The organism is Bradyrhizobium sp. 147, from assembly GCF_023073935.1.
In the GTDB taxonomy this organism is placed as follows: domain Bacteria; phylum Pseudomonadota; class Alphaproteobacteria; order Rhizobiales; family Xanthobacteraceae; genus Bradyrhizobium.
The window spans coordinates 1-55,669 of record NZ_JADPKL010000120.1 but is presented as its reverse complement, the minus strand read 5'-3'; the positions used below and the strand labels follow the sequence as shown (position 1 = coordinate 55,669).

61 protein-coding genes and 2 pseudogenes (1 of these 63 cut by a window edge) are annotated in these 55,669 nt (G+C 64.3%); 28 read left to right on the top strand and 35 right to left on the bottom strand.

The features are described 5' to 3' along the window. From fabG to IVA87_RS29215, 4 genes are all read right to left on the bottom strand, one after another. On the bottom strand, positions 1-640 hold the 5' portion of the coding sequence (fabG, locus tag IVA87_RS29230; protein WP_247336389.1) for a 3-oxoacyl-[acyl-carrier-protein] reductase. The gene continues 98 nt to the left of window position 1, outside the view; only the first 640 of its 738 coding nucleotides appear in the window; its start codon is at positions 638-640; its stop codon lies off the left edge, out of view. A gap of 11 nt (positions 641-651) precedes the next feature. Then, on the bottom strand, positions 652-1,611 hold the full coding sequence (gene fabD / locus IVA87_RS29225) for an ACP S-malonyltransferase (RefSeq protein WP_247304296.1): 960 nt from the start codon (positions 1,609-1,611) through the stop codon (positions 652-654). A 174-nt stretch (positions 1,612-1,785) separates the two neighbouring features. Continuing rightward, positions 1,786-2,811, bottom strand: coding sequence for a fatty acid desaturase family protein (locus IVA87_RS29220; protein ID WP_247336386.1), 1,026 nt, complete (start codon positions 2,809-2,811; stop codon positions 1,786-1,788). Positions 2,812-2,814: 3 nt separating this feature from the next. Continuing rightward, positions 2,815-3,522, bottom strand: a complete 708-nt coding sequence (locus IVA87_RS29215) for a TetR/AcrR family transcriptional regulator C-terminal domain-containing protein (protein ID WP_247304298.1) — start codon at positions 3,520-3,522, stop codon at positions 2,815-2,817. Between the two features lie 336 nt (positions 3,523-3,858). Here IVA87_RS29215 and rpsF point away from each other — a divergent pair, with 336 nt between their 5' ends. The 4 genes from rpsF to rplI all read left to right on the top strand — a co-directional run bounded on the left by rpsF (position 3,859) and on the right by rplI (position 6,334). Then, positions 3,859-4,329, top strand: a complete 471-nt coding sequence (gene rpsF / locus IVA87_RS29210; protein WP_247336383.1) for a 30S ribosomal protein S6 — start codon at positions 3,859-3,861, stop codon at positions 4,327-4,329. Between the two features lie 5 nt (positions 4,330-4,334). Then, the gene (gene rpsR / locus IVA87_RS29205; RefSeq protein ID WP_212371059.1) at positions 4,335-4,574 is read left to right on the top strand and encodes a 30S ribosomal protein S18; all 240 of its coding nucleotides are present in this window, start codon (positions 4,335-4,337) and stop codon (positions 4,572-4,574) included. Positions 4,575-4,707: 133 nt separating this feature from the next. Then, positions 4,708-5,688, top strand: a complete 981-nt coding sequence (locus IVA87_RS29200) for a DUF2232 domain-containing protein (protein WP_247304299.1) — start codon at positions 4,708-4,710, stop codon at positions 5,686-5,688. Positions 5,689-5,734: 46 nt separating this feature from the next. Beyond that, complete coding sequence (gene rplI, locus IVA87_RS29195) at positions 5,735-6,334, top strand: 50S ribosomal protein L9 (protein WP_247281624.1); 600 nt, start codon at positions 5,735-5,737, stop codon at positions 6,332-6,334. 112 nt (positions 6,335-6,446) lie between these two features. Here rplI and IVA87_RS29190 read toward each other — a convergent pair whose 3' ends face one another. From IVA87_RS29190 to IVA87_RS29180, 3 genes are all read right to left on the bottom strand, one after another. Then, complete coding sequence (locus IVA87_RS29190; protein WP_247304300.1) at positions 6,447-6,914, bottom strand: PaaI family thioesterase; 468 nt, start codon at positions 6,912-6,914, stop codon at positions 6,447-6,449. Beyond that, positions 6,898-7,521, bottom strand: coding sequence for a TetR/AcrR family transcriptional regulator (locus IVA87_RS29185; protein ID WP_247336380.1), 624 nt, complete (start codon positions 7,519-7,521; stop codon positions 6,898-6,900). The genes IVA87_RS29190 and IVA87_RS29185 overlap by 17 nt, the downstream gene beginning before the upstream one ends. A 105-nt stretch (positions 7,522-7,626) precedes the next feature. Continuing rightward, positions 7,627-8,598, bottom strand: a complete 972-nt coding sequence (locus IVA87_RS29180; protein ID WP_247304304.1) for a hypothetical protein — start codon at positions 8,596-8,598, stop codon at positions 7,627-7,629. A 279-nt stretch (positions 8,599-8,877) separates the two neighbouring features. Here IVA87_RS29180 and IVA87_RS29175 point away from each other — a divergent pair, with 279 nt between their 5' ends. From IVA87_RS29175 to alr, 3 genes are all read left to right on the top strand, one after another. Then, complete coding sequence (locus tag IVA87_RS29175) at positions 8,878-10,128, top strand: cyclopropane-fatty-acyl-phospholipid synthase family protein (RefSeq protein ID WP_247304306.1); 1,251 nt, start codon at positions 8,878-8,880, stop codon at positions 10,126-10,128. 756 nt (positions 10,129-10,884) lie between these two features. Beyond that, positions 10,885-12,390, top strand: coding sequence for a replicative DNA helicase (locus tag IVA87_RS29170; protein WP_247281630.1), 1,506 nt, complete (start codon positions 10,885-10,887; stop codon positions 12,388-12,390). Between the two features lie 56 nt (positions 12,391-12,446). Then, positions 12,447-13,724, top strand: a complete 1,278-nt coding sequence (alr, locus tag IVA87_RS29165) for an alanine racemase (RefSeq protein ID WP_247304610.1) — start codon at positions 12,447-12,449, stop codon at positions 13,722-13,724. A gap of 12 nt (positions 13,725-13,736) precedes the next feature. On the opposite strand, the gene IVA87_RS29160 is transcribed toward alr, so the two are convergent. Beyond that, a complete protein-coding gene (locus IVA87_RS29160) occupies positions 13,737-13,955 on the bottom strand; it encodes a cysteine rich repeat-containing protein (protein ID WP_212304524.1) in 219 nt (72 codons plus the stop codon). A 39-nt stretch (positions 13,956-13,994) separates the two neighbouring features. Between IVA87_RS29160 and IVA87_RS29155 the strand changes: the two genes are divergently transcribed. Then, a complete protein-coding gene (locus IVA87_RS29155) occupies positions 13,995-14,765 on the top strand; it encodes an exodeoxyribonuclease III (protein ID WP_247304308.1) in 771 nt (256 codons plus the stop codon). 4 nt (positions 14,766-14,769) lie between these two features. On the opposite strand, the pseudogene IVA87_RS29150 reads toward IVA87_RS29155, so the two are convergent. Then, positions 14,770-15,139, bottom strand: a pseudogene (locus tag IVA87_RS29150) (GFA family protein). 272 nt (positions 15,140-15,411) lie between these two features. Here IVA87_RS29150 and IVA87_RS29145 point away from each other — a divergent pair. The 14 genes from IVA87_RS29145 to IVA87_RS29080 all read left to right on the top strand — a co-directional run bounded on the left by IVA87_RS29145 (position 15,412) and on the right by IVA87_RS29080 (position 28,900). Further along, positions 15,412-16,152, top strand: a complete 741-nt coding sequence (locus tag IVA87_RS29145; protein ID WP_247304310.1) for a FadR/GntR family transcriptional regulator — start codon at positions 15,412-15,414, stop codon at positions 16,150-16,152. Positions 16,153-16,161: 9 nt separating this feature from the next. Further along, on the top strand, positions 16,162-17,118 hold the full coding sequence (locus IVA87_RS29140) for an NAD(P)-dependent oxidoreductase (RefSeq protein ID WP_346657728.1): 957 nt from the start codon (positions 16,162-16,164) through the stop codon (positions 17,116-17,118). Positions 17,119-17,128: 10 nt separating this feature from the next. Continuing rightward, the gene (locus IVA87_RS29135) at positions 17,129-17,812 is read left to right on the top strand and encodes an amino acid ABC transporter permease (protein ID WP_247281635.1); all 684 of its coding nucleotides are present in this window, start codon (positions 17,129-17,131) and stop codon (positions 17,810-17,812) included. 7 nt (positions 17,813-17,819) lie between these two features. Beyond that, complete coding sequence (locus IVA87_RS29130) at positions 17,820-18,488, top strand: amino acid ABC transporter permease (RefSeq protein WP_247304314.1); 669 nt, start codon at positions 17,820-17,822, stop codon at positions 18,486-18,488. 1 nt (position 18,489) lies between these two features. Next, positions 18,490-19,248, top strand: a complete 759-nt coding sequence (locus IVA87_RS29125) for an amino acid ABC transporter ATP-binding protein (protein ID WP_247304316.1) — start codon at positions 18,490-18,492, stop codon at positions 19,246-19,248. 20 nt (positions 19,249-19,268) lie between these two features. Then, on the top strand, positions 19,269-20,060 hold the full coding sequence (locus IVA87_RS29120) for a transporter substrate-binding domain-containing protein (RefSeq protein WP_247304318.1): 792 nt from the start codon (positions 19,269-19,271) through the stop codon (positions 20,058-20,060). Positions 20,061-20,128: 68 nt separating this feature from the next. After that, the gene (gene rpiB / locus IVA87_RS29115; RefSeq protein WP_247336376.1) at positions 20,129-20,575 is read left to right on the top strand and encodes a ribose 5-phosphate isomerase B; all 447 of its coding nucleotides are present in this window, start codon (positions 20,129-20,131) and stop codon (positions 20,573-20,575) included. 262 nt (positions 20,576-20,837) lie between these two features. Next, positions 20,838-21,566, top strand: coding sequence for a sulfite exporter TauE/SafE family protein (locus tag IVA87_RS29110; RefSeq protein ID WP_247336373.1), 729 nt, complete (start codon positions 20,838-20,840; stop codon positions 21,564-21,566). 18 nt (positions 21,567-21,584) lie between these two features. Further along, a complete protein-coding gene (gene radA, locus IVA87_RS29105; RefSeq protein ID WP_247336370.1) occupies positions 21,585-23,030 on the top strand; it encodes a DNA repair protein RadA in 1,446 nt (481 codons plus the stop codon). A gap of 168 nt (positions 23,031-23,198) precedes the next feature. After that, positions 23,199-23,828 carry a CvpA family protein gene (locus IVA87_RS29100; protein WP_018317599.1) on the top strand — a complete coding sequence of 210 codons (630 nt, stop codon included), beginning with the start codon at positions 23,199-23,201 and terminating at the stop codon, positions 23,826-23,828. Positions 23,829-23,855: 27 nt separating this feature from the next. Next, on the top strand, positions 23,856-25,379 hold the full coding sequence (gene purF, locus IVA87_RS29095) for an amidophosphoribosyltransferase (RefSeq protein ID WP_247281643.1): 1,524 nt from the start codon (positions 23,856-23,858) through the stop codon (positions 25,377-25,379). Between the two features lie 157 nt (positions 25,380-25,536). Continuing rightward, positions 25,537-26,277, top strand: a complete 741-nt coding sequence (locus tag IVA87_RS29090) for an SDR family NAD(P)-dependent oxidoreductase (protein WP_247304327.1) — start codon at positions 25,537-25,539, stop codon at positions 26,275-26,277. Between the two features lie 79 nt (positions 26,278-26,356). Continuing rightward, a complete protein-coding gene (locus tag IVA87_RS29085) occupies positions 26,357-27,505 on the top strand; it encodes a hypothetical protein (protein ID WP_247336367.1) in 1,149 nt (382 codons plus the stop codon). A gap of 168 nt (positions 27,506-27,673) precedes the next feature. Further along, the gene (locus IVA87_RS29080; protein ID WP_247336364.1) at positions 27,674-28,900 is read left to right on the top strand and encodes an ABC transporter substrate-binding protein; all 1,227 of its coding nucleotides are present in this window, start codon (positions 27,674-27,676) and stop codon (positions 28,898-28,900) included. 200 nt (positions 28,901-29,100) lie between these two features. On the opposite strand, the pseudogene IVA87_RS29075 reads toward IVA87_RS29080, so the two are convergent. The 8 genes and pseudogenes from IVA87_RS29075 to IVA87_RS29040 form a co-directional block, all read right to left on the bottom strand. Then, positions 29,101-30,356 (bottom strand): annotated as a pseudogene (locus tag IVA87_RS29075) (TCR/Tet family MFS transporter). Then, entirely contained in the window at positions 30,353-31,735 is a 1,383-nt protein-coding gene (gene der / locus IVA87_RS29070; RefSeq protein ID WP_247336361.1) for a ribosome biogenesis GTPase Der, read from the bottom strand. Before der ends, IVA87_RS29075 begins: the two are co-directional and overlap by 4 nt. 104 nt (positions 31,736-31,839) lie before the next feature. Beyond that, entirely contained in the window at positions 31,840-32,382 is a 543-nt protein-coding gene (locus tag IVA87_RS29065) for a hypothetical protein (protein ID WP_247304333.1), read from the bottom strand. A 31-nt stretch (positions 32,383-32,413) separates the two neighbouring features. Next, positions 32,414-33,067, bottom strand: coding sequence for a tetratricopeptide repeat protein (locus IVA87_RS29060; RefSeq protein WP_247304334.1), 654 nt, complete (start codon positions 33,065-33,067; stop codon positions 32,414-32,416). 165 nt (positions 33,068-33,232) lie between these two features. Then, complete coding sequence (locus IVA87_RS29055) at positions 33,233-34,825, bottom strand: class I adenylate-forming enzyme family protein (RefSeq protein WP_247304335.1); 1,593 nt, start codon at positions 34,823-34,825, stop codon at positions 33,233-33,235. 73 nt (positions 34,826-34,898) lie between these two features. Further along, entirely contained in the window at positions 34,899-35,483 is a 585-nt protein-coding gene (locus tag IVA87_RS29050) for an NnrU family protein (RefSeq protein WP_247304336.1), read from the bottom strand. 195 nt (positions 35,484-35,678) lie between these two features. Further along, positions 35,679-36,257 carry a hypothetical protein gene (locus IVA87_RS29045; protein ID WP_247304337.1) on the bottom strand — a complete coding sequence of 193 codons (579 nt, stop codon included), beginning with the start codon at positions 36,255-36,257 and terminating at the stop codon, positions 35,679-35,681. 227 nt (positions 36,258-36,484) lie between these two features. After that, positions 36,485-38,107 carry a peptide chain release factor 3 gene (locus IVA87_RS29040; protein WP_247304338.1) on the bottom strand — a complete coding sequence of 541 codons (1,623 nt, stop codon included), beginning with the start codon at positions 38,105-38,107 and terminating at the stop codon, positions 36,485-36,487. Positions 38,108-38,265: 158 nt separating this feature from the next. On the opposite strand from IVA87_RS29040, the gene sugE reads away from it, so the two are divergent. Next, positions 38,266-38,580, top strand: a complete 315-nt coding sequence (gene sugE / locus IVA87_RS29035; RefSeq protein WP_247304340.1) for a quaternary ammonium compound efflux SMR transporter SugE — start codon at positions 38,266-38,268, stop codon at positions 38,578-38,580. Here sugE and IVA87_RS29030 read toward each other — a convergent pair. The 7 genes from IVA87_RS29030 to IVA87_RS29000 all read right to left on the bottom strand — a co-directional run bounded on the left by IVA87_RS29030 (position 38,573) and on the right by IVA87_RS29000 (position 45,140). Continuing rightward, positions 38,573-39,580: an inorganic phosphate transporter gene (locus tag IVA87_RS29030; RefSeq protein WP_247281655.1), complete on the bottom strand. Its 1,008-nt coding sequence runs from the start codon at positions 39,578-39,580 to the stop codon at positions 38,573-38,575. The two genes, sugE and IVA87_RS29030, sit on opposite strands and share 8 nt — an antisense overlap. Positions 39,581-39,676: 96 nt before the next feature. Further along, on the bottom strand, positions 39,677-40,321 hold the full coding sequence (locus IVA87_RS29025) for a DUF47 domain-containing protein (RefSeq protein ID WP_247281656.1): 645 nt from the start codon (positions 40,319-40,321) through the stop codon (positions 39,677-39,679). Between the two features lie 158 nt (positions 40,322-40,479). Further along, the gene (locus IVA87_RS29020; RefSeq protein ID WP_247336357.1) at positions 40,480-41,448 is read right to left on the bottom strand and encodes a branched-chain amino acid ABC transporter permease; all 969 of its coding nucleotides are present in this window, start codon (positions 41,446-41,448) and stop codon (positions 40,480-40,482) included. Between the two features lies 1 nt (position 41,449). Then, positions 41,450-42,313: a branched-chain amino acid ABC transporter permease gene (locus tag IVA87_RS29015; RefSeq protein ID WP_247281658.1), complete on the bottom strand. Its 864-nt coding sequence runs from the start codon at positions 42,311-42,313 to the stop codon at positions 41,450-41,452. Between the two features lie 73 nt (positions 42,314-42,386). Next, the gene (locus IVA87_RS29010; protein WP_247304344.1) at positions 42,387-43,610 is read right to left on the bottom strand and encodes an ABC transporter substrate-binding protein; all 1,224 of its coding nucleotides are present in this window, start codon (positions 43,608-43,610) and stop codon (positions 42,387-42,389) included. 35 nt (positions 43,611-43,645) lie between these two features. Continuing rightward, positions 43,646-44,392: an ABC transporter ATP-binding protein gene (locus tag IVA87_RS29005; protein WP_247281660.1), complete on the bottom strand. Its 747-nt coding sequence runs from the start codon at positions 44,390-44,392 to the stop codon at positions 43,646-43,648. After that, positions 44,385-45,140 carry an ABC transporter ATP-binding protein gene (locus IVA87_RS29000; RefSeq protein WP_008551999.1) on the bottom strand — a complete coding sequence of 252 codons (756 nt, stop codon included), beginning with the start codon at positions 45,138-45,140 and terminating at the stop codon, positions 44,385-44,387. Before IVA87_RS29000 ends, IVA87_RS29005 begins: the two co-directional genes overlap by 8 nt. Positions 45,141-45,490: 350 nt before the next feature. Here IVA87_RS29000 and IVA87_RS28995 point away from each other — a divergent pair, with 350 nt between their 5' ends. Continuing rightward, positions 45,491-46,138, top strand: coding sequence for a hypothetical protein (locus IVA87_RS28995; protein WP_247304347.1), 648 nt, complete (start codon positions 45,491-45,493; stop codon positions 46,136-46,138). Here IVA87_RS28995 and IVA87_RS28990 read toward each other — a convergent pair. Continuing rightward, positions 46,135-46,509 (bottom strand): ArsC family reductase, encoded by a 375-nt coding sequence (locus IVA87_RS28990; RefSeq protein ID WP_247304612.1) that lies wholly within the window; start codon positions 46,507-46,509, stop codon positions 46,135-46,137. The genes IVA87_RS28995 and IVA87_RS28990 overlap by 4 nt on opposite strands. Positions 46,510-46,610: 101 nt before the next feature. Here IVA87_RS28990 and IVA87_RS28985 point away from each other — a divergent pair, with 101 nt between their 5' ends. From IVA87_RS28985 to IVA87_RS28975, 3 genes are all read left to right on the top strand, one after another. Beyond that, complete coding sequence (locus IVA87_RS28985) at positions 46,611-46,982, top strand: tRNA-binding protein (protein WP_247304349.1); 372 nt, start codon at positions 46,611-46,613, stop codon at positions 46,980-46,982. 205 nt (positions 46,983-47,187) lie between these two features. After that, entirely contained in the window at positions 47,188-47,820 is a 633-nt protein-coding gene (locus IVA87_RS28980) for a TetR/AcrR family transcriptional regulator (RefSeq protein ID WP_247304351.1), read from the top strand. Positions 47,821-47,823: 3 nt separating this feature from the next. After that, the gene (locus IVA87_RS28975) at positions 47,824-48,606 is read left to right on the top strand and encodes a sulfite exporter TauE/SafE family protein (protein WP_247336353.1); all 783 of its coding nucleotides are present in this window, start codon (positions 47,824-47,826) and stop codon (positions 48,604-48,606) included. A gap of 2 nt (positions 48,607-48,608) precedes the next feature. On the opposite strand, the gene IVA87_RS28970 is transcribed toward IVA87_RS28975, so the two are convergent. From IVA87_RS28970 to IVA87_RS28955, 4 genes are all read right to left on the bottom strand, one after another. Beyond that, positions 48,609-49,313, bottom strand: coding sequence for a glutathione S-transferase N-terminal domain-containing protein (locus IVA87_RS28970; protein ID WP_247304355.1), 705 nt, complete (start codon positions 49,311-49,313; stop codon positions 48,609-48,611). Positions 49,314-49,402: 89 nt separating this feature from the next. After that, a complete protein-coding gene (locus tag IVA87_RS28965) occupies positions 49,403-49,549 on the bottom strand; it encodes a hypothetical protein (RefSeq protein WP_247304357.1) in 147 nt (48 codons plus the stop codon). Between the two features lie 77 nt (positions 49,550-49,626). Continuing rightward, positions 49,627-49,866, bottom strand: coding sequence for a hypothetical protein (locus IVA87_RS28960; protein ID WP_247304359.1), 240 nt, complete (start codon positions 49,864-49,866; stop codon positions 49,627-49,629). Positions 49,867-49,933: 67 nt separating this feature from the next. Continuing rightward, on the bottom strand, positions 49,934-50,599 hold the full coding sequence (locus IVA87_RS28955) for a DUF429 domain-containing protein (protein ID WP_247304361.1): 666 nt from the start codon (positions 50,597-50,599) through the stop codon (positions 49,934-49,936). Positions 50,600-50,899: 300 nt separating this feature from the next. Here IVA87_RS28955 and IVA87_RS28950 point away from each other — a divergent pair, with 300 nt between their 5' ends. Further along, the gene (locus IVA87_RS28950; RefSeq protein WP_247304363.1) at positions 50,900-52,240 is read left to right on the top strand and encodes an RtcB family protein; all 1,341 of its coding nucleotides are present in this window, start codon (positions 50,900-50,902) and stop codon (positions 52,238-52,240) included. Between the two features lie 85 nt (positions 52,241-52,325). Here IVA87_RS28950 and IVA87_RS28945 read toward each other — a convergent pair whose 3' ends face one another. The 6 genes from IVA87_RS28945 to IVA87_RS28920 form a co-directional block, all read right to left on the bottom strand. Further along, positions 52,326-52,847 carry a sigma-70 family RNA polymerase sigma factor gene (locus tag IVA87_RS28945; RefSeq protein WP_247304365.1) on the bottom strand — a complete coding sequence of 174 codons (522 nt, stop codon included), beginning with the start codon at positions 52,845-52,847 and terminating at the stop codon, positions 52,326-52,328. Continuing rightward, positions 52,844-53,053 carry a DUF2892 domain-containing protein gene (locus tag IVA87_RS28940; protein WP_247304366.1) on the bottom strand — a complete coding sequence of 70 codons (210 nt, stop codon included), beginning with the start codon at positions 53,051-53,053 and terminating at the stop codon, positions 52,844-52,846. Before IVA87_RS28940 ends, IVA87_RS28945 begins: the two co-directional genes overlap by 4 nt. A 95-nt stretch (positions 53,054-53,148) precedes the next feature. Next, complete coding sequence (locus IVA87_RS28935; protein ID WP_247304368.1) at positions 53,149-54,333, bottom strand: serine hydrolase domain-containing protein; 1,185 nt, start codon at positions 54,331-54,333, stop codon at positions 53,149-53,151. A 69-nt stretch (positions 54,334-54,402) separates the two neighbouring features. Continuing rightward, positions 54,403-55,095, bottom strand: coding sequence for a GNAT family N-acetyltransferase (locus IVA87_RS28930; RefSeq protein ID WP_247304370.1), 693 nt, complete (start codon positions 55,093-55,095; stop codon positions 54,403-54,405). 4 nt (positions 55,096-55,099) lie between these two features. Beyond that, on the bottom strand, positions 55,100-55,447 hold the full coding sequence (locus tag IVA87_RS28925) for a Lin0512 family protein (RefSeq protein WP_247304372.1): 348 nt from the start codon (positions 55,445-55,447) through the stop codon (positions 55,100-55,102). Then, on the bottom strand, positions 55,444-55,669 hold a 226-nt coding region (locus IVA87_RS28920; RefSeq protein WP_247336350.1), incomplete at its 5' end, for a hypothetical protein. The genes IVA87_RS28925 and IVA87_RS28920, both read right to left, overlap by 4 nt.

Genomic DNA, 55,669 nt, shown 5'->3' with positions numbered 1-55,669 from the left:
CGGGCGTCCCCAGGCGCGCAGCCGGAACCTTGGTCAGAATCGTTTCGCGCTGCTTGTCGTTGAGCGCATCCGTCATCGGCGTCTTGATGAAGCCGGGCGCGATGCAATTGGCGGTCACGCCGCGCTTAGCGTATTCGGCGCCGAGGGTCTTGATCATGCCGATCAGGCCCGCTTTCGATGCTGTATAATTGCCCTGCCCCGGATTGCCCGTGACGCCGACCACCGAGGTGATGGCGACGATGCGGCCGAAGCGCTTGCGCATCATCAATTTGGTCGCCGCGCGCGCCAGGCGGAAGGTCGCGGTCAGATTGACGTTGATGACCTCCTCCCAATCCTCGTCGCGAAGCTGCACGAAGAGATTGTCGCGGGTGATGCCCGCGTTGGCGATGAGGATGTCGACTTGTCCCATCGCGGCTTCCGCGGCGGGCACCAGCGCTTCGACCTGATCGGCCTTGGAGAGGTTGCAGGGTAGCACAAAGGCGCGCTCGCCGAGCCTGCCGGCAAGCTCCTCCAGCACGTCCTTGCGCGTTCCGGAAATCGCAACGGCAGCGCCCTGCGCATGCAGCGCCTGCGCGATCGCGCCGCCGATGCCGCCGGTCGCGCCGGTGACGAGCGCCTTTCTGCCAGTCAGATCGAACATGAAGTACTCCTCTAAGCCTGCTTGGCAGCGGCCAGTGCATCCTTGGCGGCAGCGATATCGCTCGGACCGCCAACCGCAACGCCGACGGCACCGTCCGCAATGCGCTTGACGAGTCCCGTAAGCACCTTGCCCGCGCCGATCTCGAAGAAACGGGTGACGCCCTGCGCTGCCATATAGGCAACCGATTCACGCCAGCGCACCGTGCCCGTGACCTGCTCGATCAGGCGGCGACGGATCTCGTCGGGATCGGTGATGGCGCTCGCCAGCACATTCGACACCAACGGCACGGCCGGCGCCTTGATCGTGACCATCGAGAGCGCCTCCGCCATGGCGTCGGCGGCCGGCTGCATCAGCTTGCAATGAAACGGCGCCGACACCGGCAGCAGCATCGCGCGCTTGGCGCCCTTGGATTTGGCGATCTCGACGGCGCGATCGACCGCCGCCTTGTCGCCGGAGACCACAACCTGCCCCCCGCCATTGTCGTTGGCGGCCTGGCAGACCTGCCCCTGCGCCGCCTCTTGGGCGACCTCGATGGCGGCCTCGTAGTCGAGGCCAAGCAGCGCGGCCATTGCACCGGCACCGACTGGCACGGCTTTTTGCATTGCGAGACCGCGGGTGCGAAGCAGCCGAGCGGTATCGGAGATGCTCAGGCTGCCGGCCGCAGCCAGCGCCGAATATTCACCAAGCGAGTGGCCAGCGACGAAGGCTGCGTCCCGCCCGACGGAAAAACCGGCTTCACTCTCCAGCACGCGCAGGGTTGCGAGGGAGACCGCCATCAGAGCTGGCTGGGCGTTTTCGGTCAGCTGAAGGGTCTCGGCCGGACCATCCCAAATGGTCGCCGTCAATTCCTCCCCAAGCGCGGCATCGACCTCATCGAACACGGCGCGCGCCGCCGGAAAGGCGTCGGCGAGGGCCTTGCCCATGCCAACCGCCTGGGACCCCTGCCCAGGAAATGTAAATGCTGCCGTCATCGGCGCTCCCTGCATGTCGGGCGTGATCCTCACGAGAACCGGCAGCCGACTACGCGCGGCCTCAGCCCAAGGTTCCGGATTACGCTCCAAAGGGGGCCGTAGACACTGTCCGGGGTCGGACTGTCAAGCCAAGATGGGAACCCCGGCCAGCATTCAACCAGGGATGTGGCTTTCCTAGAATCCGCCGGCTGTCTGGTTGACGTCGACCTCTGCCCCCGCCCGCGCGCGGCGCGCGCTGTTGACCAGCTGCCCCGGCCGATCGTCCTGATTCGGCTTCGCGGTGGCAAGCCGCAGCACCGCGGCATAGCCCGGCTGCACCTCCATGCGGTCGGCATGCAGGCTGGCGCTCAGCAGGCGATGCACCTTCGGCAAATTGTAGCAGGGCACATAGAACAAGAGGTGATGCTCGAGATGATAATTCACGTAGTACGGGGCGATGAACAGGCGCTCGAGAAAATTGGCATGCGTGGTCCGAGTGTTGCGCAATGGGTCATTGCCGTCAGGGACGACGGCGTGCTCGGCGATGTTGCGGATGCGGGTGATGACCATCATCCAGGTCAGCAGCGGCACCAGCCATAGCAATAGATAGGCCCACCACACGCCGGCCGCCGCGAGCGCAGCAAACATTGCGGCATTGACGACGCATTGTGGGCCGAGCTTTTCCCAGAAATGCGCCGCACGCTGCCGCCATGCCCAGTCCTTTGGCCCGAGCGCGTTGAGCAATTGCGCCTTGCGCTGTTGGTAGCCGGTCTGTCCGCTGATATCGCGAATGAACTTGCGGCGATAACTAAGCTTGGTGATCGGAAACGGCGCCGACAGCACCCGATCGGGATCGTCGTCCTGCTGGGTGCGCGCGTGATGCTGCAAGTGATAGCGCCGGTAGCTCCGCGTCTCCGCAAACAGCGGATAGGCACAGAACCATTGGCTCAGCGCCAGATTGGTTTTCTCATCGGCGGACAAGCAGCCATGCGCGCCGTCATGCATGAGGATGGCAAGTCCAAGCTGGCGCGAGCCGATGATGGCGACGGCGAGAATGTACGTCAGCGGATTGGGCCACCACGCGACCAGAGCGATCGCACCGATGATGAGCGCCCAGGCGTGCGCGATCAGCGCAACGCCTTTCCACGTCACGCGCTGGCGCACGTCGGCCAATTGATCGTCGGTCAGGAAATCGCGGGCACGCATGCGAAGCGGGGTCATGGCCTAACTCTCCTCATCCGAATTGCTCGGCGCATCGCGCTGCTCGACCAGACGCAGGCGCGCAGCCTCGCCTGTGGATTTCGCCTGCTCACCGAGCACGCGCAGCATCTCGCTGCAGAGCTCCTCCGGCGATCGGCCCATGGCGTAGCCTTCGAGAATGACGCCGATAGCGACGGCCCAGAACCGCCGCGAGCTTTCATCGGGCGCGCGCAACGAGCGCCAGCCGTGTCGTGCGACCTGGCTTGCATAGGCCCGCGCGCCTTCGCTGTGCAGCCGTTCGATGGTGCGCTCAACCAGCGGCGCCAGATCCTGCCGCCGCCGCGTCAGTGTCAGGGCTTCGGCGAAGAAGGCGACCGAATCACTCGCCGTGACCGTCTCCGCCAGCGCGTGCGTGTATTCCTGCGGCGTACGCGTCCTCAGCGCCGCCTGTTCCGTCGCGTGCGCCAGATACAGCAGCTCGCGGCAGGCACATTCGACGAACAGCGCCTCCTTGGTGCGGAAGTAGTAGGTGATCTGGCTCGGGAACGCGTCCGCCGCGGCCGCGATGTCGGTGATCGACGTGCCCGACAGCCCCCGCTCCCGGAACAGCGGGCTTGCCGCATCCAACAGCAGCGACCGCATCTTGCGGCCGGCCGTGCGTGTGGCGCGCGCGGCGTGCTTGGGGTCGCTGGCGCCCGGTTCGAACGGAGCATGGGCAGAATTGTCTGCCATTGGATCCTCCCGCTGACTTCTTTGTATGCTATACAAACAAGCAGGTCAAGCTAGTTCGATTTGCGAGCCGACCGCCACCCGGCTTCGGTTGTGCGAGCCGAGACTTGGCCCCCAACCTTGCAAAGCCGGCCAAAATCCGTATAAGGCGCCCATCCGCAGACCCCGGCCGGGAGCTGAACGGACGGTCTCAGCAAATCATCCGTGATTTTGGTGTGGCAGGGCCAGTCGGCCCGTCGTCCCGTGTTTCCGCCTTCTGAGCTTAATCCCAGAGTCCTTTCCGAAGGTCTCTTAAGGGCTTGACGCCGGGCGATGCGCCAACATGAGGAAAGGACTTCCATGCCTCTTTACGAGCATGTTTTTCTCGCGCGTCAGGACGCGAGCCCGCAGCAGGTCGAAGAGCTGACTGCGCAAATGACCGGTATCGTCGAGGGTCTCGGCGGCAAGGTTACCAAGACCGAGAATTGGGGCGTTCGCTCCCTCACCTATCGCATGAACAAGAACCGCAAGGCGCATTTCGTGCTGCTCAACATCGATGCGCCGTCCGCGGCGATCGCCGAGATCGAGCGCCAGGAGCGCATCAGCGAAGACGTGATCCGCTATCTCAGCGTCCGCGTCGAAGAACTCGAGGAAGGCCCGTCCGCGATGATGCGCAAGGCCGATCGTGATCGCGAGCGTGACGACCGCGGCGGTGGCTTCCGCGGCGAGCGTGAAGGCGGCTTCCGTGGCGACCGCGAGGGCGGCTTCCGCGGTGACCGCGGCCCGCGCCGTCCGCGCGAAGAAGCTGAACCCACTGCGGATGCGGAGTAAGATCAATGGCTGAAGCTGGTGCACGCCGTCCGTTTTTCCGTCGTCGCAAGAGCTGCCCGTTCACGGGCACCAATGCTCCCAAGATCGACTACAAGGACTCCAAGCTGCTGATGCGTTACGTCTCCGAGCGCGGCAAGATCGTGCCGAGCCGCATCACCGCGGTGTCCGCGAAGAAGCAGCGTGAGCTCGCCCGCGCCATCAAGCGCGCGCGGTTCCTGGGCCTCTTGCCCTACGTCATTCGCTGACGCGACCAATTCGACCGGCGGCCGCTGAGCCGCCGGTCCTCGCGTTCTGAACTCATAAGGCCTCCGGGTCGTCCGGTCGCCGATGGTTGGGGCAAACGACGCCTCTAACCGCTCGAAGGGAGCGGGACAGCTGATGATGGCCTTTGGACTGATAGCCCTGATCGCCGGCGCCGCGTCGGCGCTGATGTTCGCCTCGATCATCTCGGGCGCGCTGATCTCGCTCGTCCTGTTCTATCTCGCACCGCTGCCTCTGATGGTCGCCGCGATCGGCTGGGGGCCGCTTTGCGCGAGCCTCGGCGGCATTGCCGCCGCAATCGGCCTCGGCGCGCTGTTCGGCGTGCCCTACTGCATCGCCTTCGCCGTCACCGTCGCATTGCCGGCCTGGTGGCTCGGCCATCTCGTCCTGCTTGGCCGGCCGGTGGGAAGCGTCGCACCAGACGCCTCCGCGTTCGAGCCGCAAGCCGAGCCCGAGGTCGAGTGGTATCCGGTCGGCCGCATCCTGCTCTGGATCGCAGGCTTCGCCGCGCTGACCACCATTGCCGCCCTGCTCACGCTCGGCACCGACGCCGACACCATCAGCCTCACGCTGCGGCGAGGCCTGATGCGCCTCCTCCGCGCCGCCGATCCGCAAACTTCGGGTGAAGCCAGCCAGTTCGTCGACGCACTCGTGCGCATTGCACCGGCCGCCGCCACCATCGTCGCGATGATGACGCTGACTCTCAGCCTCTGGCTCAGCGCCAAGGTGACCGCGACGTCGGGCCGGCTGCGTCGCCCTTGGCCGGACCTGAAAACGGCCGAGCTGCCGCCGATGACGCTCGTGGCACTCTGCATCGCGCTCGCCTTCTGCTTCACCGGCGGGCTGCTCGCGATCGTCGCGCAGATCACCACGGCCGCGCTGATGATGGGCTATGCGCTGACCGGTTTTGCCGTGCTGCATACGCTGACGCTGGCGCTGAAGAGCCGCACCTTCTGGCTCGGCTCGACCTACGCCGTCGTCGTCGTGTTCGGATGGCCCGTCATCGCGATGGTGATCCTCGGTCTTGCGGATGCCGTGTTCGGCTTCCGCGAGCGCTTCCTGCGCAGCCGGCAGCCGCCGCCGCTGCCAACCTCTTAAGTCCAACCCCGGAAACTGAAACAGATCCCTTCAAAGGAGAACGAATATGGAAGTCATTTTGCTGGAACGCGTCACCAAGCTCGGCCAGATGGGCGAAGTCGTGAAGGTTCGCGACGGCTATGCCCGCAATTTTCTGCTCAAGCGCGGCAAGGCGCTGCGCGCCACCGCCGACAACCGTGCCAAGTACGACGGCATGAAGGCTGAGCTCGAGGCGCGCAACCTCCAGGCCAAGGGCGAAGCATCAAAGGTCGCCGAAAAGATCCAGGGCAAGAACATCATCGTGATCCGCCAGGCCTCCGAAGCCGGCCAGCTGTTCGGCTCGGTCACCGTGCGCGACATCGTCATGGCGTTCGAAACCGACGGCGTCCATCTTGACCGTCCGCAGGTGCAGCTCGACGCACCGATCAAGACCATCGGCAAGCACACGGTCACCGTCGCCGTTCACCCGGAGGTCGAGGTCGACATCACCGTGACGGTCGCGCGCAGTCAGGACGAGGCCGAGCGCATCAACCGCGGCGAGGACATCTCGACCCGCAACGAGGACCGCGACGCGGCCGCCGAGGCAATCGCCGCGGCCGGCGAGTTCTTCGATCCGGAAGCCCAGCACGACGAGGTCGAGCCGGCGCCGGCTACGGAAGAGAAGTAATTCCAATGTCGTCATTCCGGGATGGTCCGAAGGACCAGACCCGGAATCTCGAGATTCCGGGTTCTCGCTTCGCGAGCCCCGGAATGACGAGCTCAAAATCAGCCCGGTCGCCTCAGGCGGCCGGGCTTTTCGTTTTCGCGGCGACGTCCTCGCTCAACATCGAAATCGAGGCCAGCGCCGTTGCCGTGTGCTTCTCGACGCCGTCGCTGACGCAGAATACGTCGGCCGCAACCACCGAGACCTGACGGCCCGGCTTGATTACGCGGGCACGGCAGATCAGCTTCTCGCCGACTGCAGGCGACAATAAATTGAGCTTGTACTCCGCCGTCAGCGCCGGCTGGCCACGCGAGGTCGCGGCTGCGATCGTTGTGGCGTTGTCGATCAGGAAGGCGGTGACGCCGCCGTGGAAGAAGCCGTGCTGCTGTAGCAGTTCCGGCCGGCGATCCACGGCGATGGTGCAGGTGCCGCGCGACAAGTCCGAAAGCTCGGCGCCGACCAGGTTCATGAAGCCCTGCCGGCCGACATTGGCGTGGATGCGTTCGGCAATCGGTGCGAACTCCGGATCAGCTGCGGCTGACATGCACTCTCTCCTGTTGCTCGTTGATGCGGTCGAACGGCCTTAGCGCCCGAATGGCGCAGGCGATCAGCATCTCGGCCTCCCCGCGAGGATCGGTGTGGTCACGTCCCGACAGGAAGGCGCGGCAGAAGATCTGCGCCGGCCCGATCAGTTGGCTGATGAACATTGCCGCCGTCATCGGCAAGAGCTCACCGCGTGCAACCAGCGGCGCGCGCCAGCGGTCGATGCCGTCGGCGAGGCGCGCGTTCTGCGCGCGCTGGGCTTCGCGAACCTCCTCGTCCCACTCGCTGCGGGAAATCTCGAAGAGGTAGCGCGCCTCGCGCCGGCTGGTCACGACCCACTCAAGATGCGCCCGGATCAGCCGATCGATGCCCTGCTCCGCACCGGGGACGGGATTGAGCGCGGTCAGCATTGCGGCGTGATAGTGCCGCAGGACCTGCAGGAACAGCGCACCGGCGAGCTCCTTCTTCGAGCCGAAGGCGTGAAAGAAGCTGCCATTGGAGGCGCGCGCGCGGGTGCGGATCGCAGTCACCGTCGCGGCTTCGAAACCAACGCGGTCGAACACGATCAGCCCGGCCGCCAACAGCTCGTCTCGCACGCTCGCCGTCATTGCCGCCTCCTAGAGCATTACTCTAGAGTGGCACTCTAGGCCTCGTCAATTCAATGCGGAGGCCGCGATCAAAGCGGTCGCGCATGTCCATCAAAACCAGGCTGGTTAGCGCGAGATCGGCGGCGTCGGCGGACCGGACGACTCGGCTGGCGCGGCAGGCGGAGCTGCAGCGGTTGCGGGAGGTGCCGGCGCCTTGGCCGGTTCGGAGCTGGCAGCAGGCGCAGTCGGCGTCGGAGCCGCCTCTCCCGTCGCTCTGGGCGCGGCCGGCTCGATCGGCGTCACGGTGGCTGGTGCAGACGGCATCACCTGCGGCACCGGATCGGGGCGCAGCGGCGGAGCTTCACTGCCGCGCGGCTCGACCTTCGCGGTATCAGGCATGGCGTCGGCGGGCTTCTCCGATGCCTTACCACTGTCGGGCTTGGTCTCGTCACGACCCGGCTCGACCTTGGCGCTGTCGGGCTTGGCCGTCTCAGGCTTCGGCTCGCTCTTCTTGTCTTCAGTGGCCGGCGCGGCGGCGTCGACCTTCGGTGCTTCCTCAGTGCCGGGCCTGCCGCGGCGCTTGGCTTTGCGCCCCTCGGGTGCTGCCTGGCCTTCGGATTTCATGCCTTCGTCAGCCGGCCGCGCAGCCCGCTTCTGGCGCGGGCCCTCGGCCGCAGGAGCGGACCCCTCGCCCTCCGGCTTGGCGGCCTCCTGCGAGCGCTGGCGGCGGCCCTGATGTTCGGACTGGCCCGGAGCTGTATTGGCTTCTCGCTCCCTGGCGCCGTCCTTCTTGTCCCTGCCGTCCTTGGCCTGATACCGGGCGTCGGTGGCACCATTGGAGACGAGGTAGGAGGCGAGGATACCCGCCATATCCGAGCTCGTGGTGTAGTGCTGGCGCAGGAAGCCCGGCAGCGAACTCGGCGCCACGGACTTCAGAAGTCCCCGCGGGCTCCTGTGGCAGGCATTGCAGGTCTGCGCGAAGAGCTGGGACGGAGTCTTGCCGGCCTCGAGGTTCGTTGCCTGCGCAAGCACGGTATCGGTTGCGCCGAAGCCGATCAGAAGCAGTACCGTCGCGAGACTGAACGCTCGGCTCGACATTTCCCATCATCTCCACTGAAATCCGAGAGGTGCAGCCGGCATCCCGCGCGGCGGCGGTCACCTTTTATCCGATTGAGCCGCGAATGGAAGCAGGCCCGCGCGCAAGGATGTGATTAAGCGCTTTTCGAATATCGGCTTTGAGCACAGCGCAATGGCGGAGCCGGAACTGGCTCGCTAGATTTTAGATGCAAACGCATAGGAACCGCTGCGGCGCCTGGGCGTCAGATATGAAGGCCGGGTTAGTCGCAAACTTTCGGGTCCGCTCGAGAGGAAATGCCGATGGACCGCTTGTTGCATAAGTTTCTGTCTCAATTCATCCGGCGCGGGTCGATGACGGTGACCAGCGCAAGCGGGAGGACGTTCACCGTCGGCGACGGCTCCGGCGCCCCGGTCGCAGTCCGTTTCGTCACGAAAGACGCAGAACGAAAAATCCTCATCAACCCCGAGCTCGGGCTTGGCGAAGCCTATATGGATGGCGAGTTCGTCGTCGAACACGGCACCATAGCTGATGCCCTCGCGATCCTGCTGGATCAACCCGACCTATTGCCGCAGTGGGCCAAACCGTGGTGGCACCTGCGCTATCTGACCCGCCACCTCAAGCAGTTCAATCCGCGCTCGCGCTCCCGCAGGAACGTGGCGCACCACTACGATCTCGACGCCCGGCTCTATTCGCTCTTTCTTGATGCTGACAAGCAATATAGCTGCGCCTATTTCGAGACGCCGGAGACCACGCTCGATGACGCGCAGCTCGCCAAGAAGCGGCACATCGCCGCGAAGCTGCTCGTCGGGGCGGGCCAGCGTGTGCTCGACATCGGCTCGGGCTGGGGCGGGCTCGGGCTCTATCTTGCCGAGATCGCGGGCGCCGACGTCACCGGCATCACTCTGTCCACCGAGCAATTGCGAATCGCCAATGCGCGCGCCGCCGAAAAGGGGCTGACGGGGTCGGCCAAATTCCTGCTGCAGGACTACCGCGACATCGAAGGCCCATTCGACCGCATCGTCTCGGTCGGCATGTTCGAGCATGTCGGCGCCCGCTTCTACGACACCTACTTCCAACGCTGCGCCGAGCTGCTGAGCGAGGACGGCGTCATGCTGCTGCACTCGATCGGCCGTTCGCAGGGACCGGACTCGACCAATCCCTGGATCGCCAAATACATCTTCCCCGGCGGCTACATCCCCGCTCTCTCCGAGGTGCTGCCGTCGATTGAGCGGGCGGGCCTATTGGTCTGCGACATCGAGATCCTGCGCCTGCACTACGCCGAGACGCTCAAAGCCTGGCGAGAGCGCTTCATGGCGCGGCGCGAGGAAGCCGTGCAGCTCTACGACGAGCGCTTCGCGCTGATGTGGGAGTTCTACCTGGCGGCCTGCGAAATGACCTTCCGCAAGCAGGCAATGATGAACTTCCAGATCCAGCTCACCCGGCGCCAAGGCGTCGTGCCGATGACGCGCGACTACATCGCGCGCGAAGAGGCCCGGCTGCGGGCCAACGAGGGCGGCGCCAAGCCCAGGCTGAAGCTTGCAGGTGAATAAGCCCTAATGATGCAGGCCGGAAATCTGGGAAAGCCGCAAGGAGGCGGTTAGCGCCAGTTGCGTCCGTAATTCCAAAAGCACTTCAGGTGCAACCGGCTGACGCCGCACTTCAGGCCGCTCGGCGTGCTCCATGGCCGCGATCAGTCCGGCTAGCCAAAGCCGGCTGCCTGCCTCGCTTCGCCACATCTGCTGCTGCCGTTCTGGCCGCATCGCTTGCGTCTCCCTGCTGGCGAGTCGGGGACAACCCCCTGCCCGCCGGCCTGTTCCGGCTCTACCCGAAAGAATCCGGGAAGATGTGATCTGCTTCACACAAAACTGGTCGGACTTGGCTTAGATCGTCGCCATGCGCAAAGAGACCCAAACCGCATTCGACGTGCAAAACGACCTCCGCACCGATTACGCCCTGATCGTCACCGGCATCGGGGCGGCCTTGGCTGCGCTGGTCTACCTCCTGCTGGTCTGAATCCGAGCCGAAAGCTCCCAGCGTGCGTCAATTCGCGCGTTCTTCGATAGGTCTGCGCGCCAATCCATAAGGTTCACGCCTTCAGGCTTTTTGCACGGCGCGGGTGCGTCCGCTCCCAAGCCGCACCCGGTTCCGCGAAAATCCGTCAAGCGCGGGGCGTGCTGCGGCGGCCAATCATCCACCATTTTCACTGAACGGTTGATAGCGGTCAGCTTTTGCTTCCGCTTTCGCCTGCAGCGGCGCTTTATCCCCGCCCCGCATCCGCCCTAGAAAATTGCTAAGCACGTCCGACCATGGCCCTGACTGATTCGAACGTTCTCAAACTCGCGCCCGACGCCGGAACGCCCGCCTATCGGAGCGCGCCACACAATATCGAGGCGGAACAGAGCCTCCTGGGCGCGATCCTCGTCAACAACGACGCCTTCTATCGCGTATCCGATTTCCTGGAGGCGAAGCATTTCTTCGAGCCGCTACACCAGACCATTTTCGAGACCGCCGGCAGCCTGATCCGAATGGGCAAGATCGCGACGCCCGTCACGCTGAAGACGTTCCTTCCCGCCGATACCGATGTCGGCGGCATGACCATCGGGCAATATCTGGCGCGGCTCGCCGCCGAAGCGACCACCATCATCAACGCCCAGGATTACGGCCGCACCGTCTACGACCTGTCGCTCAGGCGCGACCTGATCGGCATCGGCGAGGACATGGTCAATGTCGCATACGACGCGCCCGTCGATTTTCAGCCGCGGGCGCAGATTGAGGACGCCGAACGCAAGCTCTACGAACTTGCCGAGTCTGGCCGTTATGACGGCGGTTTCCAGAAATTCTCGCAGGCGCTGACGGTCGCCGTCGATCTTGCGGCGAAGGCGTTCCAGCGCGACGGAAAGCTGTCGGGCATCTCGACGGGCCTGCGCGATCTCGACACCAAGATGGGCGGCTTGCAGCATTCCGACCTCATCATCGTGGCGGGACGTCCCGGCATGGGCAAGACCTCGCTGGCGACCAACATCGCCTACAACGTCGCGCAAGCCTATGTTCCGGAACTCCAGGCCGATGGCACCATGAAGGCCGCCAATGGCGGCGTGATCGGCTTCTTCTCCTGCGAAATGTCGGCCGACCAGCTCGCCACGCGTATCGTGGCCGAGCGCACCGGCATCCCCTCCTCGCACATCCGCCGCGGCGGCATCACGGAAGCCGATTTCGAGAAGATCCGCCAGGTCTCGATCGAGCTGCAATCGCTGCCGTTCTATGTCGACGCCACCGGCGGCCTGTCGATCGCGCAGCTGATGGCGCGCGCCCGGCGGCTCAAGCGCCAGAAGGGCCTCGATCTCCTGGTGATCGACTACATCCAGCTGTTGTCCGGCTCGGGCAAGCGCGCCAGCGACAGCCGCGTGCAGGAAATCACGGAGATTACGACCAGCCTGAAGGCGCTGGCGAAGGAGCTCAACGTCCCCGTGATCGCGCTGTCTCAGCTCTCGCGTCAGGTGGAATCGCGTGACGACAAGCGGCCGCAGCTCTCGGACCTGCGCGAATCCGGCTCGATCGAGCAGGACGCCGACGTCGTGCTGTTCGTGTTCCGCGAGGAATATTACCTCGCCATGAAGGAGCCGCGTCCCGGCACTGAGGAGCACGCCAAATGGCAGGCCGACATGGAACGCACGGTCGGCCGGGCCGAAGTCATCATCGGCAAGCAGCGCCATGGCCCGACCGGCACGGTCGAGCTGCACTTCGACGCCTCGGTCACCCGCTTCGGCGACCTCGCCCATGACGGCCAATTGCCGGATCGCAGCGACTATTAGAAACTGTTCCCCGGGTTGAACCCCTCGGGTCTCTTGCGTAAAACGGCGCCATGACAATGGCGTCCGACCCGAAAACGATCCCCCAATCCGGTCTTCTCTCCGCGGAGGCCAGTCAGGCTGCCGCGCTCGCCGCCTATGGCGGCGTACTCACCGTCGATCTCGACGCCATCATCGCCAATTGGCGCAAGCTCGAGAAGACGGCGGTGCCGGCCGAGTGCTCGGCGGTTATCAAGGCCGACGCCTATGGCTGCGGCGCCGCCGAAGTCGCGCGTGCCCTGAGCAAGGCCGGCTGCAAGACCTTCTTCGTCGCCACCATAGAGGAAGCGCGCAAGGTGCGCGCGGCCGTGCCGGAGCCCACGATCTACGTGCTCAGCGGCTATTTCCAGAACACCGGCGAGCACTATGCGAAGATCAATTGCCGGCCGGTGATCGGCGACCTCAACGAGCTCGCCGAATGGGACGTGTTCTGCCGCCGCACCGGCTGGACCGGAGGCGCCGCTGTTCACATCGACACCGGCATGAACCGGCTCGGCCTGACGCTTGCGGAAGCGCAGGCCATCATCCCCCGAATCAATGCCGGCGATCACGGCATCACGCTGGTGATGAGCCATCTGGTCTCGGCCGAGCAGCTCAACAGCCCGGTGAATGCAAGACAACTCGCAGCCTTCCGCGGCATCGCCAGCGAGTTCTCAGGCGTGCCGGCGGCGCTCGCCAATTCCTCCGGTATCTTCCTCGGCGCGCCCTTCCAGTTCGACATGGTGCGGCCGGGGGCCGCACTCTACGGCGTCAATCCGACGCCGGAGGCCGACAATCCGATGCAGCAAGTCGTGGATCTCAAGGCGCGCATCGTGCAGATCCGCACGATCGAGCGCGGCGAGACCGTCGGCTATGGCGGCACCTGGACCGCACGGCGGCCGACCAAGCTCGCGATCATTGCGGTCGGCTATGCCGACGGCTATTTCCGCGCCGCCAGCTCCAATGACGGCACCCGCGGCGCCGAAGTCATCGTGGCCGGAAAACGTTGCCCGGTCGCGGGCCGCATCTCGATGGACCTGATCGCAATCGATATCACCGACCTGCCGCCGAACGCGGCGCGGCGCGGCCACATGGTGACGCTGCTCGGCGAGGGCATTACCGTCGACGAGCTCGCGCATCATTTCGGCACGATCGGCTATGAGGTGCTGACCAGCCTCGGCCGCCGCTATGCCCGCCTCTACAAGGGCGGCAATATCGTGGAGCCGCTGACAAAGCCAGCTGCCGCACAGGCGGGTGAGCAGCCGCCCTCCCCGCCGCCGGTGGAGCAGCCGGCAAGCCCGCCGCCGCTGCGGAGCTGAACAGCTCGTCGCTTACTTCTTTTTCCGGTTGTCCAGCGCCGCCTTGCAGGTCGCGCTGAGCTGATCGCGCTTGCCGTTGAGACAGGCGACGATGCCGCCGCCGGGCGCGATGCCGGCGCAGAATTTGTCATAGTCCGCCTTGCACGCACCGCGCGGATCGGACGATTGTGCCGATGCGCCTCCGGAGAACGCGATGACGAGTGCGATGGCAACAAAGCTCAACTTGGACATTGTGTCTCCGGAATCGGAAGGCAGAAGCGTCAGCCCTACATGAAGATTGCGACATTCAACATCAACAACGTCAATCGCCGCTTGCCCAATCTCTTGGCATGGCTGCGGATCGCGAAGCCCGATGTCGTCGCGCTTCAGGAGTTGAAGGCAAGTGATGGCGAATTTCCGGCGGCGACCATCGAAAAAGCCGGCTATGGCGCAGTCTGGCGTGGACAAAAGACCTGGAATGGCGTCGCCATCCTCGCCCGCAGCGCCGAGCCGGTGCTCACCCGCGATCGCTTGCCGGGGACGACCGACGATCACGAAGCCCGCTATATCGAAGCCGCCGTACGCGGCGTCATCGTCACCAGCATCTATCTGCCGAACGGCAACCCGCAGCCGGGGCCGAAATTCGATTACAAGCTGGACTGGTTCGCGCGGCTGAGGCGCCACGCCAAGAGCTTCATCAAGCAGGAGCTACCGGTGGTGCTCGCCGGCGACTACAACGTCGCGCCGACCGCGATCGACATCTATCCGACGCGCTCATGGGACAAGGATGCGCTGATCCAGCCGAAGAGCCGTGCGGCGTTTGCCTCACTGGTCGAACAAGGCTGGTGCGACGCGATCCGCGAACTGCATCCCCAAGAGCGCATCTACACGTTCTGGGACTACAAGCGAAACCGCTGGCCGCGCGATGCGGGCCTGCGGCTCGATCATCTGCTGCTCAGCCCTGCCCTCGCCCCGCGCCTGGTCAAAGCCGGCGTCGACAAGAAGATCCGCGGCGAGGATGGCGCGAGCGATCACGCGCCGGCGTGGATCGTGTTGCGGTGACTCCTCACCACAGATTCCTGCCGTCGATCACGTTCACGGGTAAGGCGTCCAGATCGAAATCGTCGAACAGGCGCGCATTCACGGCGACCTTGGGATTTTCGAAATCGGGCTTGCCCGTCGACCAGTCCGGCGATTCCGAATAGGTGCCGCAGCCGCAATTCGCGCAGAAGTGATGTTTGACAGAGCGGCTGCCCCAGAGATTAGGTCGCGACGTTGTCGGGGGGCGACAGCAGGCGGAACTGGGCCGGCGTGTAATAGGCCCATAGCGCGCCGCGCTTGGTGCAGAGCGTGCAGGTGCAGCGCGTCACGCTCGACGGCGCTTCCGTCACCTCGAAGACCGTCTCACCGCAATGACAGCTTGCCTCGATCGGCATGACCTCTCTCCGTTTTGTCAGGACATGGTCGTAGCCGGCCGCTGCTGCCAACATGCTGTCAGCAGCCTCGCCAATGGATTTCAAACCCACACGGATGGCGGTCTTCCGGTCGCTCCAACACAAACATGGAAAACAACCCCATGCACAGTAGCCGACCCCTGTCCGCTCAACAGGTTACGCGCATTCCGAATTCGATTTGGTTCAAGAGCCTCTTGACCTCAGCGGTGCTGGTTATCATACTGGTCTGACCAAGATCAGACCAAGAGACCGGGATGGAGCTCAAGCGGGCGGCTGAAGGCGAAAAAGGGTTCGAGAAGGTGTTCGCCTTCTTGCGCGAGCGCCTGCTGGCGGGCTCGCTCAAGCCCGGCGACCGGCTGATTTCCGAACGCGAGCTGGCGACCCTGCTCGGGGTCAGCCGGCCGATTGTCCGCGAAGCGCTGCGGGCCCTGACCGTCCTCGGCATCGTCGAGATCCGCCACCGCATCGGCACCGTGGTGACGCGGCCGGACGTCTCCGTGTTGAATGATTTCTTCACCTTTGCGCTGGCCCAACAGGCGGACATGCTCGATGACGTCATGCAGGCCCGCGTAGCGATCGAATGCCAGGCGATCAGGCTGGCCTGCGAACGCGCCAACATAGCCGATTTCGAACGTCTCCAACGCGCGCTGGCAAAAATCGGAGAAACAATCGACGAGGCGGATGCCGGCGGCATGGCCGACTTCGACTTCCATCGCGCCATTGTCGTCGCCTCGCATTCGGAGACGTTGTCGGTTCTACACAGTTCGATGGGGGGCCTGCTGACGCATTCGCACCGCAGCCGCCGCGAGTTGGTCCAGGCCTTCCCGTCGATGAAGACGTATCTGATCGATGATCACCGGCGCATCTTCGAAGCGGTCATTGCACGTGATCCGGAGCGCGCAGATGCGACGCTGCGCAAGCATTTTGCCATCGGCGACGAATACCGGCGGCGCGCCGTTGCCGGCGACATCGACAAGGCCAGCGCCTCAGGCTGATCGCGGCCAATCGATCAAGAAGCCAATCAAGCAAGAAACCAATCAAGCAAGAAACGGACTGACACCATGGGACGGAACGACAAGGGCAATGTCGGCTTCATCGGCATCGGCACGATGGGACGCGAGATGGTGCGCAACCTGCTGGCGGCCGGCCACGCGGTTCGCGTCTTCGATCTGAACGAAGCCGCGCTGGCGGAAAGCCTCAAGGAAGGTGCGACCCGCACCGACAGCCCCGCCGAGGCCGCGCAAGGCGCCGACATCGTCATCACCATGCTGCCCGACACGCCCCATGTCGAGGCGACGATTTACGGCGACCACGGCCTCCTGGAGTCCCCTCCTCCCGGCAAGCTGATCGTCGACATGAGCACGATCTCGCCGGTCGCCGTCCGTCGTATCCATGCCGAGCTGCAAAAAGCCGGCGTCGGCTTCATCGACGCGCCGGTCTCGGGCGGGCCTGTGGGCGCCAAGAACGCTGCGCTCTCGATCATGGCCGGTGGCGATGCTGAAGCCTTTGCCAAAGCCGAGCCGTTCTTCCGTGCGATGGGCACGACCATCACGCATGTCGGAGCCTCCGGCGCTGGCCAGACCGTCAAACTCTGCAACCAGCTGATCTGCGGCATCAACATCCAGGCCATTTGCGAGGCGCTTGCGCTCGGGCGCGCCTCCGGGGTCGATCTCAACCTGCTGCGTCGGGTGCTGCTCGGCGGCTCGGCGGCCTCGTGGATGCTCGACAAGCTCGGCCCGTCCATGATCGAGGGCGACGTCGGCGCCGGCTTCCGCATCGACCTGATGCTGAAAGACCTGCGCCTGGTGCAGGAGCACGCGCAGGCGCTGAACGTGCCGCTGCCCGGCACTGCGCTCGTCACCAGTCAATATGTCGATGCGCGCGCGCATGGCGAAGGCAGCTACGGCAACCAGGCGCTGTTCCGTGTCTATGACCGCATGACCAACCAGGTGACGGGCTGAACTCGATACGATGACCCTCCAACTCGACTTTCCCGCAGTGCTGGAGCGCTGGCCAAGTTTTCTGGCCGGCGCCGCGCTCACGTTGGAGTTGGCATTCTTCGCGACCGTGCTCGGCGCCCTGCTCGGAACGCTTGCGGCGGTCGGGCGCGGCACGCACAACGCGCTGATCGCGGGCGCCTGCAAGGTCTATGTCGAGACCATCCGCAACACCCCACTGCTCGTGCAGATCTTCCTGGTTTATTTCGGCCTCGCCAGCCTTGGCCTAAAATACTCCGCCTTCACCGTGGCGGTGGCCGCGCTGACCATCAATGTCGGCGCCTATACCGCCGAGATCATGCGGGCCGGCTTTGAGGCGATCCCGCGCGGACAGATCGAGGCCGCCGAAGGGCTGGCACTGTCGCGCCTCCAGATCTACTGGCACATCATCCTGCTGCCCGCGATCGAGAAGGTCTATCCGGCGCTGACCAGCCAATTCGTGCTGCTGATGCTGGCCTCCTCGGTCTGCTCGCAGATCTCGGCCGAGGAGCTCACCGCAGTCGCGAACTACATCCAGTCGGACACCTATCGCGCCTTCGAGACCTACATCATCGTGGCCGTGCTCTACGTCATCCTGTCGTTGGTGATGCGCGCGGGCTTCTGGGGCCTCGGCCTCGTGCTGTTTCCGCGCCGGCGCCGGCTCGGCACGCCGTTGTGAGATGACCATGGGCGGACATCTCAACATCAATCATCTGATGTTCCTCGGCCAGGGCGCGCTGTGGACGATCGGATTGTCCATGATCGCGCTGATCGGCGGCGGCATCGTCGGCTTCGTGATTGCGCTGGCGCGGATCTCGCCGCTCAAATCGGTGCGGATCGCCAGTGCCGTCTATGTCCAGCTCGTCCAGGGCACGCCGCTGCTCGTCATTCTGTTCCTCGGCTATTTCGGCTTGGCCGCCATCGGCCTGAAGGTCTCGCCGCTCGCCGCGGCCGGCGCCTCGCTGACGCTCTATGTTGCCGCCTATCTCGGCGAGATCTGGCGCGGCTGCATCGAGTCCGTGCCGAAGCCGCAATGGGAAGCTGCCGAAGGCCTGGCGCTGAGCCGGACCCAGCGCATGATCAAGGTGATCCTGCCGCAGGCGATCCGCATCGCGACGCCTCCGACCGTCGGCTTCATGGTGCAGATCATCAAGAACACCTCGCTCGCCTCCGTCGTTGGCTTCGTCGAGCTGATGCGCTCGGGCCAGATCGTCAACAACTCGCTGTTCGAGCCGTTCGCCATCTACGCCATCATCGCCGCCACCTACTTCGCCATGTGCTATCCCCTGTCGCTGTTCAGCCAGAGGCTGGAACGGCGGATGGGGTATGGCAGGTCCAACCTCGCGCCGGCCTGACATGCAACAAAACGCCCTCTCCTCCGAGCCCATCGTGTCGCTCCGCGACGTCCAGAAAAGCTTTGGCCCGCTGCGGGTGCTCGACGGCGTCTCCTTTGCCGTCGAACGCGGCGAGGTGCTGGCGCTGATCGGGCGCTCCGGCTCTGGCAAGAGCACGGCGCTGCGCTGCATCGACCGCTTCGAGAAGGTGGACGGCGGCGAGATCGTCGTCTGCGGACACAGGGTCGACCGGCCGGACGTCGATCTGCGTGCGCTGCGCCAGGACGTCGGCATCGTGTTCCAGAGCTACAATCTGTTTCCGCACCTCACGATCGAGCAGAACATCACGCTCGCGCCGTGCGCCGTGAAGGGCCTGACCGCTTCGCAAGCCAAGGACCTCGCGCGAAAAGTGCTCGCACAGGTCGGGCTCGAGGAGAAACTGCATGCCTATCCCGAACAGCTCTCCGGCGGCCAGCAGCAGCGCGCCGCGATCGCCCGTTCGCTCGCGATGCAGCCGAAGGTGATGCTGTTCGACGAGGTCACCTCCGCGCTCGATCCGGAGCTCACCGGCGAAGTGCTGAAAGTGATCGAGCAGCTCGCGGCTGATGGCATGACCATGGTGATGGTCACCCACGAGATGGGCTTTGCCAAAGGCATCGCCGACCGGATCGTCTTCATGCATCGCGGCAAGGTCCACGAGACCGGGCCGGCCTCGATCCTGACGTCGCCGGCAACGCCCGAGCTCATGCAATTCGTGGGCACTGGAAACCTGAAATCATAACAGGAGAGGAGAACCAAAGGATGACAAACAGGACATTGCTGGGGGCGGCCGCGCTGTGCTGCCTCGTCATGATATCGGCCGCGCCGGCATCTGCCGATCTGCTCGACGACATCACGAAGGCGAAGAAAATCCGCATCTCGACGGACCTTGCCATCCCGCCGTCGGGCATGATGGATTCCACGATGAAGCCAACCGGCTCCGACGTCGAAGTCGCCCAGCTGCTCGCCAAGGATTGGGGGCTCGAGCTGGAATTCATCCAGACCACCGGCGCGACCCGCATCCCCAACGTCCTGACCGGCAAGGCCGACATCATCATCTCGACCCTGTCGGTGACGCCGGACCGCGCCAAGGTGATCGACTTCACCAAGCGCTATGCGACGCTGCAATCCGATATCGGCTGCCTGAAATCGTCGGCCGTCAAGGACTGGCCCGACCTGAAGGACAAGCCGATCGGCGTCTCGCGCGGCACCACGCAGGACACGACGCTGTCCAACATGAAGGACAAGGACCTCAAGATCGCCCGCTACGACGACGATGCCACGATGGTGACGGCGGCCGTCTCCGGCCAGGTCGACTGCGTCGCCTCGTCCGCGACGATCATCAACCAGATCGGGGTGAAGAACCCCTCGCGGGTGTTCGAGTCCAGGATTCCGCTGGCGACCTTCGACCTCGCCATCGGCCTGAAGAAGGGCGAGCAGCGCCTGATGGACAAGCTCAACGCCTGGATCACCGAGAACGTCAAGAACGGCAAGCTCAACGCGATCTACAAGAAATTCCACGGCGTCGAACTGCCGCCCGACATGCGCAGCTGAATCAAACGGACAATCGTGACAGCCGCATACGGCTGTCACGATCAATGCAAGATCAAGAAGGATATTACATGCGTCTCGTCATCGGATCCGACCACGCCGGCTGGCCGCTCAAGCGGACCGTCATCGATCACATCCGCAAGCTCGGCCACGACGTTATCGACGTCGGCTCCTATGACGACAAGCCGGTGGACTTCCCCGACATCGCGCGCGCCGTGGCGCAGAAGGTGACTTCGGGCGAAGCCGCGCGCGGCATCATGGTGTGCGGCACCGGCGTCGGCGCCTCGATCGCGGCCAACAAGATGAAGGGCATCCGCGCCGCGGTGTGCCATGACGTCCATTCCGCCCATCAGAGCGTCGAGCACGACGACGTCAACGTCATGTGCATCGGCGCGCAGATCGTCGGCGCCTGGCTCGCCGTGGATCTCGTGTCCTCCTACCTCTCGGCCGAATTCTCGAGCGACGAGGATTTCCGCCGCCGCGTGGAGAAGCTGCGCGTCATGGACGAGCAAGGCTGACCGTCTCTCCATGACCCTGGTGTTCGGTCGCCGGCCGATACGAAGCGGTCGGCGATACCTTTGTCGGCGCATTCGCAGCCATGCTCAGGGAAAGCGTGTCGCTGCAGCGCGCTCGTGGTAAGCTGCGAAGCCGCGGCATTGAAATGTCTCAAAGCCGGCGGCCAGACCGGCATGTCGATGCGTAGCGCGATCGGTTCCCTCGCCTCACGGATCGCCCATATCGCTGGGCGCGGCTAAACTCTCCCGATTCGGGGAGCCCATTTTGGCCTTTCTCTTCGTCCTCAGCGTCGGCCTCATCGCCGGCACCATCTCCGGCATCGTCGGCACCGGCTCGTCGATCATGCTGATGCCGGTGCTGGTCTATGCCTATGGGCCGAAGGAAGCCGTGCCGATCATGGCGGTGGCCTCCGTGATGGCGAACTTTGCGCGGATTTTGGCGTGGTGGCGAGAGGTCGACTGGCGGGCTTGCGCGGCCTATTCGGTGACGGGCATTCCGGCGGCAGCGCTCGGCGCACGGACGCTGCTGGCGCTGCCCGCGCACGCGGTCGATCTCACCATCGGCATCTTCCTGATCGCGATGGTTCCGGTGCGGCACTGGTTGGCGCGGCACGACCTGAAGGCCAATCTGTGGCATCTCGCGATCGGCGGTGCCGTCATCGGCTATCTCACCGGCATCGTGGTCTCGACTGGCCCGCTCAGCGTGCCCTTGTTTCTGTTTTACGGGCTCAGCAAGGGCGCGTTCCTCGCGACTGAAGCCGCCTCGTCGCTTGGCCTCTATTTCGCGAAATCCGTGACGTTCGAGCGCTTCGGCGCCCTGACCGGCGAGGTCTTTGTCAAGGGCCTGATCGCGGGCGCCTCGCTGATGTCGGGCGCCTTCGTCGCGAAGCGTTTCGTGCTGCACCTGAAGCCGGAGATGTTTCGCCTGCTGATGGACGCGATCATGGTCGCGGCCGGGCTCTCCATGCTATGGAACGCGACTCAATCTCCTTGAGCACGAATCGCTATCTCCATGGCCAAGACCACCCTCTCTTTCGTCTGCCAGAACTGCGGCGCGGCCTATAATCGCTGGCAGGGCAAGTGCGAGTCCTGCGGCGAGTGGAACACGCTGGCCGAGGAGGACACCAGCGGCAGCGTGCCGGTGTCGATCCGCTCCAAACGCAAGGGACGGACGTTTGCGCTGGAGAGCCTTGCCGGAAGAAGCCCGGATGCGCCGCGTCTGTCGTCAGGGATGACCGAGCTCGACCGCGTCACCGGCGGCGGGTTCGTCCGCGGCTCGGTGCTGCTGGTCGGCGGCGATCCCGGCATCGGCAAATCCACCCTGCTGACGCAGGCGACCAGCCTGCTGGCGCGCGCCGGCCACCGCGTCGTCTACATCTCCGGCGAAGAGGCGGTCGCGCAGGTGCGCCTGCGCGCAGAGCGGCTTGGGCTGTCGGATGCGCCGGTGCAGCTCGCCGCCGAGACTTCGGTGGAGGACATCGTCTCGACGCTGTCGGAGGGCGCGGTGCCCCGGCTGATCGTGATCGACTCGATCCAGACGATGTGGACCGATACGGTGGAATCCGCGCCCGGCACCGTGACCCAGGTCCGTGCCTCGGCGCAGGCGCTGATCCGCTTTGCCAAGAAGACCGGTGCCGCCATCATCCTGGTCGGCCACGTCACCAAGGACGGCCAGATCGCCGGCCCCCGTGTGGTCGAGCACATGGTCGATGGCGTGATGTCGTTCGAGGGCGAAGGCTCGCAGCAGTTCCGCATCCTGCGGGCGGTGAAGAACCGGTTCGGGCCGACCGACGAGATCGGCGTATTCGAGATGACAGGCCTCGGCCTGCGCGAGGTCACCAACCCCTCCGAGCTGTTCCTGTCCGAGCGCGATCTCGGCACGCCCGGCACCGCCGTGTTCGCAGGAATCGAGGGCACAAGGCCCGTCCTGGTCGAATTGCAGGCACTCGTGGCTCCGACCTCGCTCGGCACCCCGCGCCGGGCCGTCGTCGGCTGGGACCCGGGCCGGCTCTCGATGGTGCTGGCGGTGCTGGAAGCCCATTGCGGGGTCAAGCTGTCCGGCCATGACGTCTATCTCAACGTCGCCGGCGGCTTGCGCATCAACGAGCCGGCGGCGGATCTGGCGGCTGCGGCAGCACTGGTGTCGTCGCTGGTTAATGCGCAGTTACCGACCGATGCCGTCTATTTCGGTGAGATCTCGCTGTCCGGCGTCGTCCGCCCCGTCGCGCAGACCCCAGCCCGGCTGAAGGAAGCGGCAAAACTCGGCTTCCAGCGCGCCGTGCTGCCCGAATCGGCCCGGGGTGAGACCAGCGGCGATGCCGGGTTGTCGCTGAACGCGGTCAACAGCCTGACGACATTGGTGGCCGAAATCGCCGCCCGCGGCTCGCGCCGGGGCGAATCGAACGGGCCGGCCGAGAAAAATGCCACACCGGCAAGATTCCGCCGTGGAGATGGTTAGCCGGAGGTGACGTCGGAGGCCCCCGCCGCTATACAGCCGTCACAAAAGCAGCATGGGATTGCGTGGTTGCGGCCTTGCCGGGAACGCCGTCTGCCCGTCTTTTAGGGCGGCGGCCAAACACCGATTCGCTAGAGCACCTTTGAGAGTACGAGCGGACCAGACCAGCCGATGCCAGTAACACTCCTCGACCTGATCCTGCTCGGTGTGATGCTGATTTCGGGCCTGCTCGCCATGGTCCGCGGCTTCATGCGCGAAATCCTGTCGATCGCAGCCTGGGGCGCTGCCGCGATCGTCACGCTGTACTCCTTCTCGAAGCTGCTGCCGACCGCCAAGACCTATTTCAACAACGACACTGTGGCGAGCGTGGTCGTGGTCGCCGGCGTATTCGTGGGCACCCTGGTCGTGGTCTCCGTGATCACGGTCCGAATCTCGGACATGATCCTGGATTCGCGCATCGGCGCGCTGGACCGCACGCTCGGCTTCCTGTTCGGCCTGGCTCGCGGGCTTTTGATCGTCGTGGTCGCCTTCCTGTTCTTCACCTGGCTGGTTCCAGACAAGCAGCGTCCGGACTGGGTTACAGGGGCGAAATCCCGCGTGGTGCTCCAGGGAACCGGGGATTGGCTGATGGCCCTCTTGCCCGACGACCCCGAGAACACCATCTTGAAGAGATTCAAGAAAAACAAACCAGATGATGATCAAGCTGAATCCGAGCAGCAGCCTTCGGGCAGTGGCGACGGATACAGTAAACCGGCTCGTGACAGCCTGAAAAAGCTGATCGAGAAACCTGCGGCGCGTTGATTGGCCCTAAAGAAAGGCGCGGACGAGATGCGACACCCTGACCAGGACGCCCAGCTTGATCTCGATCCAAGGGCCGGTTTGGGCCCGGCCGCTCTGGAGGTCCAGGACGATCTGGAGGGGGATACGCTGCGAGAGGAATGCGGCGTGTTCGGCATCTACGGCCACCCCGATGCCGCCGCCATCACCGCGCTCGGTCTCCACGCTCTTCAGCACCGCGGCCAGGAAGCCGCCGGCATCGTCTCCTACGACGGCAGCCGCTTTCACTCAGAACGCCGCCTCGGCCTGGTCGGCGACACCTTCTCCCGTCGCGAGGTGATCGACCGCCTGCCCGGCAATGTCGCGGTCGGCCATGTCCGCTATTCCACCACCGGCGCCACCATCCTGCGCAACGTGCAGCCGCTGTTCGCCGAGCTCAACGCCGGCGGCCTTGCGGTCGCGCATAACGGCAACCTCACCAACGGCCTGACACTGCGCCGCGAGCTCGTGAAGAACGGTGCGATGATGCAATCGACCACCGACACCGAGGTGATCCTGCATTTGGTTGCGCGCTCCAAGCGCAGCCGTTTCATCGAGCGCTATGTCGACGCGCTGCGCGAGATCGAAGGTGCCTATGCGCTGGTCTCGCTGACCAACAAGAAGCTGGTCGGCGCGCGCGATCCGCGCGGCATTCGTCCGCTCGTGCTCGGCGAGCTCGACGGCTGTCCGATCCTGACCTCGGAGACCTGCGCCCTCGACATCATCGGCGCGCGCTTCGTGCGCGACATCGAGCCCGGCGAAGTCATCGTGTTCGACGAGAACGGCCAGGACATCCACAAGCCGTTCCCGCCGATGGCACCGCGCCCCTGCATCTTCGAGTATATCTACTTCTCCCGTCCGGATTCCATCGTCCACGGCCGTTCGGTCTACGAGGTGCGCAAGAACTTCGGTGCGCAGCTCGCGCGCGAGAGCCACGTCCCGGTCGACGTCGTGGTGCCGGTGCCGGATTCCGGCGTGCCCGCGGCGGTCGGCTACAGCCAGTTCTCCGGCGTGCCGTTCGAGCTCGGCATCATCCGCAACCATTATGTCGGCCGTACCTTCATCCAGCCGACGCAGGCGATCCGCGAATCCGGCGTGCGCATGAAGCACTCGGCCAACCGCGCTGCGATCGAAGGCAAGCGCATCATCCTGATCGACGACTCGCTGGTGCGCGGCACCACCTCGAAGAAGATCGTGCGCATGATGCGCGATGCGGGTGCGACCGAAGTGCACTTCCGCCTCGCTTCGCCGCCGATCCTCTATCCCGATTATTACGGCATCGACCTGCCCGACCGCGGCGGCCTGCTCGCGGCGACGCATTCGCTGGAGGAAATGCGCGAGATCATCGGCGCCGACTCGCTCGCCTTCCTGTCGATCGACGGCATGTACCGCGCCATGGGCGAGCCGGGCCGCGACCCCGCCAATCCGAAATTCTCGGACCACTGCTTCACCGGGGCGTATCCGACCCATCTCACCGACCAGACCCAGACCGAGCCGCAGCCGCGGCAGCTCTCGCTGCTTGCCGAGGCGAGCTGACCTCCTGCTGTCATTCCGGGGCGCGCGCAGCGCGAACTATGGTGCGCAATTGCGCACCTGAGAATCTCGAGATTCCGGGTTCGATGCTTCGCATCGCCCCGGAATGACGACCATGCGGGGGGCTTGTCCCGGCCATCCACGCCTGTAAAACCCCGCCATGACCAAACCCCTCACCGACCGCATCGCTCTCGTCACCGGCGCCTCGCGCGGCATCGGCTATGCCACGGCACGCGCGCTGGCCAGGGCCGGCGCGCATATCGTGGCGGTGGCGCGCACGCAGGGCGGGCTGGAGGAGCTCGACGACGAGATCCGGAAAGACGGCGGCAGCGCCACCTTGGTGCCGCTCAACCTCACCGATTCCGACGGCATCGCGCGGCTGGGCGCCGGTCTGCACGAGCGCTACGGCAAGCTCGACATCCTGGTGGGCAATGCCGGCGTGCTCGGCCCGTCCTCGCCGGTCGGCCATATCGAGCTGAAGGCCTTCAACGACGTGATGGCGGTGAACGTCTCCGCGAACTTCCAGCTGATCCGCTGCATGGAGCCGCTGCTGAAGCAGTCCGATGCCGGCCGCGCCGTGTTCATCACCTCGGGTGCGGCCAACAAGGCTACCGCCTATGTGAGCCCCTACGCGGCGTCCAAGGCCGCACTGGAAACGCTGGCCCGCGCCTGGGCGCAGGAGACCGCGAACACGAAACTGCGCGTCAACCTGTTCAACCCCGGCCCGGTCCGCACCCGCATGCGCGCCACCCTGATGCCGGGTGAGGATCCGGCGACGCTCGACACGCCCGAGCAGGTGGCCGAATTGATCGTGCCGATGTGCACGCCCGACTGGACCGAGACCGGCAAGTTTTACGATTACAAGACGCGCAGACTGATGAGCTTCCGCGCGCCGGCCTGATTGACTCGGATGCCTCCCCGCGATTGACTGCCGCCGCTCAAACGGCAGCAAGCCGCAAAGCCAAAAAAGGGAGGTTGCCATGGCGCCATGGCATGATCGCGCAGGCTCTGCGCGTGCGCTCGCAAATGTCTCTCGAGCTTTCTTCGTTCTGATCGCAGCAAGCGCACTCGCGCTTCCCGTTGCCGCAACCGCCGGCGACGTCCCGACCTTCGCGGTCGATGCCTCCTGGCCAAAGCAGTTGCCGAACAATTGGATCCTCGGCCAGGTCGGCGGCATCACCGTCGACTGGCAGGGCCACATCTGGGTAATCCATCGCCCGCGCTCGCTGACCGACGACGAGAAAGGCGCGAGCCTCAATCCGCCGCGCTCGAAATGCTGCGTGTCGGCACCGCCCGTGCTCGAATTCGACAGCGATGGCAATCTGCTGCGGTCCTGGGGCGGTCCGGGCCAGGATTATGAATGGGTCGGCCGCGAGCACGGGATCGAGGTCGACGAGCGCGGCTTCGTCTGGGTCGGCGGCAATGCCGACAACGACAACGCGATCCTGAAGTTCACGCTCGATGGCAAGTTCGTCGCCCAGATCGGCAAATTCGCGCCGAGCCTCGGCAGCAACGACACCACGCAGCTTGGCAAACCCGCCGAGACTGCGATCGACAAGGAGGCAAACGAGATCTACGTCGCCGACGGCTACGGCAACCGCCGCGTCATCGTGTTCGACGCGACGACGCTCGCCTATAAGCGGCACTGGGGCGCCTATGGCAACAAGCCTGATGACGCCAAGCAGGCGCCCTACGATCCCAAGGCGCCGGTGGCCCAGCAATTCGGCAACCCGGTCCATTGCGTGAAGCTCGCCAATGACGGACTGGTTTACGTCTGCGACCGCATCAACAACCGTATCCAGGTGTTCCGGAAGGACGGCAGCTTCGTGAAGGAGTTCTTCTACGAGAAGAACACGCTCGGCAACGGCGCCGTCTGGGACATCGCGATCTGGCCTGATCCGAAGCAGAGCTATTTGCTCACTGCCGATGGCGAGAACAACGAGATCAGGGTGATCAAGCGCGAGGACGGCAGCGTGGTCGGCAGCTTCGGCCATAACGGCCGCAATGCCGGCCAATTCCACTGGGTGCACGCCATGGCGATCGACGCCAAGGGTAACGTGTATACCGCCGAGGTTGATACCCGAAAGCGCATTCAGAAATTCAGGCTGACATCGGACGCGCTCAAATAGCGTCTTGACGCATTTTTCCCAAAAGTTAACCGATGGATGACGCTACGACGCAGCGTCATCCGGCTTTAGGCGCATTGCCGCCGGCCATCGGACAGGCTAGAGCCAACAGCCGGAAACAAGGCTCCGCAAGAGGGCCGTCCGCATATTTGACAATGGAGGGAACCTTTCATGATCACGACATTCGCACGCCACTCGGCGGCGCTTCTGGCCTGTGCCGCTTTCGGTTTTGCCACATCCGCCTACGCCCAGGACAAGACCGTCAAGATCGGCGTGCTCAACGACATGTCGAGCCTCTATGCCGACATCGGCGGCCCGAACTCCGTGGTCGCAATCAAGATGGCGGTTGAGGATTCCGGCCTGCTCAAGAAGGGCTGGAAGATCGACGTCGTCAGCGGCGATCATCAGAACAAGCCTGACGTCGGGGTCAACATCGCCCGGCAATGGATCGATACCGAGAAGGTCGACGCCATCGCCGACACCCCGAATTCCGGTGTGGCGCTCGCGGTCAGCAATGTCGTCAAGGAGAAGAACGCGGTGCTGCTCAATTCGGGCGCGGCCACTGCTGACCTGACGGGCAAGGCTTGCACGCCGAACACGATCTCGTTCACTTACGACACCTACATGCTCGCCAACGGCACCGGCAAGGCGCTCACGAAAGCGGGCGGCGACACCTGGTTCTTCCTGACCGCCGATTATGCATTTGGTCATGCGCTCGAGCGCGACACCAGCGCGGTCGTGACCGCCAACGGGGGCAAGGTGCTCGGTGGGGTCAAGCATCCGCTGAACACGGCCGACTTTTCGTCCTTCCTGTTGCAGGCGCAATCCTCCAAGGCCAAGGTGATTGGGCTCGCCAATGCCGGCGGCGACACCACCAACGCGATCAAGCAGGCCGCCGAGTTCGGTATCGTTCAGGGTGGCCAGAAGCTCGCCGCGCTGCTGCTCTTCATCAACGACGTGCACTCGCTCGGTCTGAAGACGGCGCAGGGACTGACTTTCACCGAGTCCTTCTACTGGGACCTGAACGATCAGACCCGCGCCTGGTCGAAGCGCTTCTCGGCGCAGGCCAACAAGAACGCGATGCCTTCGATGACCCAGGCCGGCAATTACGCCATGGTGCTGCACTATCTCAAGGCGATGGAAGCGCTCGGCGGCAATCCGCATGACGGCGCCAAGGTCGTCGCCAAGATGAAGGAGCTGCCGACCGACGACCCGCTGTTCGGCAAGGGCCCGCTGCGCGAGGACGGACGCCGCCTGATCCCCGCCTACCTGTTCGAGGTGAAGAAGCCCGAGGAATCGAAGGGTCCGTGGGACTATTACAAGCAGATCGCCACGATCGCGGCGGAAGACGCGGCCAAGCCGCTCAAGGACAGCGATTGCCCGCTGGTGAAGAAGTGACCGCATAGCGGTCATCCCGGGGCGATGCGCTCGCATCGAACCCGGGATCTCGCGCGGCCACCCGGGCTGGGCCATTCCTCACGGAACGGCTCAACATAACCGATCAGGCTAATACAAGGGTGGGCAAAGCGAAGCGTGCCTACGAGTTCTTGCTTATAATGAACAGACGGTGGGCACGGCGCTTGCGCGCCTTTGCCATCCTACGAGACTGTCTTGGTCGCACCCAGCGACTGCACGGCGATCGCCACGCAGACCACCATCAGCACCGCCGCAAGCAGGAATGGCGCGCCGGGCAGATGCAGCGGCGCGCTGGCCCCGATGAAATAGGAAAATGTCAGCGTGAACAGGAACGGGCCGACGAGTTGCGACACGCTCTGCACGCTCGCGGTCGCGCCCTGCAACTGGCCCTGCTGATCGGGTGCAACCAGCCGCGTCATCAGCGATTGCGAGGCGGCGCCGGAGATCCCCCACAGCGCCAAAACGGGTATGCCGAGCCAGGATAGCGGTCCGGTCGGCGCAGCGCCCAAGACCACAAAGCCGATCGCGCCACAGCACAGGCCCAGCAGCAGCGCGTTCCGCTCGCCGAGCGCGCGCACAATCGGGCCGATGGCGAGTCCCTGCACCACCATGGCACAGATGCCGACCATGGCGAGCGTCAACCCCACGGTCTTGGAATCCCAGCCGTAGCGATATGTCGCATAGAGCACGAAGGTCGAGGGCAACACGACTGCGCGACCTGCGCAATGAAATTGACGACCGACAAGGCGGCCAGCACCGCGTTGGACCGCAGAAGGTGCAGCGCGCCGATCGGATTGGCACTCCTCCAGCGGAACGGCGCGCGCCTATCGGGCGAAAGCGATTCCGGCAGGACGAAGAGCCCGTAGAGCGCATTGGCGAAGCTCAAGGCCGCCGAGGCCCAGAACGGCAGGCGTGGATCGATGTCGCCAAGCAGGCCGCCGAGCGCCGGGCCCAGGATGAAGCCGGCACCGAAGGCCGCGCCGATCCTGCCGAAGACCGCCGCGCGCCGCTCCGGCGGCGTGATGTCCGAGATGTAGGCGAAGGCAGTCGAGATGCTTGCCGAGGTGATGCCAGAGATCACGCGGCCGATGAACAGCCAGACCAGCGAGGGCGCCAGCGCCATCAGCACGTAGTCGGCCGCGAGCCCGAAATTCGACAGCAGCACCACCGGCCGCCGCCCGAAGCGATCCGACAGCGCGCCCAGCAGTGGCGAGAACACGAACTGCATCAGCGCCCAGGCGGTACCGAACACGCCGAAGATGCGGGCCGCGTGCGCAGTGTCGTTGGCGACGAAGCTCTCGATCAGCTTCGGCAGGATCGGCATGATCACGCCGAGTGCTAGCATGTCGAGCAGGATGGTGACGAAGATGAAGGCGACGGCACCACGCCGGACCGGCGCGGCGCTCTGCGCCATCGCCTCGCCCCTCTCCCCGCTCACGACGGCCGCTTGCGCTTATGCGCGAAGGGATTCGCCTTCTCGCGCAAGGTGATGCGCACCGGAGTACCCGGCAACTCGAAAGTCTCGCGCATGGAATTGGTGAGGTAGCGCAAGTAGGACTGCGGCACCGCATCGGCACGCGAGCAGAACAGCACGAAGCTTGGCGGGCGCGCTTTCGTCTGGGTGATGTAGTTCAGCTTCAGCCTGCGGCCGGACACCGCCGGCGGCGGATTGGCCTGGATCGCCTGCTCGAACCAGCGATTGAGCGCGGCCGTCGATACGCGAAGATTCCAGATCGCGTAGGCGTCCTGGATCGCCTGCATCAGGCGGTCGATGCCCTCGCCCATCAGGCCTGATACGGCGACGATTGGCACGCCCTTGAGCTGTGGCAGCCAATGGTCGGCATCACGGCGCAGGCCCGAGATCGCGCCGCCGCCCTTGGTCTCCATCAGATCCCATTTGTTGACGGCGAGCACGACCGCCCTTCCCTCGCGTTCGATCAGATCGGCGATGCGCAGATCCTGCTCCTCGAAGCGGTTCTGCGTGTCCATCATCAGCACGACGACTTCGGCAAAGCGCACCGCACGCAGCGCGTCGGCCACCGAGAGCTTTTCCAGCTTCTCCTCGATGCGCGAGCGACGGCGCAGCCCCGCGGTGTCGAACACGCGGAAATCGCGGCCCTTCCAGTTGATCTCCACTGCAATAGAATCGCGTGTGGTGCCGGCTTCCGGGCTGGTCAGCAGGCGCTCCTCGCCGAGCAGATGGTTGATCAGCGTCGACTTGCCGGCATTGGGCCGGCCGACGATAGCGACCCGGATCGGGCGCGTCGCCGCCTCTTCTTCGGAAAGCTGTTCGTCGTCCTCGTCTTCATCGTCGTTAACGGGCTCGGGCATCAGCTTAGCTAAGGCATCGTAAAGCTCGCCCATGCCCTCGCCATGCTCTGCCGAGATCTGGATGGGGTCGCCGAGGCCAAGGGCAAAGGCCTCCATTGCCCCTGCATCGCCATGCTTGCCTTCGCTCTTGTTGGCGACCAGCAGCACCGGCTTATTGGCCTTGCGGGCGAAATCGGCGAAAGCGCGATCGGTGGGCGTGAGGCCGATGCGGGCATCGATCACGAAGAACAGCGCGTCGGCCTGCGCGATCGCGGTCTCGGTCTGCTCCTGCATGCGCGCCGTCAGCGAGCCCTTGGCGCCCTCGTCGAGACCGGCGGTATCGATGATGGTGAATTCGAGATCGCCGAGCCTCGCCTCGCCCTCGCGGCGGTCGCGGGTGACGCCCGGGAGGTCATCGACGAGCGCCAGCTTCTGTCCGACCAGGCGGTTGAACAGCGTCGATTTGCCGACATTGGGCCGGCCGATGATGGCGATCGTGAAGGGCATCAGTCATTCGTGCGCTGCCGGAGCCGCGTCTGTCAATGCAGTGAAAGTAATTGTTTGAGCATGATCTTTTCGGAAAACCGCTTCACACTTTTCCGGATCATGCTCTAGCGCGAGAAGCTGCCACTCGGCAGCGGCGCCGGGAAAGCACCCTGCGATTGCTGCTGCGTGGTCTGGGTCGGTTGCGCCTGCTGGGCAGGCTGATCCGGCGGCGGCGCGGTGGTGCGCTTGCGGACGATCTTATGCTTGGGCGACGGAGCGGCGGTAGTCGGCGCAGCCTCTGGCTGGGCCTCGCCATCGACCTCGGCGCCAGCGGGCGCGGCGGCCGTTGCGGCTGGCTGCCTGGACTTCGTCGCCTTGGCCCCCTTCGCAGGCTTGGCCGGCTCGGGCGGCGGCTCCGCCGGCAGAGCCGCGACGGCAGGCGCGTTTGGATCGGGTTGCTGCTGCGCACCCTTGTACATCTCCTTCGGCACGCCCTGCTCGAGGCCCGGCACCCCCTCCGGGAAGACCGGCTTGCGGTCGCCTGGCAGCTTCTTCTTGGTGTCGAGGAAGTCGAGCATGTCGCTTGGATCGAAACTGGAGCAGCCGCCCAGGACGCCCGTGAAGGCGATCAGGACGGCGGCTGCGATCAAACGTAGCGTGCGGCGCATCTTGTGTCTCGTTTGCGTCAGAGGGCCGTCGTCAGCTCTTGGCGGCGGGCGGCAGCAGAGCCTGGAGCGCCTCGGCGCGCGAGCGCAGGCCGGGCGGTGTTTCGCCGTCCTCGGCAATCGCGTCGAGCCATTTGCGGGCCGCGGTCATGTCGTTGTTGCGCCAGGCCGACAAGGCCAGCATCTCGCGGGCGCTGTGGCGGAAGGTCGATTTGGGCGCGGCGGAGGCTTCCAGCCGTTGCTGCATGTCCGCGTAGCTGGCGCTGTCGAGGAGCAAGCCGGCACCGCGGATCTTGGCCAGATCCTGCCACTCGCCGCCGACGCCGCGGTCGGCGGCAATGTCGTCATACATCTTCGCGGCGGCCTTGGGATCGCGGGCAGCGGCCTCTGCCGCAGCGCGCAGCCGCGCCAGGGTGCGATAGCCGGACGGGGCCTTGGCGGCGAGCTCGGTGAAGGCCTTCTCGGCGTCGGCATGCTTGTCCTGCTCGGACAGCTCGACGGCCTTCTCGAAGGCGGCGCCAGCCTCGGCGGCCTTCTTGGCCTCCAGATATTGGTAGCCACGCCAGCCAGCGACGGCGGCCACGATCAGCACCATCAGGGCGATGAAGTAGATCGAATACTTGTCCCACAGCTTCTTGAGCTGTTCGCGACGTACTTCCTCATCGACTTCGTCAAATAATTCAGACACTTATGCTAATCCCATGCCCGTCCGGGTGCGCGCGCCAAAGCATTCGCGTCAGGAATCCCGTCCCCGTGTGGCGGCGAGGTACCCTAACGATATGGCGGTGGCAAGGCAAAGCCAGCCCGATCAAGGCGTTAACCACTCCGGGACAGCCCGGAGCGGCCTGTCTGCTCAGCTTCCGAGCAGCTCCCGCAACCGACGCTTCAGCACCTTGCCATTGGCATTCCGCGGCAATGGCTCGGCGCTGATCGCCACGGTCTCGGGGACCTTGTAGTCGGACAGCCGCTCCGCGCACCAGGCCCGCAGGGCCTCGCTGGCAACCGGGCTGCGCGTCACCACCACTGCATGGACGCGTTCGCCCAGCACCGGGCAGGCCCTGGCGATGATCGCGCTCTCGACCACCGCGGGATGGCCGGCGAGCACGGATTCGACCTCGGCCGAATAGATCTTCATGCCGCCGCGATTGATCATGTCCTTCTGCCGGTCGAACACGCGGACAAACCCTTCCGCGTCGACCGAGCCGAGATCGCCGGAGTGCCAGAAGCCGCCTGTGAAGCTTTCGGCCGTGGCCTTCGGGTTGTTCCAATAGCCCTTGATGACGGAGGCACTCTGGATCCAGAGCTCGCCGATCTCCCCGGGCGGCAGTTCGCGCCCGCCGGTGTCCATCGCGACGATGCGCGCGCCCGGGCACGGCAGGCCGACGCTGTCGATATGGCTCTGCGTCAGCTCGCCCGGCATGATCGTCGAGGGCGAGGTCGTCTCGGTCGCGCCGTAGCAATTCATCAGCTTCAGCCCGGGGATCTTCGCCTTGAGCTTCTCGATGGTCGCGACCGGCATCGGTGCGCCGCCAAAGCCGCCGATGCGCCAGCTCAACAGGTCGTAGTTGTCGAAATCTGGTTGCAGCAGGCAAAGATTGTACATCGCCGGCACCATCACGGTGTAGGTGACGCGCTCGCACGCAGCGAGCTTGAGATAGTCGGCCGCCTTGAACTCCGGCATGATGATCAGCGCGCCTGCGCAGCGGATCATCGTCGTGACGTTGGCAACAACGCCGGTGACGTGGCCGAGCGGCACCGCGGCGATCGAGCGATCCGCCGCCGTCAATTGCAGGCAGGACACGAACACCATCGAGGAATGGGTGATGTTGCAATGGGCCAGCATCGCGCCCTTCGGCTTGCCCGTCGTACCCGAGGTGTAGAGGATCATCGCGGTGTCCTCCTCATTCACCTCGACCGGCGCAGGCGCCGGTGCATTGTCAGCGAGAGCGGAGAAGCGCGACCGGGCCGGATCGTCGTCAATGGCGATGCGGTGGATCACATCGGGCACATCCTGCGCATCGGGCAGCCGCTCGGCGAGGGCCGCCTCGTGGATCAGGACCTTCGCGCCGCAATCCGTGAGCACATAGGCGATCTCCGGCTTCTGCTGGCGCGTGCTGAGCAGCACCGTGACCAGCCCCTCATGCGCGGCGGCGAACAGCAGCAGCGGAAATTCGATGCGGTTGCCAAGCAGGATGGCAACGCGGTCGCCGCGTTGCAGGCCGAGCTCGCGAAAGCCGGCCGCGATCCGCGCGGACTGCTCGACGGCTTGTCGCCAGCTCAGGCGGACGTCGCCGCAAATCAGCGCCTCGCCATCACCATTGCGCGCGCGGGCTTCCGCGATCATGGCCCACAGGCTCGACGGCCGATCGCAAAATGCCGGCACCACCCGATCGCCAAAGCGCGACTCGAACCGCATCGGCGGAATCTGAGATTGCGACCAATCCATCGAAGGGCCCTCGGCTTATTGCTCTTGCCAGCTATCGCCCATGGACGTCCAGGCTTCGTCTTGTGCTAACCGGCTAGACGCCGATGACGGGAACACCGATCACGACTGGATGGAACGCGAAGGCCAGCGCGAGATACGCGACAATTCCGACCGCGACCGCGATCAAATCGTTGGTGACACCGCCCACCGGGATCGGCGGACCGCCGGCATCGGTGCGGTGCTTGAGCGTGATACGATCATACACAGCCCAGCCCAGGAACGAGCCGAACAGGATGATGGAGCCGAGATCGCCATTGGCGAGCAGATGCGCGGCCGCCCACAGCTTGATGCCGGTCAGCATCGGATGCTTCAGTGTCGCATAGATGCGGCCGCGCAGGTACGAGGCCACCACCAGGATGACGGCCGGCAGCATCAAGGCGAGCGTGATGTGCTTCAGCACCTTCGGCGGGTACCAGACGTCGATCCAGCCGGAGCTGCGATAATGGGCAAAGCCCCAGATGATCAGCGCGAGCCCCGCGAGCGAGACGAGCGAATAGAGAATCTTGTAGGTCCCCTCGCCCAGCCTCGCGATCGCCTCTGCGCGCGCCTTTCGTTTCGTCGTGAAAACATGGGCCGCGAAAAACAGCACCAGCCCCAGGATCATGACCAGCAGACCCACGACATCCTCCCCCTCAAGCAGCCCCCACATCTGAGGTATCATCGATTGGCCGCCGCTCGCAACTCCCTCCCCTCATGGTGAGGAGGCGCGAAAGCGCCGTCTCGAACAACAGAGGCCCCCTCTGTCACAGCCCGGCCTTCATCCTTCGAGACGCGCGTGAAGAACGTGCTCCTCAGGATGAGGAGATAGCCTGCGCTATTTGGCAAGCTCGCGATTGTCGACATAGCGGATCGCGATCGGCCTGCCCGCCAGCGCGCCGCCAAGGCCGCTGGTGAATTTCAGCGGCAGGCATGCATTCAGCGATGCGTTGATGGCATTGAGATAGGTGGTGCGGGTGCCGGCCGGCACGCCCGCGGTCGCATATGTGAGGCGCGGCGGGCCGATCAGGCCACCCGCCCTGTTGAAGCTGAAGCGCACCGACATCTGCATGCCGGCGCGCGAATTGTCCGACGGCGGCGACCAGCAGCTGCGCAGCGCGGCGAAGAGGTCGCCGATCGTGTCGAGATCGTGATCCGGCCTCTGATATTTGGCACGATCGGCCTCGGACGGCACGCTCTCGATCGTAAGCTGGAGGTTCTGCCCGTAAGGATAGTCGATCTCGGGAATGCAGGGGCCCTCATCGAGCACGCTGCAATAGGACGGCGTGCAGGGCCCGCCGTCCAGCACGCTGCACGGCTCGTGCGAGAACGGGATCGGATTGATCTGCCGGGGCCGCGCTGCGGCGGCACTTACCGCCAAGAAGGTCAGCAGCAGAACCAGGAATGCGCGCAGCATTGAGAAGCACCGCGATGAGCGACCATCCACCATCATGTTGGGGAGATCTTGCCGCGGCTTCAAGCCCACCTCGTGTTCACATGCGCGCGTTCAAACGCGGTTTCGTCGCCGGGCCGAACCCGCTCACTATTCCAGGGGGATCATTGTTGAGCCGAGAGGCGTGCTGGATGCTCCGCCTTCGCGGGCACGACAGCGGAGGGGTGGCTGCACAGCGGGGGATAGCCGCCCTACCCCTTCTTCTTGACGTCTTTGACGTTGGTGAACTCGATGCCCTCGGCGCGCTCGCGGGTGTAGCCGAGATAGAACTCGTTCCGCGCCAGATACACGGGATCGCCATCGACATCGTCGGCGATGCTCGAGGTGTTGGCGGCAATGAAGGTGTCGAGCTTCTTGCGGTCCTCCGAGGAGACCCAGCGTGCCAGCTGGAACTCGCTGACCTCGAACTCGACCGGCAGTGAATATTCCGCCTCCAGCCGCGCTTTGAGCACATCGAGCTGGAGCGCGCCGACGACGCCGACCAGCGCGGGCGCGCCGTCGCGAGGGCGGAACACCTGCACCACGCCCTCCTCCGACATCTGCTGTAGAGCTTCCTTCAGCTTCTTCGCCTTCATCGCATCGGTGAGACGGACGCGGCGGACGATTTCCGGCGCAAAGCTCGGCACGCCGACGAAGTTGAAATCCTCGCCCTCCGTCAGCGTATCGCCGATGCGCAGCGTGCCGTGGTTGGGAATGCCGACGACATCGCCGGCAAAGGCCTCATCCGCAACCGAACGATCCTGCGCGAAGAAGAATTGCGGGCTCGACAGCGGCATGCTCTTGCCGGTGCGCACCAGCTTGGCCTTCATGCCGCGGCTGAGCTTGCCCGAGCAGAGCCGCGCAAACGCGATGCGGTCACGATGGTTCGGATCCATGTTGGCCTGGATCTTGAACACAAAGGCGCTCATGCGCGGATCGGTGGCCTCGACCTTGCGCTGGTCGCTGTCCTGCGCGCGCGGCTCGGGCGCGAACTTGCCGAGACCTTCCAGGAGGTCGCCGACGCCGAAATTGCGCAGCGCGCTGCCGAAATAAACCGGCGTCAGATGTCCCTCGCGGAACGCTTCGAGCTCGAACGGTTTTGACGCTTCGGTGACGAGATCGAGCTCGTCCTTCACCGCGGACACGTCCAGATTGGCATTGAGCTTGGCGAGCTCTTCGATCTCGATCTGCTGCGCCGCACCGGTCTTGGCACCGCCGCCTTCGAGCAGGCGCACGCCGCCATTGACGACGTCATAAGTGCCGAGGAAGTCACGGCCGCGGCCGACCGGCCAGGTCATCGGCGTGGTGTCGAGCGCCAGCGTCTTCTCGATCTCGTCCAGCAGCTCGAAGACGTCGCGGCTCTCGCGGTCCATCTTGTTGATGAAGGTGATGATCGGGATATCCCGGAGACGACATACCTCGAACAGCTTTCGGGTGCGCGCTTCGATGCCTTTGGCGGCGTCGATCACCATCACGGCGGAATCGACCGCCGTGAGCGTCCGGTAGGTGTCTTCCGAAAAGTCCTCGTGGCCCGGAGTATCCAGCAGGTTGAAGACGAGGCCTTCGAACTCGAAGGTCATCACCGAGGTCACGACCGAAATGCCGCGCTCGCGCTCGATCTTCATCCAGTCGGAACGCGTGTTGCGCCGCTCGCCCTTGGCCTTGACCTGACCGGCGAGGTTGATGGCGCCACCGAACAGCAGCAGCTTCTCGGTCAGCGTGGTCTTGCCGGCGTCGGGGTGGGAGATGATCGCAAAGGTCCGCCGCCGTGCCACTTCAGCGGCAAGCGGAGAACGGGCCGGCGATTCGGCTGCGGTGGTGACGATGTCGGACATGGCGGGAGCGTTTGGCAGGGAAACTGGGCCTGATCAAGCCTCATTTGGTGATTGCGTGGCCCTCCGGCCAGCCCCATATCGGCATTTCGGGAAGGACGGCCTTCCCGTTCTCAGCACCTCAGCCGCGGGGACGACCCTGCCTAGAATGGAGGGTCGTCATGGCCTGGAGCATCCTGTTGATCGCTGGGCTTCTCGAGATCACCTGGGCGATCGGCCTGAAATACACCGAGGGCTTTACCAGGCCTGTTCCGTCCGTCGTCACGCTCGCGGCCATGGCCGGCAGCGTCATCTTGCTCGGACTTGCTCTCAAATCACTGCCCGTCGGAACCGCCTACGCTGTCTGGACCGGAATCGGCGCGGTCGGCACCGCGACGCTCGGCATCATCCTGTTCGGCGAGCCGGCCACGGCGTTCCGCCTCGCCAGCATCGGGCTCATCGTCGCCGGAATTGCCGGCCTAAAGTTCGTTACTTGACGAAGATCTTGACCACCCACCAGGTCAGCGCGGCGACGATGGCCGAGGCCGGGATCGTGATCACCCAGGCATAAACGATCGAGCTAGCGACGTTCCAGCGCACCGCCGAGACGCGGCGGGCGGCGCCGACGCCGACGATGGCGCCGGTGATGGTGTGGGTGGTCGAGACGGGAACGCCGAGGAAGGTCGCCATGAACAGGGTCGCAGCGCCCCCGGTCTCCGCGCAAAAGCCCTGCATGGGCGTCAATTTGGTGATGCGCAGGCCCATAGTGCGGACGATGCGCCAGCCGCCCATCAGCGTGCCCAGCGCCATCGCAGCCTGGCAGGACAGCACGACCCAGAACGGCACCGAGAATTCGCTGCCGAGATGACCCTGCGAATACAGCAGCACCGCGATGATGCCCATGGTCTTCTGGGCGTCGTTGCCGCCATGGCCGAGCGAATAGAGCGAGGCGGAGGCGAATTGCAGGATGCGGAAGGCGCGATCGACCGCAAAGGGCGTCGAGCGCACCGAGGCCCAGGACACGATCGCCACCAGCATCATTGCGAGCAGGAAGCCGACCAGGGGCGACAGCACGATCGCCAGCACCGTCTTCGACAATCCGCTCCACACTGCCGCCGAAATGCCCGCTTTGGCCATGCCGCCGCCGACGAGTCCGCCGATCAGCGCATGCGAGGACGATGACGGGATGCCGAGCGCCCAGGTCACGAGGTTCCAGACGATGGCCCCGACCAAGGCCGCAAAGATCACTTGGGCGTCGACGATGGAGGGATCGATGATGCCGGTACCGATGGTCTGGGCGACGTGCAACCCGAACACCATGAAGGCGACGAAATTGAAGAACGCGGCCCAGAATACCGCAAATTGCGGCCGCAGCACGCGGGTCGAGACGATGGTCGCGATCGAATTGGCGGCGTCATGGAGTCCGTTCAAGAAATCGAACAGCAGCGCGACGGCGATCAAGCCGACCAGGACGGGAAGAGCCAACGCAGCATCCACAGCGGCCCTGCCTCAATTTTTTCGCATGATCTCCGCGCAAACGCGTTCAGCGTTTGTCGCGAAGGAAAACCGCGGCACATTTTTCCGGATCATGCGTTACACTTGCTCGATGACGATGCTGTTGATCTCGTTGGCGACGTCGTCGAAACGGTCGGCCACCTTCTCGAGATGGTCGTAGATCTCTGCGCCGACGATGAAATCCATCGCGTTGCCCGCGCGATGCTTGAGGAACAGCTCCTTCAGCCCGATGTCATGGAGGTCGTCGACGCGGCCTTCCAGCTTGCCCAGCTCTTCGGTGATCGCGGTCAGCATGGCGACGTTCGGGCCGATCGACTGCATCAGCGGCAGCGCGCGCCCGACCAGATTGGCGCATTCGATCAGAAGCCCGCCGATCTCGCGCATCGGCGGCTCGAAGGCGCGGACTTCGAACAGCATCACGGCCTTCGCCGTCTGCTGCATCTGGTCGATGGCGTCGTCCATCGAGGTAATCAGGTTCTTGATGTCGCCGCGGTCGAACGGAGTGATAAAGGTGCGGCGCACCGCCGTCAGCACTTCGCGGGTGATGTTGTCGGCGTCGTTCTCGAACTGGTTGACGCGCTGGCAATAGACCGGCGTTTCCTCGCCGCCGTTGAGCATGCTCTGGAGCGCGATCGAGCCCTGGATCACGGTCTGGGCATGACGGTCGAACAGGTCGAAGAACCGTTCCTCCTTGGGCAGGAAAGCACGAAACCATCGCATCATGGGGATAGGCTACCGGTTGGAAAAATGGCCTGGCCCGAAGGGGCCGTCATGAAACTGTCATAGACCATTTTCGATCCACGCGCGTGTCATCTCACGCCCGCGGTGCAGGGTCATCCACCGCTTTCGAGCGACCGGTAAACCGATTTTATATCAGCTACTTAGAGCGATCGCCGGAAGTAATGCGAGATTTCGCCGATGACCCCGCGGCGGAAGGTGAGCACGCAGATCACGAAGATCGCGCCTTGGATCACCGTCACCCATTGGCCGAAGCCCGCCAGATATTGCTGCATGGCGATGATCACGAAGGCGCCGATCACGGGACCGAAGATGGTTCCGAGACCGCCGACCAGCGTCATCAGGACGACCTCGCCCGACATCGACCAGTGCACGTCGGTGAGCGAGGCGTTCTGCGCCACGAAGACTTTCAGCGCACCGGCAAAGCCGGCCAGCGTGCCCGACAGGATGAAGGCCAGGAACTTGTACTGGTCTGTACGGTAGCCGAGCGAGATCGCCCGCGGCTCATTCTCGCGGATCGCCTTCAGGACCTCGCCGAACGGCGAGTTGATGATGCGGAAGATCAAGAGGAAGCCGGCGAGGAAGCCGATCAGCACGACATAGTAGAGCACGGTCGGCTTGGACAGATCGAGCACGCCGAACATGTACCCTTGTGGAATGCCCTGGATGCCATCCTCGCCATGGGTGAACGGCGCCTGCAGGTAGATGAAATAAAGAAGCTGCGACAGCGCCAGCGTGATCATCGAGAAATAGATGCCCTGGCGACGGATCGAGATGTAGCCGGTCACGATCGACAGCACGAACGCGGCGGCGACGCCGACGAGGATGCCGAGCTCGGGCGGAAGCGCCCACACCTTCAGCGCATGTGCGCTGCAATAGCCGGCAGTCCCCAGGAACATTGCGTGCCCGAACGACAGCAGGCCGCCATAGCCGACCAGCAGATTGAAGGCGCAGGCGAGCAGCGCAAAGCACAGCGCCTGCATCACGAAGAACGGATAGACTCCCGTGAATGGCACCGACGCCAAGAGCAGCGCCATCACCACGAACACGATCATCTCGTCGCGCACCGTGCGCGGGGTCACCGGCAGCGTGTCGTCCGTCAAGGCTGTCATATCAGGCCGCCCTTCCCGTCAATCCCGTTGGCTTCACCAAGAGCACCAGCACCATCAGCACGAACACGACGGTGTTGGAGGCCTCGGGGTAGAAATATTTGGTCAGGCCCTCGATCACACCGAGCGCAAAGCCGGTGATGATCGAGCCCATGATCGATCCCATGCCGCCGATCACGACCACCGCGAACACGACGATGATGAGGTCGGCGCCCATCAGCGGCCGCACCTGATTGATCGGCGCGGAGAGCACGCCGGCGAGCGCGGCAAGGCCGACGCCGAGACCATAGGTCAGCGTGATCATGCGCGGCACGTTGACGCCGAAGGCGCGCACCAGCGTCGGGTTCTCGGTGGCGGCACGCAGGTAAGCACCGAGCCGCGTCTTCTCGATCAGGAACCAGGTCGCAAGGCACACCACCAGCGAGAACACGACTACCCAGCCGCGATAGACGGGCAGGAACATGAAGCCGAGGTTCATGCCGCCCTTGAGCTGGTCCGGAATGGCGTAAGGCAGACCGGAGGAGCCGAAATAATTCTGGAACACGCCCTGCACGATCAGCGCGATGCCGAAGGTCAGGAGCAGGCCGTAGAGGTGATCGAGCCCGGTCAGCCATTGCAGCATGGTCCGCTCGAGGATCATGCCGAAAATGCCGACGATGATGGGCGCCAGCAGCAACGCCCACCAATAATTGATGCCGCCGAGGTTGAGCAGGAAATAGGCGACGAAGGCGCCCATCATGTAGAGCGCGCCGTGGGCGAAATTGATGATGTTGAGCATGCCGAAGATCACGGCAAGCCCGAGACTGAGCAGCGCGTAGAACGAGCCGTTGATCAGTCCCACCAGTAGCTGAGCGTAAAGAGCCTGCATCGATCCCGCACCCGGTCCCTTCGGCGTTCCCTTAAAAGTCGCCCGCAAGCCTGATGGCCTGCCGGCCGTCATCTTACTTCTTCAAGAGCGCGCACTTGCTCTCGGACAGCGGCGTGAAGGCCTGATCGCCCGGCACCGTGCCGACCAGCTTGTAGAAGTCCCACGGTCCCTTGGATTCCGAGGGCTTCTTCACCTCGAAGAGATAGGCGTTGTGAATGGTGCGGCCGTTGGGCTGGATCTCGCCCTTGCCGAACAGATCGTCCTCGGTCGGCATCGACTTCATCTTCTCGACGATCTTGATGCCGTCATGCGGATTGCCGCCGAGCGCTTCGAGGGCCTTGAGATAGTGCCGTACGCCCGCATAGACGCCGGCCTGCACCATGGTCGGCGGCGCATTGTTCTTCATCTTCTCGGCGAAGCGCTTGGAGAACGCCCGGGTCTGGTCGTTCATGTCCCAGTAGAACGTCTCGGTGAAGTTGAGGCCCTGCGCCGTCTCGAGGCCGATCGCCTTGACGTCGGTGAGGAAGAGCAGCAGCGCCGCCAGCTTCTGACCGCCCTTGACGATGCCGAACTCGGCCGCCTGCTTGATGGTGTTGGTGGTATCGCCGCCGGCATTGGCAAGGCCGATGATCTTGGCCTTGGAGGCCTGCGCCTGAAGCAGGAACGAGGAGAAGTCCGGCGTGTTCAGCGGATGCTTGACGCCGCCGACCACCTTGCCGCCGTTGGCGGTGATGACCGCCGTGGTGTCGCGCTCGAGCGCCGCGCCGAAGGCGTAATCCGCGGTCAGGAAGAACCAGGTGTCGCCGCCGGCCTTGACTAGCGCCTGGCCGGTGGTGTGGGCCAGCATGTAAGTGTCGTAGGTCCAGTGCACGGTATTGGGCGAGCACTGCGCATTGGAGAGGTCCGAGGTCGCCGCACCGGAATTGATGTAGACGCCGTTCTTTTCCTTGATGACGTTGTTGACGGCGAGCGCGACGCCCGAGTTCGGCACGTCGACAATGACGTCGACCTTGTCCACGTCGAACCATTGCCGCGCGATGGCGGTGCCGATGTCGGGCTTGTTCTGGTGATCGCCCGAGATGATGTCGATCTTCCAGCCCTTCGCCGCAAGGCCAGAATCCTCAACGGCCATCTGCGCGGCAAGCGTCGAACCCGGCCCGCCGAGGTCGGCGTAGAGGCCGGACTGATCGGACAGCGCGCCGATCTTGACGATCTTGTCCTGCGCGGACGCGACGCCTGCTGCGGCGAAGGTGAGCGCGGTGGTCAGCAGCAATGACGCAATCGACCTGGTCTTCATGCAACTTTCCTTTTTGAATTTTTTCGTTGGCAGTTCTAGACACCCAAATAGGTGTGGAGCTTGTCCATGTTGGCGGCAAGCTCCGCATTGGAAAATCCGTCGATGATCTTGCCGTGCTCGACCACGTAGTAGCGGTCCGCGACAGTGGATGCGAAACGGAAGTTCTGCTCGACGAGAAGGATGGTGAAGCCTTCCTTCTTGAGCCGCGCAATGGTGTGGCCGATCTGCTGGATGATGACGGGCGCAAGGCCCTCGGTCGGCTCGTCCAGCATGAGGAAGCTCGCGCCCGTGCGCAGGATGCGCGCGATCGCCAGCATCTGCTGCTCACCGCCCGAAAGCTTGGTGCCCTGGCTGTTGAGCCGCTCCTTCAGGTTCGGGAACAGGTCGAAGATCTGATCGAGCGGCAGCCCGCCTTCACGGACCACCGGGGGCAGCAGCAAATTCTCCCGCACGTCGAGACTGGAGAATATCCCCCGCTCCTCGGGGCAGAAGGCGATACCCATGCGCGCGATCTTGTCGGAGGTCGCGCGGATGATGTCCTGATTGTTGAACTTCACCGAGCCGGTTCGTTTGCCGATGATGCCCATGATGGATTTCAACGTGGTCGTTTTGCCGGCGCCGTTGCGCCCGAGCAGGGTGACGACCTCGCCCGCATTCACGTCGAAGTTGATCCCGTGCAGGATGTGGGACTCGCCGTACCAGGCTTCCAGGTTGCGGACTTGAAGGATGTTTCCGCCGGTCGCGGCCTTTGCCGGAGCCTCGGCGATCGCAGTGTCAGGCATGACCGGCTCCCAGATAGGCTTCCTTGACGCGCTCGTCCTTGGTGAGCTCGGAGTAATGGCCCTGCGCGAGCACCTGCCCGCGCGTCAGCACGGTGATGATGTCGGAGAGATTGGCCACGACGCTCAAATTATGCTCGACCATCAGGATGGTATATTTCGCGGAGATGCGCTTGATCAGCGCCGCGATCTTGTCGATGTCCTCGTGACCCATGCCGGCCATGGGCTCGTCCAGCAGCATCATCTCAGGGTCGAGCGCGAGCGTGGTTGCGATCTCCAGTGCGCGCTTGCGTCCGTAGGGCATCTCGACCGCCGGCGTATTGGCAAACTCGCTGAGGCCAACATCGTTCAACAGCTCGCGCGCGCGATCGTTGAAGCGGTTGAGCACGGATTTGGAGCGCCAAAAGTCGAACGAAGAGCCGTGCTGGCGCTGAAGCGCGACACGGACGTTCTCCAGCGCGGTGAGATGCGGAAAAACCGCCGAAATCTGGAACGAGCGAACCAGGCCCATGCGCGCCACGTCGGCCGGCGCCATCGCAGTGATGTCCTGTCCCTTGTACAGGATCTTTCCGGCAGACGGTTTGAGGAACTTGGTCAAAAGATTGAAGCACGTCGTCTTGCCGGCCCCGTTCGGACCGATCAACGCATGAATGCTCCCACGGCGAACCTTGAGCGCAACGTCGCGGACGGCGAAGAAGCCCGCGAACTCCTTGGTCAAGCCTTCCGTTTCGAGAATGAACTCATCGGCCAAACAGATTTCCCCCTGCCCGCGCGACGCGCTGGCCGCGCGTGGCTGTCCTTGTTGCTTCGGCTTTCCGGAGGCCTTGGAGCCCTCCGGAACGCCGCCTCCGGGCGCGGAATATGCCGGAGGTGACGGGGGTTAGGCAAGGCGGAAAGCTGAGCAGATCAGGCCTCCGGCCGGGATACAAATGCTCCCTTAGTCGGAGATGTTTTGATCTCGTGCCTGCCCGGCCTCCCGGTTCGCAAGGCACCGGTCGTCAAGCCGTCGTTAACGGTCTTTCGTCTCCCGCGCCAGCCTTCATAGAAAATTTTCCCGCGGCATGGATCATGTGCGGGTTTTGACATGCCGGGAATATTGTTTTGGATTTCGCAAGCGCCGCGCCCTCCATCGTCAAGTCGATCAGGCAGCGTGATCTCCTGAACACGTGGCTGCGACTTTATGCGCGCCAGCAGGTCGCACCGGCGATCTGGGAATACCAGCCCGCGCGACTCGAGGAAGAGCTGTCCGATCTCATCTATTACACGGTGGACAATTCGACGCCGACGCCGCACCTGATCATCCAAAGCGAAGGCACGCGCATCTCGCGCGCCTATGGCCACAGCGGCAAGGGCATCCTGCTGCACGACTATGTCGGACCGCGGCTCGCGCCCTTCGTGATGCCCATCTATCACGAATGCGTTGCGCGCGGGCTTCCGATCTACAGCGTTGCCGACATTGACGACATCTACGGTCGCATCGTCGCCTATGAACGGCTGTTGCTGCCGTTCTTGACCGAGGACAAGGTCAGCCACATCATCGCGTCGGTGAAGACCTTCTGCGAGGACGGCAGCTTCGAGATCAAGAATCTGATGCGCGGAAATCACGCGTCGCCGCGTCCGAGACTGCGCGTCGTGATCGACCGCGACCTCTTTCATCGCGCGCCTGGTCGCATCGCAGCAGCCGACGTGGTCGAGATCGCCGACCAGTCCGGCCCAAGCGTCACCGCCGAGACCATCGAACTGAACTAGCGCGCCTTGGCTTCAGCGTTCTTGGCGCCGACTTCCTTGGCATAGACATCGGGCTTGAATCCGACCAGCAGCTTGCCGCCGATTTCCAGCACCGGCCGCTTGATCATCGATGGTTGCGCTAGCATCAACGCCAGCGCCTTCTTCTCGCCGAGGCCTTCCTTGTCGGAATCGGGGAGCTTTTTGAAAGTCGTGCCGGCGCGATTGAGTAACGCCTCCCAGCCGACCTTGTCGCTCCATTGCTTGAGCTTGTCCTTCTCGACTCCCGCCGTCTTGTAGTCGTGAAACTCGTAAGGCACGCCATGGCTGTCGAGCCAGGTGCGCGCCTTTTTCATGGTGTCGCAGTTCTTGATGCCGTAGATGATGTTGGGCAAGTCGTCCTCGCGCATGCGTCGCATGGTACGCGCAGCGTTGTACGAAACTCCGGTTCGCGCGACAATATTGCGAACGACGCCACTTTCCGAACGGATGGACCATGCACGTCACTCACGACCCCGTGGCCGCCGCCGCGCCGGCCATCGACTTCAACAGCTTCCTCGCGGTCGATATCCGCGTCGGCACCATCGTCGACGCCAAGCCGTTTCCGGAGGCGCGCAAGCCGGCTTTTCGGCTATGGATCGACTTCGGCCCTGCGATCGGCGTCCGCAAGAGCTCGGCGCAGATCACCGAAAATCATCCGCTCGAGACGCTGGTGGGGCTGCAGGTCGCGGCCGTCGTCAATTTCCCGCCGCGCCAGATCGGCCCGGTCGTATCCGAGGTGTTGACCCTCGGTTTCCCCGATGCTGCCGGCAAGGTCGTGCTGGTGCAGCCGAGCAAGCCCGTGCCCAACGGCGGACGGCTGTTCTAGCGGCACACGAGCCAAGAGCCGCCCCGCCGCTGGCAGGGCGCGTCAGCCACTTGTCTCCGGTCCGGCGCCGGCAGGTCTTGACCTCGCTGCCGCTCCCCCTTAAAAATGACTGATCGATCGTTTTTTATGTACATCGCCGGGAATTTGTCCGCGGCTGACAAACTTCCAAAGCGATCAATCTGTCAGTTATTTATGGACTGAGCCGATGCCCAAGATCAGCGACAAGAAGCGCGAAGGCCGGCGGCAGCAGATCCTCGAAGCGGCCCTCGCCTGCTTTGCCGAGAACGGTTTTCACCAGACCGGCATGGCCGATATCGTCAAGCGATCGGGCTTGAGCCACGGCGCGGTCTATCTCTATTTCCAGAGCAAGGACGATCTGATCGAAGCGCTCGCGGAGGACCGGCATCGCCGTGAGGCCGTGCTCAACTCGGTCGCTCAAGGATCGGGCGATCCGATCGAAAGGTTGCACGCGCTGGTCCGCGTCTACGCGCAATGGCTTACCGATCCCGCCGGCGAGCCCCGCCGCCGTGTCGGCATCCATGGCTGGGCCGAAGCGCTGCGCAACCGCCGCGTCCGCAGCAGCGTCGTCGAAGGCATCGACGTGCCGCGCGCGCTGATCGTGGCGCTGGTCGAGCGCGGCCAGCATGACGGACTCATCAAGCGCGACCTCGGCGCCGAAGCGATCGCGCGCGTGCTGATCGCGATTTTCCAGGGTTTTGTACTGCAACAATGCTGGGGCGAGGATTTTGACCTCGACGCCTGCATGATGGCCGTTGACAGCGTGGTCGACGGCCTGCGCACGACCAAGGCGGACGTCAAGCGACGAACCAGGACATGAACGATGACCTGGATATATGAACTCCTCGCCGGCGCCGGCGTCGGTCTGGTCGCGGGATTGGCATCGGGCTTCTCGGGTACGAGCCCCGGCGGAGGCCTCGTCATCTTCTCCGTGCTGTTGCTCGGCGCCGAGCAGCACGTCGCCCAGGGCACATCTTTGATCGCACAAGTGCCGCCGACGGGCCTTGCGGGCGTACGCCGCTACTGGCAGAGCGGCAACCGCAGCCCGCTGCAATGGATCGTCTGGATCGGCATCGGATTTCTCATCGGCGGCGCCAGCGGTAGTTGTGTTGCGGCCGCCACGCCCGACACAGTGCTGCAATGGACCTACGTCATCTATCTTGTCGCGCTGATCGCGGCGCTGGCGCTACGCCGCGACCGCAAGGACGGCGAGAGCAAGGCCGGCGATCCTGCCGAATTGCCGTGGCTCCCTCTGCTGCTTATCGGCGTGCTCGCGGGCTTTTCGTCCGGCTTCATGGGCATCGGCGGCGGCCTCGCGATCACCGTCGGCCTCGCCGCGGGCCTGCGCGTACCGCAGCATCAGGCACAACTCGTCAGCCTCATCTTCTCGGTGATCCCGACCAACAGTCTGGCGGCCTGGATTTACTGGAGCAAGGGACTGATGGTCAGCTGGCCGGCCATTATCGGCATTCTGGCCGGCCTCTGGATCGGCACCGATCTCGGCGCACGCATGGCCAATGGCGTCAGCAATTCGGTGCTGCGCCGGACCATGATCGCCCTCGTCGCGCTGATGGCGCTCTACATGACGTACAAGGCGCTGGGCTAGCCTCACGGCCGTTTCGGAATGTTCAGCCCGCGCTGCACCGCCGGACGCGCGAGGCCTCGTTCAAGCCAAGCGCCGACCGATTTCAACTGGCTGAACTCGACGAGATCGCCTGCGCCGTAAAAGCCGATGAGATTGCGCACCCAGCCGAGCATCGAGATGTCGGCGATGGTGTAATCGTCATTCATGAACCAGTGCCGGCCGGCGAGATGAGTCTCCATCACGCCGAGCAAGCGCTTGGACTCGCTCACGTAGCGCTCGAGTGGCCGCTTGTCCTCGAAGTCCTTGCCGGCGAATTTGTGGAAGAAGCCGACCTGGCCGAACATCGGCCCGATGCCGCCCATCTGGAAATGCACCCATTGGATGGTCTGATAGCGGCGTGCGGCGTCCTCCGGCAGAAGCTTGCCGGTCTTCTCGGCGAGGTATTGCAGGATCGCCGCGGATTCGAACAGCGGCAGCGGCCTGCCGCCGGGGCCGTTCGGATCGAGGATCGCCGGGATCTTGCCATTCGGATTGAGCGAGAGGAATTCGGTCGTCTTCTGGTCGTCCTTGCCGAAATCGACGAGGTGAACTTCGTAAGGCAATCCAATCTCCTCCAGCATGATCGAGACCTTGACGCCGTTCGGCGTCGGCAAGGAATAGAGCTGAAGCAGTTCGGGATGTTTCGCCGGCCAACGCTTGGTGATGGGAAAGGCGGATAGATCGGACATCGAGACCTGCGGTGCATGGACTGAGGCGTGCACAATCTAAGCAGGACGCTGTCCGGCGCAAGTCACGATTCGTCCCGGCGAACCCGCGCTTATCGCGGCAGCGTTGCGATCGCCACGATCGGAATCATTGCTTCATGTTGCAATCGGTACTCGATGAACCGTTGGCCCGTGATCAACAGCAGGGCCGTAAAGGCAACCGCGAGCATCGCGGTCGCCAATTGGCAGGCATCATACATGGTTACCTTGTCCCTCAGCAGCCTTTGGCCTCAACGTCGGCTCAGGAACCATGTTCCTAGCCCGCTTGAAAATATTGCTACTTTTTCCCGATCATCGAGGCAGCTCTTGCGCTGTTCCAACCGCCTGCGCAGGGACCATTGAGCCTTCCAAGCGTTATCGCCAGATGAGCATCGAGAAGCGCGCCTTGCTCGACCATGCTGAGCGGTGCCGCCGCGTCGCCGGCGATCTCGCGCATAGCGAAGCCGCGCAGCGGCTGCAGTCCATGGCCGAGGAGTACGAACAGAGAGCAGCAAGGCTGGACGACGATGGCTTTCATCTGAAGCAGAGTTATCCTCGCCGCAGCTACACGGGAGACGGAAGCGATCGCGAGGGCTAAGGAGGGCTCAATAGTTGATCTCCATTCTCAGGCCTCGCGGATCGATCTCGTCGTCGCCGACACGTTGCGTGCTGTCGCGCGCCGCGACCGCGCAGGCGCAGGCATCGATGAGATCGTCACGGCCGATGGCGGTGCGATAGCGAAGCGTCAGCCATGTCTCGATCTTGGTGAAGCCCCGGTCTCTCAGCAGAGCAATACGCTGCGCTTGACCACGCGACGACGTCTTCGGCTCAAGCCGAACTCGTCCGGCCAGATTCCAGAAGATCAATTCAGGATGGGCCTCGCCGATCGTCGGTTGCCGCGCCGGCGCCATGGCATCGTCGACCTCCTTGAGCTTGCCTCTGATGTTCCAGAGCTGCGCCGATACGCCCCTGCCCTTGCCCTCCTGCTCCCAGTAATAGCGATTGGCCGCAGCCATATCCGGGAACGTCCAAAGGTCGCGGCGCGCGCCGAGGAACACGGCAGGGCCGATCAATTCGCGCGCCCGCAGATCGCAAGCGCGATAGCCGCTTGGATTCAAGCCGATCGGCATGTCGATCATCGCACGGGCATGCGGCATCGCGAGCAGGCGCGTCAGGCCCGGTGAGTAATCGAAGCCATGATCGCCGCGCTCATTGATCCAGGCAGCGACCCAGCCGAAGCGAAATCCATCGAGACCGAGATAGGTTGGCACTCACTCGTCCATGTCTTGCGTCCATATCTTGCAATTTCACACGCGCGTTTGCTTGACAACCGCAGGCAGTCCGCTTCTCACGGACCCTCCCGAGCCTGCCGCTCCGGAGGGTTTTTTGTTGCCCGCGGCGCTTCTCCGAAGCCTTGGTAGCGTGGATCGCTACCTCGAAGACGGCGTTGAATTGATGCGCAACGACAACGAATCCGGACGCGGGACTGCGCCGGGAACCAGCGAAATCTCCGACGGGAGCCGCGCGTCCACTCTGTGGTGCGCGCAGGAAGTGAAGCAGGAATCAAGGCCATGCGACGATCCGATCCCTACATGGAACGCGCCCGCGAGCTCTGCCTCGCCGCCGGTATCGATCCCGACTCGCGCGTCGGCGAAGGACGCGGCCAGCCGGCCTGGTGCTCGTACCGCGACGCTGCGCGCAAGGAGCATCTCGCCCGCGAGGCCAATACCGCCGCGAGCGAGATCGCAAAGCTGCGTCCGCAGGATGCCCGCTTCCAGAATGCGCCGCTGAAGATCTTCGGTCCGCATGAGGAGGCGACCGTGGCGCAGATGCGCAACTGCATGGCGGTCGGCAATGTCGTATCCGGCGTGATCTGCGCCGACGGCCATCTCGGGTATGCCCAGCCGGTCGGCGGCGTCATCGCCTATGAGAAGCAGATCAGCATCTCCGGCGTCGGCTTCGACATCGGCTGCGGCAACATGGCCGCAAAGCTCGACACCCGGTTCGACGACATAGCCGACATCGTGCCCACGATCATCCGCGACGTCGCCAAGACGATCTCGTTCGGTGTCGGCCGCGCCAATGCCGAGCGGGCCGAGCACGCGCTGTTCGACGACGGCGATGCCTGGCGCGAGAGCGACATGGAAGCCTACCGTCAGAAGGCGGTGAGCCAGCTCGGCACGGTCGGATCGGGCAACCACTATGTCGACCTCATGCGCGACGAGGAAGGCTTTGTTTGGGTCGGTGTCCACTTCGGAAGCCGCGGCCTCGGGCACACCTCCGCGACGCGATATCTCAAGGCCGCCGGCGGCAAGGATGGCATGAACGTGCCGCCTGCCGTGGTCGACGAGGAGTCCGAGCTCGGCCGCCGCTACATCGCGGCGATGCAGCTCGCCGGACGTTACGCCTATGCCGGCCGCGAGTGGGTCGTCGAGCGCGTCCGCCGGATCATCGGCGGCAGCGTGACCGAGAGCGTGCACAACCACCACAACTACGCCTGGCGCGAGACCCACGACGGCCGTGATTTGTGGGTGGTTCGCAAGGGCGCGACGCCGGCGTTTCCGGGCCAGAAGGGATTCGTCGGCGGTTCGATGGGTGATGACGCCGTCATCCTCGAGGGCGTCGACAGCCCCGAAGCCAAGGCCTCGCTGTACTCGACCGTGCACGGCGCCGGCCGCCTGTTCGGACGAAGGGAGGCGAAGCGGCGCTTCTCGCGCGCGGAGATGGACCGATGGCTGAGCGAGCGCGGAGTCACCCTTGTTGGTGCCGACCTCGATGAGAGCCCGATGGCCTATCGCCGCCTGCCGGACGTGCTGGCGCAGCACGCCGGCACCGTGCGGGTGCTGCACACGCTGCGGCCGTTCGCCGTCGCCATGGCCGGCGAAGGCGAGTTCGATCCGTGGAAGGACTGACGCAAACCGCGAGTGGGGGTAGGCCCCCACTCGCAACCCTTTTGCACCCTGTCCGGTGCGGTGCGAACAGGCTTTGCGCCGTGTCTCATCTCGTCAAATATTCGCGCATCAGGGCGCGGGCGCGATGCAGGCGGGCCTTCACGGTCTGCCTGGAGGCCCTGAGCGCGGCGGCGATCTCGTCGATGGTCATCTCCTTGATGTCGCGCATCAGCGCGACGTCGCGATAATGCGGCGGCAGCGCCTCGAAGGCGGCGGCCACATCAAGCCTCAGATCGGCTTCCGGGCGGGCCAGAAGTGCCGCCTCCATCTCGCTGTCGTCCACCGCTGGGGCAAGGCCTGTCTTGCGTGCAAGTCGCAGGCATTCGCGGCGGACCACGCTGAACAGCCAAGCCGAAAACGCCAGCAGCGAGCGGATCGTCCCGACGTGCCGGAACAGGATCCACATCGCTTCCTGCGCTGCATCCTCAGCATCCGCCGAGCTGCGGCAGGTCGCCCGCGCATAGCGGCGGATGTCGGGCTGTGCCCTCTCCAGCAAAGAGGCGATCGCCTGGGGATCGCCGAGCCGTGCGGCCTCGAACAAATTTGGCGAGATCGTAGCCGCGCTCACGACACCCCTCCCTTGCCGATACCAGCCATCGCGCACATCGGGCAGTAGCCGACGAGGCCGGTCACTGCAAAGCCCGCTCCGCCGAGCGCGACCAGCCACGCCGCGGTGCCAGCGAGATAGACCAGCGCTGCGACCGCGATCGCGAGGCCCAAGACGACCCGCACCGCCTGATGCGGACCGCCGATGTTCTTCCTATAAAATCCCATCACATCCTCCGATATGGACCGAGACTGATCGTCTCGACCATCAAGAGGGCGCGATCCCCAAAAAGGATTCGCAGGGTCGGAAGATTTTTTCGGGATCAGCCTCCGGCCGCCTGATACGCCAGGCGCTTGAACTCGAAGAAGAAGGGATTCCAGAACCCCATGTAACGCTGGGCCATCAGCACGCCGGCGGTGTTGGCGTCAGGGCAGATCCACCAATGGGTGCCTGCAAGGCCGCCCCACTGGAATTCACCGGTCGAGTTCGGGGGATCGAACGGCGTCGGCGCGAAGGTGACGGCGCCACCGAGGCCGAACCCCTTGCCGGGGATGGGCCCGAGATTGGCGAAGCGGATGGTCTGGCCAGCGGGCAACTGGTTCGTCGTCATCTGCCGCAGCGTCTCCGGCTTCAGCAGCGCATCAGAACCGGGCAGCAACGCGCGCACCAGCGCCAGCATGTCGGGCAAGGTCGAGACCAGACCGCCGCCGCCGGACAGCCGCGGCAACGGCCGCCGATAGGCCTGCGGATAAGGCAGATGGTCGGCCCGCGTGAGGCCGGGCTTCATGGGATCGAGCACATCAGCGCCGTTATAGAGTGCAACCAGCCTGCCCTGCTGCGCTTCCGGCACATAGAAGCCGGTATCGGTCATGCCGAGCGGATCGAAGATGCGCGCTTTGAGGAAAGCGTCGAGCTGCTGGCGGGAGACCACCTCGACGACGCGGCCGAGCACGTCGGTCGCCACCGAATATTCCCAGCCGGTGCCGGGATGATAGGACAAGGGCAGATCGGCAAGCCGGTCGATCATGTCGGCGAGCGGCGTCAGCGGATTGAGCACGCGCGCCTCGTTGTAGCCTTTGAACAGCACCGTGCCCGGATCGAAGATGCCGTAGCTGAGCCCGGACGTGTGGGTCAGCAGCTGTCGGATCGTGATCGGGCCCCTCGCCGGCTCGACATCGGCAAGGCTCGCAGCCCCCGGCTTCAACACCGTGCGATGGCCGAGCTGCGGCAGAAATTTCTCGACGGGATCATCGAGCCCGACGCGGCCTTCCTCGACCAGCAGCATGATGGCGCAGGTGACGAAGATCTTTGTGTTGGAGAATGCACGAAAAATGTGGTCGGGCCGAAGCGCGGTGTTGGCCTCGCGGTCGGCAAAGCCGACGCATTGCTGGTCGACGACATCGCGCCCCCGCAGCACCGCCCAGGATGCACCGGGGATGATCTCCTGATCGACGTAGCGCTGCATCGCCGTCCGCGCGGCGGAAAAATCAGGTGTCCTGGCGTCCATGTGTTTCCCCAAATTATGGTTGGGAACGATATAGCGCGAATTCGCCGGATATGAAGCCCGCGGCGCAGCTCATTCCTGCTTCATCAGCGCCGTCACGTGCAGGCGACGGCGAATCCGCATGCCCTGCCGCCGATAGAGCGCGATGGCGGACGCGTTGTTCGAAAATACATGCAGGAAAGGAATTTCGCCGCGCGCCTCGATCTGCCGCGCGACCGCCGCGAGCAGCGCCTGCGCATAGCGTCGGCCGCGATGATCAGGATGCACGCACACGGCCGTGATTTCCGTGAAATTGCCTGGCTTCATCCGCTCGCCGGCCATGGCAACCAGCTCGCCGCCGGCACGGATGCCGAAGAACGTTCCGAGTTCGAGCGTGCGCAGCGCGAATGGGCCCGGCTTGGTCAGCTCTGTCAGCGCCATCATGGCGGGCACGTCGGTGGGTCCCAGCGTGACGATCTCGGCATCGCGGAGCGGGCTGTCGGCGGGCGATCCGATCATCTGCTCGCCGGTCTCGGCGAGCACGACCTTGAAGCCGGCGGGCACGTCGACCGGCTCCGGCGTAAACAGCGCAGCGACTTGCGATCCCGTCATGAGATCACCGAGCGCAGCAAAGCTTGCCGCGGACAGGTCGATCATGTCGGCAAATGGCGTCATGTCCACGGGATAGCGCAGCGCCCGCGGGCCGCCTTCGGCCAGATGCTTCTGACGCGTCGTCAGAGCGCTCCAGATCGGACGATCGAGTAGCGCCATATCGCTGTCGGACACCGGCCTAGTCCTTGTCGAAGCTGACGATCACGGCCGCATTGGCGATGAGGATGGGGTCGTTGGCCACTTCCGTGGCCGAGGGAATCTCCATCCCGCCATTGACTGCATTGACGGTCACCGTGCCGTAAGGCAGCTCCTTGGCGACGGCTTCCTTGTCGACGGCTTCCGGATTGGGCACAGCGATCGTGACGTCGACAAACATGTCGTTCGCGGTCTTCCCGATCATCCGGAAAAAGCCGAGGCTCGAATGCCTGATCGCGTCCGACACCGCACGTTTCGCCGCCTTGGTGGCGTCCCTGCCGTGGACATCGACGCCCATGCCCATCTCGGTGACACAACGAACGCGGGTCATTTCATATTCCTGTGGTTGGTTGGATGATGTTGCCGCAAGTTGTTATCGCATTCGGGCTGGTCGGCATACCCCGTCATTGCGAGGAGAAGCGACGAAGCAATCAGACTGCCTCTGCGGAACGGCTCTGGATTGCTCACATGGGGGTTTGGTGTGTCAAGATTTATGATCAGCTCTTTGTTCGATTGCAGGCCAGCTCTTCGTCCCGACCGTGGGATCTTTCGG

Coding starts and splice junctions, on each gene's coding strand:
- fabD (WP_247304296.1), bottom strand. CDS start 1,611: ATGACGGCAGCATTTACATTTCCTGGGCAGGGGTCCCAGGCGGTTGGC.
- IVA87_RS29220 (WP_247336386.1), bottom strand. CDS start 2,811: ATGACCCCGCTTCGCATGCGTGCCCGCGATTTCCTGACCGACGATCAA.
- IVA87_RS29215 (WP_247304298.1), bottom strand. CDS start 3,522: ATGGCAGACAATTCTGCCCATGCTCCGTTCGAACCGGGCGCCAGCGAC.
- rpsF (WP_247336383.1), top strand. CDS start 3,859: ATGCCTCTTTACGAGCATGTTTTTCTCGCGCGTCAGGACGCGAGCCCG.
- rpsR (WP_212371059.1), top strand. CDS start 4,335: ATGGCTGAAGCTGGTGCACGCCGTCCGTTTTTCCGTCGTCGCAAGAGC.
- IVA87_RS29200 (WP_247304299.1), top strand. CDS start 4,708: ATGATGGCCTTTGGACTGATAGCCCTGATCGCCGGCGCCGCGTCGGCG.
- rplI (WP_247281624.1), top strand. CDS start 5,735: ATGGAAGTCATTTTGCTGGAACGCGTCACCAAGCTCGGCCAGATGGGC.
- IVA87_RS29190 (WP_247304300.1), bottom strand. CDS start 6,914: ATGTCAGCCGCAGCTGATCCGGAGTTCGCACCGATTGCCGAACGCATC.
- IVA87_RS29185 (WP_247336380.1), bottom strand. CDS start 7,521: ATGACGGCGAGCGTGCGAGACGAGCTGTTGGCGGCCGGGCTGATCGTG.
- IVA87_RS29180 (WP_247304304.1), bottom strand. CDS start 8,598: ATGTCGAGCCGAGCGTTCAGTCTCGCGACGGTACTGCTTCTGATCGGC.
- IVA87_RS29175 (WP_247304306.1), top strand. CDS start 8,878: ATGGACCGCTTGTTGCATAAGTTTCTGTCTCAATTCATCCGGCGCGGG.
- IVA87_RS29170 (WP_247281630.1), top strand. CDS start 10,885: ATGGCCCTGACTGATTCGAACGTTCTCAAACTCGCGCCCGACGCCGGA.
- alr (WP_247304610.1), top strand. CDS start 12,447: ATGGCGTCCGACCCGAAAACGATCCCCCAATCCGGTCTTCTCTCCGCG.
- IVA87_RS29160 (WP_212304524.1), bottom strand. CDS start 13,955: ATGTCCAAGTTGAGCTTTGTTGCCATCGCACTCGTCATCGCGTTCTCC.
- IVA87_RS29155 (WP_247304308.1), top strand. CDS start 13,995: ATGAAGATTGCGACATTCAACATCAACAACGTCAATCGCCGCTTGCCC.
- IVA87_RS29145 (WP_247304310.1), top strand. CDS start 15,412: ATGGAGCTCAAGCGGGCGGCTGAAGGCGAAAAAGGGTTCGAGAAGGTG.
- IVA87_RS29135 (WP_247281635.1), top strand. CDS start 17,129: ATGACCCTCCAACTCGACTTTCCCGCAGTGCTGGAGCGCTGGCCAAGT.
- IVA87_RS29130 (WP_247304314.1), top strand. CDS start 17,820: ATGGGCGGACATCTCAACATCAATCATCTGATGTTCCTCGGCCAGGGC.
- IVA87_RS29125 (WP_247304316.1), top strand. CDS start 18,490: ATGCAACAAAACGCCCTCTCCTCCGAGCCCATCGTGTCGCTCCGCGAC.
- IVA87_RS29120 (WP_247304318.1), top strand. CDS start 19,269: ATGACAAACAGGACATTGCTGGGGGCGGCCGCGCTGTGCTGCCTCGTC.
- rpiB (WP_247336376.1), top strand. CDS start 20,129: ATGCGTCTCGTCATCGGATCCGACCACGCCGGCTGGCCGCTCAAGCGG.
- radA (WP_247336370.1), top strand. CDS start 21,585: ATGGCCAAGACCACCCTCTCTTTCGTCTGCCAGAACTGCGGCGCGGCC.
- IVA87_RS29100 (WP_018317599.1), top strand. CDS start 23,199: ATGCCAGTAACACTCCTCGACCTGATCCTGCTCGGTGTGATGCTGATT.
- purF (WP_247281643.1), top strand. CDS start 23,856: ATGCGACACCCTGACCAGGACGCCCAGCTTGATCTCGATCCAAGGGCC.
- IVA87_RS29090 (WP_247304327.1), top strand. CDS start 25,537: ATGACCAAACCCCTCACCGACCGCATCGCTCTCGTCACCGGCGCCTCG.
- IVA87_RS29085 (WP_247336367.1), top strand. CDS start 26,357: ATGGCGCCATGGCATGATCGCGCAGGCTCTGCGCGTGCGCTCGCAAAT.
- IVA87_RS29080 (WP_247336364.1), top strand. CDS start 27,674: ATGATCACGACATTCGCACGCCACTCGGCGGCGCTTCTGGCCTGTGCC.
- der (WP_247336361.1), bottom strand. CDS start 31,735: ATGCCCTTCACGATCGCCATCATCGGCCGGCCCAATGTCGGCAAATCG.
- IVA87_RS29065 (WP_247304333.1), bottom strand. CDS start 32,382: ATGCGCCGCACGCTACGTTTGATCGCAGCCGCCGTCCTGATCGCCTTC.
- IVA87_RS29055 (WP_247304335.1), bottom strand. CDS start 34,825: ATGGATTGGTCGCAATCTCAGATTCCGCCGATGCGGTTCGAGTCGCGC.
- IVA87_RS29045 (WP_247304337.1), bottom strand. CDS start 36,257: ATGCTGCGCGCATTCCTGGTTCTGCTGCTGACCTTCTTGGCGGTAAGT.
- IVA87_RS29040 (WP_247304338.1), bottom strand. CDS start 38,107: ATGTCCGACATCGTCACCACCGCAGCCGAATCGCCGGCCCGTTCTCCG.
- sugE (WP_247304340.1), top strand. CDS start 38,266: ATGGCCTGGAGCATCCTGTTGATCGCTGGGCTTCTCGAGATCACCTGG.
- IVA87_RS29025 (WP_247281656.1), bottom strand. CDS start 40,321: ATGATGCGATGGTTTCGTGCTTTCCTGCCCAAGGAGGAACGGTTCTTC.
- IVA87_RS29020 (WP_247336357.1), bottom strand. CDS start 41,448: ATGACAGCCTTGACGGACGACACGCTGCCGGTGACCCCGCGCACGGTG.
- IVA87_RS29015 (WP_247281658.1), bottom strand. CDS start 42,313: ATGCAGGCTCTTTACGCTCAGCTACTGGTGGGACTGATCAACGGCTCG.
- IVA87_RS29010 (WP_247304344.1), bottom strand. CDS start 43,610: ATGAAGACCAGGTCGATTGCGTCATTGCTGCTGACCACCGCGCTCACC.
- IVA87_RS29005 (WP_247281660.1), bottom strand. CDS start 44,392: ATGCCTGACACTGCGATCGCCGAGGCTCCGGCAAAGGCCGCGACCGGC.
- IVA87_RS28985 (WP_247304349.1), top strand. CDS start 46,611: ATGCACGTCACTCACGACCCCGTGGCCGCCGCCGCGCCGGCCATCGAC.
- IVA87_RS28980 (WP_247304351.1), top strand. CDS start 47,188: ATGCCCAAGATCAGCGACAAGAAGCGCGAAGGCCGGCGGCAGCAGATC.
- IVA87_RS28975 (WP_247336353.1), top strand. CDS start 47,824: ATGACCTGGATATATGAACTCCTCGCCGGCGCCGGCGTCGGTCTGGTC.
- IVA87_RS28970 (WP_247304355.1), bottom strand. CDS start 49,313: ATGTCCGATCTATCCGCCTTTCCCATCACCAAGCGTTGGCCGGCGAAA.
- IVA87_RS28965 (WP_247304357.1), bottom strand. CDS start 49,549: ATGTATGATGCCTGCCAATTGGCGACCGCGATGCTCGCGGTTGCCTTT.
- IVA87_RS28960 (WP_247304359.1), bottom strand. CDS start 49,866: ATGAAAGCCATCGTCGTCCAGCCTTGCTGCTCTCTGTTCGTACTCCTC.
- IVA87_RS28950 (WP_247304363.1), top strand. CDS start 50,900: ATGCGACGATCCGATCCCTACATGGAACGCGCCCGCGAGCTCTGCCTC.
- IVA87_RS28940 (WP_247304366.1), bottom strand. CDS start 53,053: ATGGGATTTTATAGGAAGAACATCGGCGGTCCGCATCAGGCGGTGCGG.
- IVA87_RS28935 (WP_247304368.1), bottom strand. CDS start 54,333: ATGGACGCCAGGACACCTGATTTTTCCGCCGCGCGGACGGCGATGCAG.
- IVA87_RS28925 (WP_247304372.1), bottom strand. CDS start 55,447: ATGACCCGCGTTCGTTGTGTCACCGAGATGGGCATGGGCGTCGATGTC.